Below are 57,671 nucleotides of genomic sequence, written 5' to 3' on the forward strand. Positions count from 1 at the left end.
GGGGGGGCCCCGCGTTCCCCCGGTTGTCCCATCTGCCCTCCTTCTTAACCCCCCCCCCCCGGGGGGGGGGGGGGCGGGGGCCCCGGGCCCCCCCCCCCCCCCCCCCCCCGCCCCCCGGCCCCGTCCCGCGGGTGGGTGGGTCAGCCCGTGGTAGGTGATGTAGCCGTTGTCGTCGCGGTCGTTGGCCTTCTTGGTGTAGGCGTGGACGTCGGCGCGGGAGCCGGACGGCTTGTAGAAGACGGTGTCCTTGTCGTTGTTCCAGATGAAGTCGCAGTTCTGGCGGTAGACGACGTTCTTGGCGTCCGATTCAGTGCCGCGGCCGCCATCGCGGCTCCCAACACTGTCGGTCGCAGGTGGGTCGTTGAGCGGACGATGTCCTGGCTGCCCGGCTATCGTCACCTGCTTTGGTAAGCAAGCCACACAAGATCAGCGATCCACGCGCGGCGAGTAGGAGACTTTCCCCAGTGCGTTGGTTGAGCGTAATGACAGCACAGGTCAGTACGCCAATCGAAACAGAGAGGCAAACCATCCAATCATGATCCTGTGAATACGCCAGATTTGCGGTCGCTACTGTGGAGAGCGCAAGGATCAGGGCGCTGACGATACGTGTTCGGGCCGAGCGGGCTCTCAATGTGCTCTGGTGCATTCCGCACAGCGATCGCGGATCGCAGTTCCGCTCCCGGAAGTTCGTACGGCGCTCGACCACCAGCGGATGGCCGGATCGACAGGGAGGGTCGGGGCTGCGGGCGGCGACAACGCGGCCATGGAGCCCTTCCTCAGCCTGCTGCAGAAGAACGGGCTTGACCGCCGTGCTGGGCCACCCGCGAAGAACTCCGGATCGCGATCGTGACCAGGATCGAGCGGACCTACCACCGACGCCACATACAAGCCTCACTCTGCCGGCTGACCCCCGTCGAATTCGAGACCGTCATGACCAGGCTGACCCTCCAGGCCGCGTGACCGAACCTGTCACCCGTACCTGCATCAGACCCAAAAGCCTTTGACGGATTGGCGGTTGTCGGCCGATGGTGTGCAGGTTGCTTCGGTCACGAGCCAGTCCTGCGGTGCCATCGGCTCTCGCACGGCGAGGGAGTTCCGCATGCTTGCTGTGTCTGCCGCTTCAGGGATCTTTGGCAGACTCGTCGTGGATCATCTGCTGGCCCGGTGCCCTGCCCAAGACGTGGTGGTTGCGGTGCGTGCTCCCGAGCGTGTCGCGGATCTCGCCGCCCGAGGAGTCCAGGTGCGCCGTGGCGACTACGACGCCCCGGACACATTGCGCACGGCGTTCAGGGACGCGGACCGGCTCCTACTGATCTCGTCCCCGGAATTGGATCCCGTTCGCCGTATCCGTCAGCACCGTAGCGCCATCGAGGCGGCCCGCGACGCCGGTGTCGGCGCCGTCGTCTACACGAGCTTTCTGGATGCCGATGTCCAGGCCGAGGGCGTCACCGAGGCACACCACGCCACCGAGCGCGCGCTGCGGGCCAGCGGCCTGCCCCATACGCTGGTGCGTCACCCCTTCTACAGTGAAGCCTTCCTCAACCCCGGTCTGCACGCCGCCATCCTTTCGGGCGTCCTGGACGACGCGACCGGCGGCCGCGGAATCAACACCGCTTTCCGATCCGACCTCGCCGAAGCCGCCGCACGTGTCCTGACCGAGGCCGACCACCTGGGCCGCGCCTACGACTTCACCGGCACCTTGTGGAGCTATCCCCAGCTCGCCCAGGTCCTCACCCGCATGTGCGGTACGACCGTCGTCCACCGCGCGCGGGACGGTGCCAGTCCCGGTGCCCAGGGCTGGCTAGAGGAGCAAGTCCGAGGAGGGGCCCTGGAGCGGCAGACCGACGACCTGCCTCGCGTCCTCGGGCGTCTGCCCACGACACTGGACGAGGCTGTCACCAAGATCCTCGCCCGTCCCGCGCCTGGGAGCGACGTTGCCAAGTAGTCTCAACACATCAGCACCAGGATCAGGACCCGTGCCGGCTCTGATGTGACGGAGGCAAAGCTGCGGCGCAGATCCTGGGTGGCCGAGCGTACGCCAAACCTGCCGACAGGGCGGCAGAGACGGCAGAGCCGGATGAACTTGTGCCTGTTGGCCTGTGGGTTCATGTGGCGCCGCTGTTCCCGCCTCGCTCGCCGTGGCATCGACGGTGTCCAGGCCGCCTGCCGCCGAATGATCGCTCGGCGGCCTGCGACTGCCTCTCTCCGCGCCGTGCGCGGACCGGGTCACCGTCGCCCGGAGGGACAGGTCCAGGCGGCTGTTCCCGCCGGGCTCGAACCGGCCGTACGGGTTCACTTGGGTCCGGAACAGGCGGGAGACAGAGCAACCCGGACCGCTTCGGGGGGCCGCTTCTCCCGGGGGGATGCCAGCGCGCCGCGGAGCAGGTCCAAGGTGACGACCCCGCACGCCTCCTGGGGCCCCTTGGGGGGAGCCGGTCAGGCCGTGTCCTTTCCGGTCGCCGCTTTCCCTGTCCTACCGGCCAGCAGAGTCCAGCTGGCCAGGGGGAGGTTTTGAAGGCGAGGGAGGAGCCTGGGGGCTTTCACGGGGCCGTGCAGGCCGACTGCGGAAGCGTGGTCGTGGCGGTGCGCCGATACGTGCTGGGGCTGATGCCGCGGGTTCGTTTGAACGCCGCGCTGAACGCGAACGGGTCGGAGTAGCCCACTGTGCGGGCGATCTCCGCGACAGTCATTGTCTCGCGCTCGGTCAGCAGGTCCGCCGCGAGCGTCATGCGCCAGTGGGTGAGGTAGGTCAGCGGCGGTTCGCCGACCAGTTCGGTGAACCGCTTCGCCAGCGTGGCCCGCGATACCCCGGTCCGGCCGGCCAGCGAGGCAACCGTCCACGGCGCTGCCGGTTCCCCGTGCAGCAGGCGTAGCGCGTCGCCCACCACCGGGTCGCGCCCGGCGGAGTACCAGCCCGGCGCAGTACCGTCGGGCCGGTCGAAGTACTCGCGCAGCGCACACACCAGCATCCAGTCCAGCAGCCGGTCGAGGACGACCTGCTGGCCCGGCGTGTCGGCGGCGACCTCGGCGGCGAGGTGGTCCCAGACGGGGTCGGGCCCGCCGCCGGAGCCCACCCGCAGGACGACGGGCAGCGCGTCCAGCAGCCTGCGACTGATCTCGCCGCGTACCGGATAGGCGCCGACGACCAGGGTCGTCGTGTCCTCCGCGCCGGTAGCGGCGTCGTGCCAGCCGAGCCGGTGCCGGGTCCCGCCCTGCTCGGGCGTCGAGCAGAACGCGCCACACGCGACGGGTTCGGCCCGGGTGCCCACCTCGTCGACGAAGAGGAACGGTGCGGGGCCCCGCACGATCACCGTCTCACCGACGTCCAGACGCTCGGGAAGGCGGTGCTCCGGCACGATCCAGCCGCCTCCGCGGAGAACAGTGCACAAGGTCAGCGGCGCGCCGTCCACGAAGTGCAGCGACCAAGGCGGGGTCAGGGTCGAACTGCCGAACAACGAGCCCTGGGCCCGCACCCCGCGCAGTAGGTCACCGAAAGCATCCACCCGCAAAGACTAAACGATCCAGACGATCACACAGGCGATCTGGCTTGTCACCCATGGAATCGTCCGAGCGCATGCCGTTGACTCACTGCATGAGCGACGACACCACTCTTGTCCTTGGCGCGACGGGCAACACCGGCCGACGGGTGGCCGCCCGGTTGCGGCTGCGCCACGCGCCCGTACGCACCGCCTCCCGTTCCAGCCCGACCCCGTTCGGCTGGTTCCGCCCGCCGACTGGGACCAAGTCCCGAATACACCGCGATGCTGGTCCAGGACGGCTGGAGCGAGGAAGAGGCCCAGCACCTTACCGAGATGTTCGTGCTGCTTGCACGCGGAACCGCCGCCCGGACGACGGATGACGTCGCCACCGTGCTGGGGCGCGCGCCGCGGACCTTCGAGGACTTCGTCCTGCGGGCCACGGCAGCGAAAGCCCGGCAGCGCTGAGTCCCGTCGGCCCTGCCTGGCGTACTGCCCCCGGCCTCGGGGCCCCGCGTCGCGTACTGGGCCGCGGCCTGGTGTTCGGGGCTCCCGCAGGCGGAGCACCGCACGCCCTCCCGCGCATCCGTACCACTCGTTGCCGTCTGTTCTTCACATGACTGGAGCCATCGATGCATACCCTGCTCGTCGCTGCCAACCCCGACCCCCGGTCCCTGACGCACTACGTGCTGGGAAGACTTGAGGCAGCGCTTCAACCCGGTCCGGTCGAGGTCGCCGACCTGGCCGCGGAGGGATTCGACCCCCGGTTCACTCCGGCCGATCGTCGGGCGTACCACGGCGGCGACTACCCGGCTGACGTCGTGGCCGAGCACCGTCGTCTTGAGCGCGCCACCGATCTCGTGCTGGTCTTCCCCGTGTACTGGTGGTCGATGCCCGCCCTGCTGAAGGGGTGGATCGACCGTGTCTTCGTCAACGGCTGGGCCTTCGAACACTCCCCCGCTTCGGGTCTGCAACCAAAACTGCAGGCCCTCACCACCCATCTTCTCTTCCTCGCCGGCGCCGACTGCGGTGCGTACGAACGCCACGGATACGAAAGGGCACTGCGCACGCAGATCGAGCACGGCATCGTCGACTACTGCGGCAGCCGACGCGGCTCCACGGCGTTCCTCTACGACTCCGAACAGCTCACCCCGGAGGCCACGGTGCGAGACGTTGACCGTGCAGTGCGGACCATCACCGAAGCCATCCGTGCCCGCGGGGCAGCAGGAACTGCCGGCCCTGCTCCGGACGGCGTCCCGCCAGCGGGAAGCCGAACAGGACGACTCGCGGACCGGTGACCCCATCTCCGCGCCCTGCGCGCGGCGGGAGCCGAGTGGCAGCACAGACCACTGCCATGCCCCGCGGCGAGGTGACCGCAGGTCCAGGCGTGCGGCCGTGGGCAGCGGTCACCCCTTCTGGGACTTCGTCACCGGTTCCGCAGCTTCTTCACCACGGCCTTCCCGACCGCTTCGGCGCTGCGCGGGTTCTGTCCGGTGATCAGTCGGCCGTCATCGACGACGTACGAGTCGAAGGGCTTGTCGGCGGTGTCGTAGGACGCTCCGAGCTTCTTCAGCTCGTCCTGAAGGCTGTAGGGGACGGCGTCCGCGCGCTGGGCCAGCTCCTCCTCGGGCCAGGAGAAGCCGCTCGAGCAGCTGGACCAGCTGCTCGTCCAGGGGAAAACTCGCCGTCGTCGAGGCCTCTTCGAGCGAGTCCGCTGCCGCGCGGACCCGACCGATCTGCCGACGGACGGTCTCGCCCTCGTCTGAGCCTGCGATCACAGGGTGAGAGAGTGCAGCTATGGCGAAGGCATCATCGAAGTACCTGGAGCTGGCCGAGAGGCTGGCCGAGACGCGATCAAGGAGGAGTACGACCCTGGTGACCGCCTACGGCGTGGCGCCCAACACCGTCAGCAGGGCAGTTCAGGTGCTGAAGGAACGCGGTCTGCTGTCGGGCAAGCCCGGTGGTACTACCCGGGTGCCTGCCGACCGCGTAGAGCTGCGGTACACAACCCCCATGAGGCCCTGGTCATGACACGAACGATTAGCGTCGTCACCCCCGTATACGACGGCGGGGACGCATACTTGCACGAGGCCTACGAGTCGCTGCGCGATGAGCGGCCCCGCCTTCCTGAAGGCTGGGATCTTCAGTGGCTGGTTCAGGAGGACGGCACGACCGGCAAGCCCGCTCAGAGGCTGCCGGATGAGCCCTGGATCTCAACTGGCATGGCGGGCAAGGGAGGCGCCGGCGTCGCACGCACCATGGCCCTTCCGCGCGCGACGGGCGAACTGGTGCGTGCGCTCGACGCGGACGACGCTATCGTGCCCGGCGGCCTGGCCCGTGACATCAGCACGATGGAAGAGCACCCCGAGATCGGATGGTGTATCTCAGCCGGGTTGGACCTGCTCCCTGACGGCTCGACAGCGACGGGTCCCTATGACCCGCCCGAAGGCCCGCTGCAGTACGAAGACCTGCTCGGGGGCTACGACAACGACCTTTTCCCGGTGCTCGGAACTCACCTGACGGTGAGAAGACCCCTCCTCTTCGCGGTAGGCGCCTGGCCGGCCGTCCCGGCGTGGGAGGCCATTGCGCTCGTGCTGTGCTGCGCCGCTGTCTCAGACGGGTGGATGATCAGGAAGCCAGGTGGTTACTACCGGAAGCATCCCGGCCAGACCACCGCTCAAGCCGCGTACACCGACGTCGCTGACGAGAACGAACTGCGCGTCGTCGTGAGGGCGCAGGCCGAAGCCCTGCGCGACATCGGTTGGCGATGGCCCTAGACCGGTCGGACTGAAGACGAACCGTCGACTTCACACCGATTCGCAAGATGTCTTTGCAGTTCAGTTCAACGCAGAGCAAGAAGACGAGATCGATACCCGAACTGGTAAGCGAGCGGTGAAGGCTGCGGCGCGGGGGTGGTGGGCGCGGCGGCAGAGAACCGGACTGCCAGTGCGGCTCGCTCCGGTAGCCGCTCCAGGCACGCCAGATCGGGCCGTCGGCACCGGCGATGGCGTACCGGTGGCTCACGCCGCTGAGGCCGTCCGGTGGAAGGAAAAGGCACACGATCCCCCCGAGCCGAAGGAGCAGCGGGCCAACCGCCGGCACAGAGGCAGCGCGGGCGGGAGAGCTGCCGGCTTCGACCGCGAGCGCCACCGGCGGCGCAACGAGGTCGAGCGGGCCGTCAACCGACTTGAGAACTCCCGCGTGGCCGCTACCCGTTGCGACGAGCGGGCCTACGTCTTCCACAGCACCGTCGCTGCAACGGCAGTCCGCCCATGGCTCCGCCCATGATCCGCCGAACAGCCTGACCGACTCCGAGTGTCCTGAGTCTCCAGCGTGCCCGCCTGCGGGGTCATCAGGGAGACCCCCAACAGTTACCCATCCCCTCAGGGCCCACTGTCGGCGAAGGACAGCAGGTGGTCAGGTGGCCGGTGGTGGTGGGACCGTGTGACGGTGCCGCCGCCGGTTCCTGGGGCCCTCCGGTTCCCGCGGTCGTGGTGCGGGACACAGGGGAAGGGATGTTGTCGATGTTCCTCACGTTACGGAACCGTTCGCTACGAAGAGCCGGAGCCGGTCGCCGTTTCGGCTTGCTGGCGAGCCTGGTGCTGGCGACCACCGCCGTGTCCGCTCTGCCCGCCACCGATGCCGCGGCCGCTGTTCCCGGTGGGCCCGCACTCTACGTCGTCAACAGCGGTGACGGCAGCGTCTCGTCGGTCGACAGCAGCAGCAACACCACTACGTCCAGCATCGAGGTGGGCTCCGTCCCCTACGGTGTGGCCGTCAACGCGTCCGGCAGCCTCGCGTACGTCACGAACACGGACAACGGCACGGTCTCCGTGATCGACACGGCCACCTCGGAAGTGACCGCCACCATCCAGGTCGGGCAGACGCCCTACGCGGTGGCCGTCGCTCCGGACGACGCCCGGATCTACGTGACGCACCCCGGCGACGGGACCGTCTCCGTGATCAGCACCGCCACCCGCACCGTCACGGACACCATCACCGTCGGCGGGCGGCCCGTCGCCCTGGCGGTGAACCCGTCGGGTTCGCAGGTCTACGTCACCGACGACAGCGACGGCAACGCCGTCCGCGTGATCAGTACCGCGACCGGCACCGTCACCTCCGTACCGCTGCCCGCCCACTCCTACGGTGTGACCTTCAACGCCTCCGGCACCCTCGCCTACGTCGCACTCGTCAACGGCGGCTCCCTCGCGGTGATCAACACCGCGACGGGCACGATGACGTCGACCATCCCTGTCGGAATCGCCCCGCACGCGGTGACCTCCTCCCCGGACGGGAGACTCATCTACGTCACCAACAACGGCAGCAACACCGTCTCGGTGATCAACGCCGCGACCGGCACCGTCACCGCCACCGTCCCGGCCGGCGGCGGACCGGAGGCCGTGGCCTTCGATCCGGCCGGGAGTCGCGCCTACGTCGCCAACGCAACCGGTAACACGGTCACAGTGATCGACACTGCCACCAGCACTGCCACCGCCACGTTCGCCGTCGGCAGCCGGCCGACCGGGATCGCCTTCGTCCCCGCTCCCACGGCAGACCTGAGCGTGACCTTGGCGGCCAAGGGGACCCCCGGCCTGCTCAACGGACACATCGACTACACCGTCACGCTCACCAACCAAGGTCCCTCAGAACTGAGTTCCGCCACCGTCACCGCGGCCCTCCCCGCGCCGATGACCGCTACCAGCAACTCCTGCACCCCCACGAGCGGCCGCGTCGTCTGCACCGTAGGGCCTCTCGCGTCCGGTGCTGTCACGACCCGAACATTCCGGGTTCCCGTCGGCACACTCACCCTAGGGCTGCCCTACACCGTCAAAGTGACACGCACCGCCGGCAACCCGGTCGACCCGCAGCCCGGGAACGACACGGCCACCCGCACCTGCACCGTGGTGACCTCGCTGATCATCACCTGCGGTTGACGACACCGAAGCGTGAGCCCCATCGTTACCGTCACGACCGTGGGGGCCGTCGCGGCTTCCCGACGAGCGGTGCTTGGTGGACCGCCTCCATTGCACGGCGGTTCTCCTGCCGTCGGGCAGGTGGCCCATCACGTTCGGCGCCGAGGTCGCCCGAGCCGCCTACGCGCTCCACCTTGGTGCAGCCGTCGCGGCGGCACAGCTACACGACGTACTCCTCGAAGGCTCAGGCGTCCATCGTCCACACCGCTGCCAAACTCGGGCATCCCGTCCGACACCCATGTTGAGATTGAGTGCGCGGTGATCCGGCAGTGCCCCGCCGCCGGATCACCGCATGGCTTGCGGTGCCGGGGGCCACTCTCCTCCGCAACGGCGAACACGCTCACGCAGGCATCGCTGCCCAGGCCGTGCCGTTGGTCGACACGCGGTGAGCGTGGGTCGAGCCGCTACTCCCGGACCAGGCGCCTGGGCGACTACAACCGGCTGGAGATGTGGGGCCGTCGTCGGTACGGCGACGCCGTGGAGGAAGGAGGAGTCAGCCGCTCCCAGCGCACGAGTCCGCTGACTGGGGGTACCGATGATGTTTGTGGAGCGACCCGAAACTTCTGTTACCTGCTGCCCGGAATGTCCGCCTAGGCTCGTCTGTGGAACGTGATCAAGAGGATCGCCGGCAAGGACGTGAGGGAGTGCGGAGCATGACTGAGAACACGCTGCGGGACAAGGTCGCCGTCGTCGGCGGTGGTGAGAAGAACCTGGGCGGGCTGGTCAGCAGGACGTTCGCGGCGGCCGGGGCGAAGGTGGTCGTGCACTACCACAGCTCCGAGAGCGACGCGGAGCAGACGGTCAAGGCCATTCAGGAGGCCGGAGGGCAGGCCGTCTCCGTCCAGGGGGACCTGACGAGGGTCGCCGACGTGCGTCGGCTCTTCGACACGGCCGTGGACACCTACGGCGGCGCCGACATCGCGGTCAACACCACCGGGATGGTACTGCGCAAGCCGATCCTGGAGACCACCGAGGAAGAGTACGACCGCATGTTCGGCATCAACGCCAAGGCAGCGTACTTCTTCATCCAGGAGGCCGGACGCCGGCTGAACGACCACGGCAAGATCATCAGTGTGGGCACGTCTCTGCTCGCCGCCTTCACCGACGGCTACTCCACCTACGCCGGTGGCAAGGCGCCGCTGGAGCACTTCACGCGGGCGGCGGCCAAGGAGTTCGCGGACCGCGGGATCTCAGTGAACACGGTGGCCCCGGGGCCGATGGACACGCCGTTCTTCTACGGCCAGGAGACCCCCGAGCGGGTGGAGTTTCACAAGTCGCAGGCGATGGGCAACCAGCTCACGCAGATCGAGGACATCGTCCCGATCATCAGGTTCCTGGCCACCGAAGGCTGGTGGTTCACCGGCCAGACGATGTTCCCCAACGGCGGCTACACCACCCGTTGACCCGGTGCCCTCCTCTCGGGGCGTCCCGGCCGGCCTCGGCACCGCTGGCTTCGGCGCCCCGCACGCAACACCAGGAGGTCGTGATGACCACACACCCCAGTGACCCTGCGGTGGCAGCCTTCGTTGCCGCCGTCAACACCGGCGACGAGGAGGCCTTCTTTGCCGCGCTGTCGGATGACGCCACCATGTCCGAGGACGGCACTGACCGTGACCTTGCCGCGTGGGCGGAGCGTGAGATCTTCTCCTCGAACGGCCGCATGGCCATCGAGGACGTCTCCGCCGACGGCCGGACCTTGACGGCCACGTACACCAACGCCACCTGGGGCAGTATGCGCACGCGGTGGGCCTTCACCATCGCCGACGGGCGCATCAGCCGCTTCGAAACCGGCCAAGCCTGAAACGGTCTTCCTGCCCGCCGTCCGGGGTGCGCATGGGAACACCGCGATGGCGGCATGGCTCCCTCAGGCCCAGGTCGTGGCCGGCGGGCGGGCCGTGCCCGCGGTGGCGAGGGATGCGGTACGGCACCAGACCGTTGCCGTCCAGGCCGTCGAGCGCGAGCAGGGCGGACCGGCCCGCTCGGCGCCCGTGCCCTGTGGCGTCCCGGCTGGGCAGAAAGGGGCCTGGGGCGCCGGTCCGTGAGGGCATGCGAACGCGGAAGGAAGATGTGATGAGCGGCCAGACTGATGCCGCCCCGACCGGCCCGTTGCGGCGAGTGATGCGCGGGCGGGATCCGAGAGAGGGACACCGGGCGTCGACGCCGCTGGAGCTGTTGTTCGACCTGACCTTCGTGGTCGCCGTCTCCCAGGCCGCGGCCCAGCTTCATCACGCCCTCGCCGAAGATCATGTCGGCTCCGGGCTGGCCGCCTATGCGGCAGTGTTCTTCGCGATCTGGTGGGCGTGGATGAACTTTTCCTGGTTCGCCTCCGCCTACGACACCGACGATGTGCCCTACCGGCTGCTGACCCTGCTGCAGATGGCCGGCGTACTCCTACTGGCATCCGGTGTGCCCGCAGTGTTCGAGGACGGTGACTTCACACTCGTCGTGGCCGGCTACGTGGTGATGCGGGCCGCGATGGTCGCTCAGTGGCTGCGCGCCGCCGTCGAACATCCCGAGGGGCGCAGCGGCGCACTGCGCTACGCCGCCGGTGTCACCGAGGTGCAGATGTGCTGGGTCGCCCGCCTGTGGGCACCTGGTGCCTGGTCCTGGACCACCTTCCTGGTCCTGGTCGCAGCCGAGCTGGCCGTACCGGCCTGGGCCGAATACCGGGGCCACCCCACCAGCTGGCACCCCGGGCACATCGCCGAGCGCTACAGCCTCTTCACCATCATCGTCCTCGGCGAGGTGATTCTCGGCTCCCTCGCCGCCGTCCGCTCCGCCGTGGCCGACCACGGCGTCTCCGCCCCGGTTCTCCTGATCGCGATCGGCGGCCTGCTGCTCGTCTTCGCCCTGTGGTGGATCTACTTCACCGGGAACGACGCCGGACTGACCACGCTGCGCACCGCCTTGATCTGGGGGTACGGCCACTACGTCGTCTTCGCCGCGCTGGCAGCGATCGGTGCCGGCCTGGAGACGGCTCTGGACGCCGCCGAACACCACGGACACCTCTCCGCCCGGGGTGCCGGACTGGCAGTCGCCGTCCCGGTGGCGATCACGCTCCTGACGCTGGCGGCCCTGCACCGGGCTACCCGTACCGGAGCGCTGGGACACGTCCTGCTGGTGGTCGCCGGTGCACTCGTGGTGCTGGCGCTGGGCTTCAGCGCCCCCGCCGTGGGAATCGGCGGCGCCGTCCTGGGCATGGGCCTTGCGGTGGCCGCCACGCTGGCAGCCAACCTCTACACCGTCCACCATCGTGCCGGGAGGCGTTGAGGTGCGTCTGGACCTGAACAAGCTCGACCACCTGATCGCCGTCGCCGAGGAAGGCAGCCTCACCCGCGCCGCCGCCCGCCTGCACCTGTCCCAGCAGGCCCTGTCCACCTCCATCCGGGTCCTCGAACGCGAGGTCGGGGTTCCGCTGTTGGAGCGCGGCAGCGCGGGCGTCACCGTACTGCCCGCCGGAGCGGCCCTGATCGACGATGCCCGCGTCCTCAACGGCGTGGCCCGCGCCGCCCTGCACCGCGCCCGGCAGATCGGGCGCGGCGAGACCCAGGCACTCCGCATCGGCTACACACCTGCCGTCACCGGCGACGAACTCGTCACCCTGCTCGCACCAGTGACCGAAGCACACCCCGACATCACCCCCGACATCCACCAGCGCTACCCCTCCGAGCTGACCGCCGCCCTCCTCGCCGGCGACCTCGACATCGGCCTGTGCCGCGCAATGACACCCGCTCACGGTCTGACCCGCACCATCCTCGGCCACCAGCGCCTGCACATCGCCGTCTCCTGCGACCACCCCCTGGCCGCCCGCACATCCGTGGCACTGCCCGAACTCGCCCACGAAACCTTCCTCGTCTGGGGCGCGCCCGGCCGCTCCGGCTACACCGACCTCCTCATCGACCACTGCCGCAACGCCGGTTTCGAACCGAACACCGAACGCACCTCCCGGCAAGGCACACCCCCCGTCACAGCCGTCATCGGCACCCGCCACCTCGCCTTCGTCACCACACCACCAGGCCCCGCCGCAGGCGACAAAGCGCACATCCTCACCCTCGAACCCCCCATCCACGCACCACTCCACGCGCTCTACCTCCCCCACACCACCTGCCCCAGCCGCACCACCTTCCTCACCCACGTGAAACTCTGAGTGGGACCTTCCGGCGCATGGCAACTGCTGCTCAACTCCTGGCCTGCTCCTCGCCGTAGGCACGCCGGACAGTGGCGCTACCCAGCAAGCTGTCGGGGAGCGTGCCGAGTCGAGGGCGGCGACGGTGCCGGCCTGGAAGGACACCCGGTGCGGCGGGCAGCCTCCGTCGCGTTGCCCCCGAGCAGTGCGCCGGGAAGCAGGCGGCGTTGCGTCGTCTCGGTATTCTCGAAGGCGCGACGCGAAGGGCCGGTGGGCCGGATGCCGCCGTTGAGGCCATGGATCTCGTCTCGTCGGTTGCGCATAGGTGAGCGGCAGGGCCCCGGCCCCGTTGAGCAGGCCAACGAAGAAACGCTCGGACGCCACCCGCGACAGAAGCCACCCTTCCGAATGAAATGACCTCAGGAGTGTGACCATGCGAAGTGATGTCAAGCTGTATCGTCTCAACGAGCACCTTCTCGCAGAACTGCTGCACGCAGCCGTCACGGACGCCGATCCGTTAGAGGTAATGCCACCCGTGGAGGGGCCGAGCGGCTGGACGCCAAAGCGCCGGGCAGCATTCGTGCAGTTCCATGAGACGCGTTCGCTCTCGGCGGACCCCCTGGAGACCACCTTCGCCATCGCCGTCGCAGAGCAGGTCGTTGGGGCTGCACGCCTGTGCCCCTTGGACGGGCAGACCGGCACTGCGGAAGCCGGCGTGTGGATCGGCCGGACCCACCGAGGCGCAGGCGTCGGAACAGCGGTACTCGAACTCCTCCTGAACAGAGCCAGTGCGCAGGGTTTCACCACCGTATATTTAAGCACTACACCGGAAAACACGGCAGTGAGGTCTCTCTTGTCGGCAAGGGGCGTCGTTCTCGTGCCTGACGGAGATGCGTTGACGGCGCACATAAAACTCATGACCGGTCCACCGGATGCATAGTGTGCACTTTCGGTCTTTACTGGACCAGCCCGTTCCAGGCGACCCGACATCATCCAGCCCATGCGCTGGGATGTTCCCGAACCGAAGGGGACTCTGCACGGACGCTGCGAAGCCTTCTCGCAGTACCCTGTTGCAGTCCGAGGGGTTCAGCAGGTCCAACAGGTCTGTGCGCGTCAGAATCCGGGTCATGTGCCCCAGAGTTTCACCGGTTCTCCTGCGACCATTCCACGGGCGGTACGACGCCTGGTCACAGGCGTGTGATGAGCCCGCCCTCGGGCAGCGTGCGCGGCCGGGTTCTCCTGGAGGTGTCGGTGGAGGATGGGCATGATCGGTGACCGTTGGGGTGTCAGCGACAGCGAGATGCTGCTGTCCTACCCGTGCGACGGTTTCGTCGTCTCACCCGGGCTGCAGGCGTGGCGGGGCGTGAGTGTCGAGGCGCCTGCCGAAGCAGTGTGGCCATGGATCACACAACTGAGGCTTGCGCCCTACTCGTACGACTGGATCGACAACCTCGGCCGCCGCTCGCCTCGCGAACTGGTAGCCCAGCCCGAGCCTCGGGCAGGGGAAAAGTTCACCGCCTCTGGTGGGCGCAAACTCGGCCGGATCGTCTCGGTCGAGCCGGGGAAGCAGCTGACGGGCACCATCATGGGCGCCTTCATGTCCTACGTCCTTGTGCCCCAGAGCCACGACACGACGCGCCTGCTGCTCAAGGTCGTCATGCAAACCAACCGCTGGGCGGCCATCGGCCTGTCGGTCGGTGATCTGATCATGGCTCGTCGGCAGTTGCTGAACTTGAAGCAGCTTGCCGAGCGGCACTCATAGTGTCGAGTCGACGGCGGAAAGGCGCACTGCCCCGTAGGGCGCCCGGAAACTCTCCGCGAAGGCCACTGCGAGCAAAGGGCCACGTGCGCACCCGCGTCGTCCCGCGCCGCGGCCCGTACGCCCACCGGCGGGTCGGTGAAGTCCTCGGCCGGGGGCATACGCAGGCCATGACCTCCTCATGGATCAGGCCCGGTCGCGCGGTCCGGGCCGGGTGCGCGCTGATCCCGCTGCTCGCGCTGACCGCGTGCGACCACCACGACGGCGACCGGTCGCTGCCCGGGACCCGGACCGGTGACATCGGTGCGGGGCTGCGGGAGGCGGAGATCGCGGACGGCGACCGGCTGGTCATCACCACCCTGGGCGGGGTGCGGGTGGTCGGCACGGACGGCGACAGCGTGACGGTGGACGACGCGACTCTCGCCCGCTGGGACGGTGACGGGTCCTCCCACACCCTGGACCTGCCCTGCGACGAACGTGACGACCATGCGCGGGCGAACTGCGCCGGCATGCCGCTGGTCCGGGTGCCCGCCGGGGTCGTGCTCACCGTGCGGGCCCGCAACGCGGGGATCGACGTGAGCGACGTCCGGGGCGGGTTGAGCCTGAGCACCGTCGACGGCGACGTCACGGTGCAGGAGTCCGGCGCGAAAGGGGCGCTCCAGCGCCTGGTGACGCGCAACGGCTCCGTACGCGCGACCGGCCTGAGCGCCCGCGCCGTGAACGCCGAGACCGTCAACGGCGACGTCGACCTGCGGTGCGCGACCTCGCCCGAGACGCTCGACGGCGTCACCCGCAACGGCTCCGTGCGGGTGACCCTGCCGGCGGACGCCCCGCCGTACGCGACCCGGGCGAGCACGGTCAACGGCCGCTCCAGCGCGGACGTCCCGGCCGCCGGCCCGGCGGAGACCCGGCACCGGCTGACCCTGCGTACGGTCAACGGCGATACCGAGGTCCACCGGGGTTAGGCCGGCCCCCGCCGCTCTTCATGCGCGGGGGGCCCGTCGGGGTCCGCGTCCTCCTCGTTCATTCCGGGCGGCGGCCACCTCAGGGGAGGTGGCCGCCCGGGGTCAGAAGGTGTACGAGGCGCGGACCGAGCACTTGGGGCTGCTCCACTTCGGGCTCACCGAAGCGGACCCCTGCCCGCTCCTCAGGTCGACGGTGCCGCTGACCGGACCCGCCGAGCAGGTGGTCGGCACGCTGAACCCCTTGCTCGCGCTGCCGCTGCCCACCTCGACCCCGCCGCTGACACCCGGCGAGCCGAAGCCGGCGGAGAGGTTGAGGTGGAAGGAGCCGTCGCTGTTGACGGTCCCGCCCACGCCGAGGCAGACGTAGAAGCACGCCTCGCCGTTGGCGGTGCCGGACAGCAGGCCGCCGGGGTCGATGCGGTTGACGGGGTCGCCCTCGGCGTAGAGGTAGGGGTTCTTTTCCTGGCCGGAGGGGTCGGGCTGGGTGAAGCGGGCGAGCTGCGGGTCGTAGTAGCGGTTGCCGAGGTGGTAGAGGCCGGTGGGGTCCTGCTGGCCGCCGGCGAAGCGGTAGGGCTGGGGCACGGTCTCGGTGGTGCCGGCGCGGGGCAGGCCGGTGGGCGTGTAGGCGTAGGTGTTGCTCCGCTTGCCCGACTCGTCGACCAGGCCGATGACCGAGCCGAGGGCGTCGGTCAGGTAGTAGTAGCTCGCGCCGCCGGTGGAGGCTGAGTTGAGGGTACCGCCGGGCTCGCGGACGAACTCGGTGTCCTTGCCCGCGCGGGTCTGGCCGGACAGTCCGAGCGGCCCGTTGTGGAACACGGTGTCGCCCAGCCGGGTGCGCTCGCTGCTGTCGGTGCTGGCGTACTGCGCGGCGTAGGAGGTGCCTCCGGTGGTCAGGGACTTCAGCTGGCCGTAGTCGGTGTACTGCTCGGCGCTGCGGGCGGCCTGCTCGGTGGGGGCGCCGGCGGTCTCGTTGCCCGCCTTGTCGTAGGACCAGCCGGTGGTGACGCCGTTGCGGGCGGTCAGCTGGGAGGCGTCGTTGTAGGTGTAGGCAGTGGGCGCCGGGCAGCCGATCCGGTCCCCCTGCGAGGTGAGGTTGCCCGCCGCGTCGAAGCAGTACTGCCAGGAGGTCTCGCGACCCTGTGGGTCGGTCTCCTTGGCCAGCGAGAGCCGTCCGGCGCCGTCGTAGGAGTAGTCGGTACGGGTCCTGGTCAGGGTGTCGGTGCGGGTGCGGACCTTCGTGCCGTCCTTCGTCTGGCCGCCGGCGGCGTAGACGTAGGTGTAGGCGAGGTGGTCGGAGATGATGCCGGAGGGGGTGATGACACGGATGTCCGTCGGGCGGCCGGAGGCGTCCAGCGTCTGCGTCTGGGCGGTGCCGCCGGGGTAACTGGTCCTGGTACGCCGGTCGTTGTTGTCGTAGGTGTAGGTGGTCTTCTTGCCCTGCGGGCCGGTCAGCTGGGTGAGCCGGTCGGCGGCGTCCCACTGGTAGGTGGTGGTGCCGCCCGGGTCGCGGTAGGTGTCGACGTTGCCGTCGGCGGTGTAGGCGAGGACGGTCTGCGAGCCGTCCTGGAGGGTGCGGATCGTCTCCCGGCTCAGAGCGTCGAACTGGTAGCGCTGGGTGCCGGTGGCGTCGGTGCGGGTGGTGAGGTTCCCGTCGCCGTCGTAGGTGTAGGTGACGTCGGCGGAGCCGGTGGTCGCCACCGTGGTCACGCGGTCGCGCCGGTCGTAGGTGTAGCTCACCTTGACGCCGCGTCCGTCGGTCGCGGTCGCCGTGCGCCCGAGGGCGTCGTAGGTGTAGGTGGTGCGGCCCAGCGGGGCGGGCGGGGTGGCGGTGTCCAGGTTGCCCGCCGCGTCGTAGTGGAACTCCGTCTTCTTGCCGTTGGCGTCGGTGGCCGTGCAGATCTGGCCCTGGAAGCCTCCGCAGTGCGGGGTGGCCTCGTTGTAGGCGAAGGTCCGGGTGCCGCCGCCGGTGCCGGTGGTGGCGACGGAGGCGGTGTTGCCGGCCGCGTCGTAGGTGTAGGAGCTCTTCTCGCCGTCGGCGCCGGTGCTGCTGCTGGGGCGTTCGGCGCCGGCCACCGTCTGCCACTGGCCGGTGCTGGTCGCCCCGGTGGGCAGCTTCGCCGAGGTCGGGTTGTTGCGGGTGTCCCAGCCGTAGGCGGTGACGTTGCCGCCGGAGCCGCCGCTGCCGGTGCCCATGGCGTCGGTGGCGGTCTGGAGCAGGTGGTTCTGGTAGGTCGAGGAGCGGGCGTGCCCGAGAGCGTCGGTGACCTTGACCATCTCGCCGTCGGCGTTGTGCTCGTAGGTCGTCCTGTGGCCGAGCGGGTCGGTGACCGTGGTGGTGCCCTGCTCGGCCGCACCGGCCGCGCTGTACGCATAGGTGTAGGTGGGGCCGCTTCCGCCGTCGCCGTTCTCGGCGTAGCGGCGCATGGAGGTGACGCGGTCGGCGGAGTCGTAGGTGAAGGCAGTCGAGCGTCCCTCGGAGCTGGTCACCTTGGTCACCCGGCCGTCGCCGTCGTAGGCGTAGGCCGTGGTGTGGCCGGTGGTGTCTGTGGTGCGCAGGATGTCGCCGTGGTCGGCGCTCAAGTCGTAGGTGACTGTACGGCCGGTGTTGTCCTTGGCGCTCCAGCGGGTGCTGTTGGCGCGCGTGAGGTCGATCCAGCGCCCCGAGCGTGTCTCGGTGAGCTTGAAGCCGGCCGAGGCGCCCGACTGCGGGTCGAGGTGGGCGGTGACGGTGAGGACGCCGCCGTTGCGGTCGGTGGTCTTCGTCAGGCGCCCGTTGGCGTCGTAGACGGCGGCCGTGCCGGAGCCCCGGTCGGTGAGGGTGTAGGTGCCGTCGGCGTTCTTGCGCAGGTCCTTCGACCAGCCGGTGGGGGTGGTGAAGGTGCCGTCGGCGTTCCGGGTGAACTCCAGGGTCGCGCCGGTGTCGTCGTAGGCGATCACCGAGTTCGCGCCGGACACGTCGAGGTTGCGCTCCCAGTTGAGCCACCACGGCCGGCTGGCCTGGCCCTCGGGTGCGGTGAACGCGTTGAAGGTGCGGTTGAGTTGCAGTTTCTGCCCGACGCCGGCGACGTCGAAGTCGGTGGCGGCGAGCATGAGGTTGCCGGTGGAGTAGTCGATCCGGCCGGTCAGGGCGTCGGTCATCCGGAAGCCGAAGACGCGATGCCAGGGGACCTCGCCCTGGCCGCGCGGGACGAAGCCCGCGGCGGCGGCGAGGGAGGACGGGGCGGCGGAGCGCCGGCCGCCGTGGCGCAGCCGGTCCGACTCCCGCTGCCGCCAGGCCCGTTCGCCGGCCGACGGAGCGGCGGAGGGGGCCGTGCGGGGCGGGCGGGTGGTGCCGGCGCGGACCGGGGGCATCGCGGCGCGGCCGTGGTCGCCCCAGTGGGAGCCGTCGCTCGGGGCGGGTTCCGGGACCGCCGTCGCGGGCGCCGCGGCGGCACCGAGGGCGAGGGCGGCGAGCACGGCGACGAAGGAGCCGGCGGCCCGCGGGCGGCCGGAACGTATACGCGTGCGTCGACGTCTGGTGTCGATGCGCGGCAAGGACATCGTTTCCCCCTGTGGATGTGAAGGCACGGGGGCCACGACAGCCACCCGGCTCCCTCAAAGTGGCACGCGGCCGCCGGGCGGCCGCGGTCCGTTCCCCGAATCGCACGGAGTATGCGGGCCGTTATACGGCCATCGTCGAACAGGCGGATCACGGCGGTGTTCCTCGGGGGACCGCGCGGACGTGCTGCGGCGGCAGACTCGGACGGTGCGCGAACATGGCCGATTCCGGGGCGCGGAAGAGATTCCTCCGAAGAGATCAGCCGGTACAAAAGGTGAGGTGAGCGGGCCGTCGGCTGCCGCACTCGACGGGTGCGTGCACAAGCGCGCCTGTCACTTCTTCGGCCGTGCCCTGATCGGAGTCCATCGTGCGCAAGCGTCTGCTGCTCCCCCTGCTCGCCTCCGCCGCCCTCACGGGCGTCGTCGCCCTGGCGCCCACGGCGTCCGCCGAGGCCGATCCGCCCGGTTGCGGCAAGGAGTTCTTCTGCATCTACGCCGGAGAGGGTCAGACCGGCCAGCTGCTGGTGAAGTCCCAGCACAGCTGGACCGGCAGCGTCAGCGGGCGCTCGGTGTTCAACAACGGCATCCCCTACCCCGACGCCGACCACATCCAGCTGACCTGGACCTACCAGGGCGCGACCTACGGGCAGTGCCTGCACTACAACCCGGGCCCCGGCACCTACAAACTCGACTTCGCGGAGGGGGTCACCTTCACCGGCGCCAAGTGGCGCGGGGAGTGCTGAGCGGGCGGTCGGCCCGGCGCGGGCTGTTTCGGCGGCGCGGGTCGGGGCAAGCGGACGGCACAGTCGAACGCCGCCTACGGGAGGAACCACGTGAGCGCAGGAGAGAAGGCCAAGGCGAAGACCGAGAAGGTCGTCGGCAAGGCGGTCAGGAAGACGGCGCACGCGGTCGGCGACGACACGACCGCGGCCAAGGGTGCGGCGCTCCAGGCGCGGGGCGAGGCCCGGGACGCCAAGGAGAAGTCCAAGGGCAAGCTGAAGCCCTGACGCAGCGCGGAGCCTGACAGTCGGCGGGCCCGCATCCCCGGAACCCCTCGGCGCCCGATCGCGCGAGGAGGGGCTCGGGGGGTGCGGGCCCGTGCCGTCGGGCGGCCCCGGATCGTCCGCCACGCCCACGGCAGACGTCCGTGTCGACCGGCGCCGGGTATGTGTCCCATTCGGCCCTCGCCGGAGTCATCGACGACCCCGACGCCCTGGTGCGTGCAGCCTCCTACGAAGCTCCGGGCACGACCGGCTGCCCGGCTCCCCTGGCCGCCCGCGCGCAGGCAGCCCTGTCCGACCCGGCCTGGCAGCTGCTGGTCGGCGCCGCCAGTGCTCTGTCCTTCGCAAACGCCAACCCCGCGGCCCCCGTCCTCGCCAAAGCTCTCGCCGACCCGAACGCCGACGTCCGCAAGGCCGCCGTGGCGGCACTGACCCGGCACCGGGCCACCGAGGACGCCCGAGCGGCCCTGGCCACGGCGACGACGGACCCGGACGTCAGGGCCTACCGTCCCCGGGCACGGTGACGGCACCGCGGTGCCGGTGACGCCCCGGGGACCGGTCACCGTCTCGGAGCCGTCGGCGATCACGCGGGGTGTCGTGGGTTCCCGGCGCCGACGAAGGGGACCTGGGCGGTGGGCCCCGCGTCCGGCACGGCGCGGAAGGGGTGGGCCCACAGTCCCTGTGCCGTGAGCTTCGGCAGGACGCCCTCCCCGAACCAGTAGGCCTCCTCCAGGTGCGGGTAGCCCGAGAGCACGAACTCCTCGATGCCCAGGGCCGCGTACTCCTTGATCCGGTCGGCGACCTCCTCGTGACTGCCGACCAGCGCGGTACCCGCTCCGCCCCGTACCAGCCCGATGCCGGCCCAGAGGTTCGGGTGGATCTCCAGGGCGTCCCGCCTGCCGCCGTGCAGGGCAAGCATGCGCTGCTGCCCCTCGGACTCGCTGCGGGCCAGGCCCGCCTGGACGGCCTTGACGGCCTCGGGATCGAAGCCGTCCACGAGCCGGTTCGCCTCCGCCCAGGCCTGCTCGGACGTGTCGCGTGTGATGACATGCAGCCGGATGCCGAACCGGACGGTGCGTCCCTGCTCGGCTGCCAGCCTCCGGATCCACGCGATCTTCTCGGCGACTGCGGCCGGCGGCTCGCCCCAGGTGAGGTAGACGTCCGCATGGCGGGCGGCGATCTCGCCGGCGATCGGTGAGGAGCCGCCGAAGTACACCTCCGGGACCGGGTCGGGTACCCGGGCGAGCCGGGCGTCCTCGACCTGGAGGTGCTCGCCGACCAGATCGACGGTCTTGCCCTCCCACAACTCCCGGACGATCCGGAGGAATTCGCCGGTGCGACGGTACCGGTCGTCCTTGTCGAGGAAGTCGCCGTAGGCGCGCTGTTCGTGACTCTCGCCGCCGGTGACGACGTTGAGCAGCAGCCGTCCGCCGGTCTGCCGCTGGAAGGTGGAGGCCATCTGCGCGGCGAGCGTGGGTGAGACGAAGCCGGGCCGGAAGGCGACCAGGAACTTCAGTCGCTCCGTGTTCTGGCTGACCATCGCGGTGGTGAGCCACGCGTCCTCGCACCAGGCACCGGTGGGGGTGAGCGCGCCGACGAAACCGAGGCCCTCGGCGGCGCGGGCGATCTGGCTCAGGTAGGCGACGGACGGCGGCCGGTCGCGGCCGGACTCGCCGGCGGGGGTGCCGTGGCCGCCGCCGACGACATGACGGCTGTCGCCGTTGGTGGGCAGGAACCAGTGGAAGGTGAGGGACACGTGGGGGTCTCCGTTCGGAGGGCGTCGGTCTACAGCAGTCCGTGCCGGGGTGGCCTGGTGCCGTTGAGGAGGTAGCGGCCGATGTGCTGGACCTTCCAGCGGGCCGGATCGTGAAGGGTGTGCGTGCGGGCGTCACGCCAGTGGCGGTGCAGGCCCAGCGAGTCGAGGGCGGCGCGGGTGCCGGCGACCTCGAAGAGGGCGCTGCCGATCTCCACGGCGGCCTCCGCCGCGGTCACCTTGGCCGCGGCGACCGCGATCGACGCCTCGGCGGCGGAGTGGTCCGTCAGGTCGTCCCGGGCGGCGTCGACCGTCCGGGCGGCCTCGCGCAGCAGTGCCTGTGCCGTCCTGACGCGGAGGTCGAGCTCGCCGAACCGCTGGACGAGCAGCGGGTCCTCCGCGGCCGTCTCGAACCCGCTCTCGAACCACGGCCGGCTCTTCGTGCGGACGAAGTCCGCGGCCTCCGCCAGCGCGCCGGAGGCGATGCCGGCGTCGATGGCGGCATGCAGCAACTGGGCCACTGCCCCGTGAAGTTGGGGACCCTGGAAGGTGAGGTGGTGCGGCACGACCCGGTCGGCGGGGACAGGCACCGACTCCAGGCGGACGGTTCCGCTGGCCGTGGTGCGCTGTCCCATGCCGTCCCAGTCGTCCACGACCGTGAGGCCGGGCGCGTCGCGCGGTACGTACGCCACGTGTAGAGAGTCGTCGTCGGCGCGGGCGAGGACGGGAATCCAGTGGGCGAACAGCGCGCCCGTGGAGTAGTGCTTCACGCCGTCGAGGACGTACGACCCGTCCGGGCGTCGCGCGAGCCTGGTACGGATGTCCTGCACGTGCTTGGTGCCCGCCTCGGACTGGGCGTTGCCGAACCGTCTGCCGCGCAGCACCTCACCGAAGAAGAACTTCTGCTGCTCGTGCGTCCCCTGCCGGCGCAGCACGTTGACGTAGACGAAGTGGCTCTGCGGGATCTGCGCGAGGCTGGCGTCGGCGGTGGCCAGCAGTCGGAAGACCTCGGCGAGCGTCTCCGCGCGGACGTCCGCGCCGCCGAACTCGGCCGGGACGTTCACCCCGAGCAGCCCGGAGGCGGAAAGCCGTTCCAGCTCCGCGTGCGGCAGCCGGCGTACGGCGTCCCGCTCGGCGGCGGCCTGGCGGAAGTCCGCGGCCAGATCGGCGGCGACGGCGAGGGCCTCGTCGTCCCCGCCGATCACGGCCGGGGCGCTCATCCGGTGGCCGCCAGCACCGTTGTACGGCCGCCCAGGGCGAGCGAGAACTGGTCCGTGACCTGGGCCAGCGCCTCGGCGGCGCCCGGAGCGACGATCAGCGAGCCGTCGACGCCCACGGTGAGGTCCTTGTCGAGGGTGAACCAGCCCGGGACGATGTGCGTGGCTCCCATGGAACTCAGCACGGGGCGCAGGGCGTAGTCGATGGCCAGGACGTGGGCGGTGGAGCCGCCCGTGGCCAGCGGCAGCACCGTCTTGCCGGCCAGCGCGTACTGGGGCAGCAGATCCAGCAACGACTTCAGCAGCCCGGAGTAGGCGGCCTTGTAGACGGGGGTGCCGACCACGACCCCGTCGGCCCGCTCGACCAGGGCGGCGGCCTGGATGATCTCCGGGTGCCGGAAGTCCGCCCCGAGCAGGGCGTCGGCGGGCAGGGTCCGGACGTCGAGCGGGATCACCTCGTGCCCCTGCGCTGTGAGCCGGTTGTCCAGGTGGCGCAGCAGCCGGGCGGTGCGGGAGGCGGCGGACGGACTGCCGGAGATGGAGAGGATGGTGGCCATGAGGGAGGACCTTTCAGGAGTACCAGGTGGGCTGCGGCAGTTCGCCGGTGAGGACGTGGCGGCCGACTTCGCGGCGCTTGTAGGCGACCGGGTCGTGGAGCGAATGGGTGCGGACGTTGCGCCAGAAGCGGTCGAGGCCCTCCGCGGAGGCGGTGGCACGCGCGCCAGTCACCTCGAAGATGCGTTGGGTGATGTCCAGGGCCACGTCGGTGGCGCGGGCCTTCACCGCGGCGACCCGGACCTCGAACTCGCCCCGGTCCTGCTCGGTGACCGCGTCCGGGTCGTCGTGCAGCCTCTGGCCCTCGGTGGCCACGGCGTCGGCCAGGGCCTCGACGGCCCACAGCTTGGCGGTGAGGTCGCCGTAGATGTCGATGACGTACGGCTCGTCGACGGCGTGCTTGTGGCCGCCGTGCAGCCAGGGCCGTGACTTGGTCCGGGTGTAGGTGGCGGCGGTCTCCAGTGCGCCGGCGGCGATGCCGAGGTAGAAGTTGACGAAGACGAGCTGGATGGTGGGCACGTTGAGGGTGTTGTAGACGCGCGGCCGGAACCGCTTGTCGACGTAGCCCGCCGCGGCCGACCAGGGGACCCGTACGGCGTCGAGGGTGACGCCGCCGCTCTCGGTGAGGCGCTGGCCGATGTTGTCCCAGTCCTCGTGGAAGGTCAGGCCCTGGCTGTCGGACGGAACGATGGCGAAGACGTGGTCGTCGGTGCCGGCCAGGACGCCTTCCAGCACCGTGACGTCGGAGACCTTGCTGCCGGTGGAGAAGGACTTGCGGCCGGTGAAGGTGAGCGTGTCGCCCTCGTCCCTCACCACCACGTCCTCGTCGCGCGGGTTGACCGCGCCGCCGAAGAACCACTGGTTGCGGGCGGCCTCGGCCTCCACGTGCTCCCACTGCTCGCGGGTGCCGACCAGTCGGGCGGCCCAGTTCCACAGGTAGTGGTAGCCGAGCAGCTGGCCGATGGAACCGTCCGCCTTGGCGACCTCGCGGACGACACGGTAGGCGGTGGGCCAGTCCTGGCCCCCGCCGCCGTGCTCGACGGGGCCGAGCAGGGTTACCAGGCCGGACTCCTTCAACAGTCGGACCTCGGCGTACGGGGTGGCGGCGGTCTTGTCCCGGGCGGCCGCGTCGGAGGCGAGGACGGCGGCGACGTCGGCGGCGCGGGCGATCCAGCCGGCGGCGTCGGTCGGGGCGGGGGCGGTCTTCCAGTCGGCCGGTGCGACGGTGCTCATGGGGGTACCTCTCTTACTCTCGGTGCCGTTCACGGGTGGTCAGGCGCGGACGGTGACGGGATCGGACTCGTGCTGCCGGGCCTCCAGTTCGCGTACGAGGGGCAGCACCCGCTTGCCGAAGTACTCGACCTCCTCCAGGTAGTGCAGGAAGCCGAGGAGGAAGAGGTCGACGCCGAGGCGCTTGTAGGCGACGATCCGCTCGGCGATCTGTTCCGGGGTGCCGATCAGACCCGTACGGAAGCCGTCGTTGTACTGGACGAGGTCCTCGAAGTCCGAGTCCTGCCACATGCCCTTGCCGTCGGCGGTGGACTGCCCGGCCTGCTGGACGGCGTCCCGGAAGCCGTGCACGGCCGGGGCGTCGGCCTTGGCGACGATCTCGCGCAGCGTGTCGCGGGCCTCGGCCTCGGTGTCGCGGGCGATGAGGAAGCCGTTGAGTCCGAACTTCGGTGGCGTACGGCCCGCTCGGGCGGCGGAGTCGCGGACGTCGGCGAGCTGCTCGGTGACGCCGTCGAAGTCCTTGCCGTTGCTGAAGTACCAGTCGGAGACGCGGCCCGCCATGGCGCGGGCGGCGGTGGAGTTGCCGCCCTGGAAGATCTCCGGGTGCGGACGCTCGGGCGTGTTCAGCGGCTTGGGCTTGAGGGAGAAGTCGCGCACCCGGTAGAAGTCACCGGCGAGTTCGGCGTGGTCCTCGGTCCAGATCGTCCGCAGGGCGGTGATGAACTCCTCGGCGCGCCGGTAGCGTTCGTCGTGCTCCAGCCAGGGCTCGCCGAGGGCGGTGAACTCGCCCTTGAACCAGCCGCTGACGACGTTGACAGCGAAGCGGCCGCCCGACAGGTGGTCGGCGGTGGAGCCGAGCTTGGCGAGGACGCCCGGGTGCCAAAGGCCGGGGTGGACCGCGGCGATGACTTTCAGCCGCTCGGTGGCAAGGAGCAGGGCGAGGCTGAAGCTGGTCGACTCGTGTTGGTACTCGGCGCCGTAACTGGCCATGTAGCGGACCTGGCTGAGGGCGTAGTCGAAGCCGTTGTTCTCGGCGAGGACCGCCAGTTCGCGGTTGTAGTCGTAGCCCCAGTCGGTGCGCTGCTCGATGGTGCTGGTGACCAGGCCGCCGCTGACGTTCGGCACCCAGTAGGCGAAGCGGGCGGGGTCGGAGCCGGGGGTTGCGGGCATGGGGGAACTCCTGGCATGAGTACGCACGCGAAAGGGGCGCATGCGTGACAGGGAAACGTGTTCGGTGACCGGGAGCCGGAGGTGCGGCGACGACGTTCCCGGGCAGGGCCGAAATCACTGCGGACAAGGGCTTGCAGTGGGATTCAAGAAGAAGGATCAGAAGGATCAGCGCGAGTGTGAGGGTTTCCCTCGGATGCGCTCAGACCCGACAGCGGGAGCTGCAGACACGCGCAAGGTCGACGTGGCGTCGCCGCGTGAGGTCCTGTCGCTTCATGTCATCGATCAAAGCAGCGGGGAGTCGGGCCGGTCAAGAATGCCCGGAGCTGATTCCGGATGCTGAGAGCAGGAATTCACGAGGTTGTGACAGGGGTTCCCTTGAACCGGTCGGCGGTGATGGGCAGCCTCGCTGTCGTGCGTATCGAACAGCTCGAATACCTCGCGGCCGTCACCCGGTCGGGTTCACTGCGGCGGGCCGCGGAGGAACTGCACCTGTCCCAGCCGGCGCTCAGCGAGACCGTGCGCAATCTGGAGCGCGAACTGGGCGTGGACCTGCTGGAGCGCAAGCGGTCCGGGGCGAAGGTCAGCGACGAGGGCCGGGAGCTGCTGCCGCACATCATGGGTGTACTGGACGCGGTCGACCGGCTGCGCAGCGCGGCCGGTGACCAGCACCGCATCAGCCGTATGGTCCGGCTCGGCACGGTCAACACGGCCACCGTCCCCCTGGTCATCCCGACCGTGCGGGAGTTCCGGGCCGCGCACCCGCGCACCCAGGTCGAGCTGGTCGGCGCGCAGCAGTCCGAGATCCATCGCGGGCTCCTGGAGGGTGCTTTCGATCTGGGGCTGGTGAACTACCTCGAGGGCGACGACCTGCCGCCCGGCTTCGAGACCACCGAGCTGCTGCGCGGCCGGCCGGTGGTGTGCGTGCGCCCGGACAGTGCGTTGGCCGCCCTCAAGACGGTGGACGCGGACAGCCTGCTGGCCGAGCCGCTGGTCGTGATGCGGTCCGGCTACGTCATGCACCGCTTCCTGCACCGGCTGCTCGACGGCCGTACGCCGTCCTTCTCGTACTCCACGGACGGCGCCGAGATGGGCAAGCTGATGGTCGCCGAGGGTCTGGGGGCGACGGTGCTGCCCGACTTCAGCGTCATCGGCGACCCGCTGGAGCGGCGGGGAACGATCACGGTACGGCCGCTCGCGCACGACGCGACCGAAGTGCTGCTGGTCCTGCAGAGCCGCCCTTCCGGCCGGGTCCCCCGGGCCGTCCGCGACCTGCACCGGCTGTTCGTGCGCAACGCCCGTGGCTGCACGGCCCCTTCGTGAAGGGGCCCGATCAGATCTTGGGTCACGAGGTGCCGCACCACCGCATCAGCCGGCCGGCCCCGGGTGCGGGACATGGCGGCCTCCGGCCGGCTGCGGCCGTCCGTGTCCATGCGCAGGGCCCGTGCCATGCCGCGTCTCTGTAGGCACTGACGTCGGCCCGTGCGACAGATCCGGCGCCCGGCCAGGACTCGGCGCCCCACACATGGCCCTTCCCTGTCAGGAGTGGCAAGGAGTGCGTTGTCCCCTCTCATGCCGGGGCTGAGGGAGGAGTACGAGCCCGGCGGCGGCTTTTCGCGTGCCGGGGCTCCCGCTCACCTCCGGCTCCACTCCTGCGCGAGCAGCTCGTACGACCTCACCCGGGCAGCGTGGTCATGGGTCATTGTCGTGATGGACAACTCGTCCGCTCCCGTGGCCTCTTGGAGCTGCACCAGACGGTCGGCCACCTGTCCCGGTGAGCCGACGAACTGCGTGTCCACGCGGTCCCGCACCAGCTCCCGGTCCTCGTCACTCCACTCGAAGGCCCGGGCCTGCTCCGGCGTCGGGTACGCGATGGCGCCCTCGGCGGTGCGGATGCTGCGGACCCAAGCCGCGTAGCCGGTGGCGAGCTCGCGGGCTGCCTCCTCGTCCTCCGCCACGACCACGTCGGCCGAGACGCTGACGTACGGCTTGTCGAGGAAGTCGGAGGGCTGGAAGAACGCCCGGTAGCCGTCCACGGCCTCCAGCACGGTGGCGGGACTGACGTGGTAGTTCGCGGCGAACCGCAGCCCCCGCGCGCCCGCGGCCTCGGCGCTCCGGCCGCCGCTGCTGCCCAGGATCCATACCTCGACGTCGGCACCCTCGCCCGGCACGGCGTGCGCCTCGACGCCCTCCGGGGACCGGTAGGTGCCGCCCAGCAGGGCGAGGATGTCGTCGATCTGCTCGGCGTAGTCCTGTGACTCGGCGCCGGGCAGCAGGAGCAGCTTGCGCTGCAAGGCGATGCGGGGTGAGCCGAGGAGACGCTCGAAGGAGAAGCGGGGCGGGATCAGGAGGCCGTTCGGGGCCCGGCCGGCCACGACGGGGGTAGCGGTCGCAGGGGCCGGGGTGGGCTGTCCCGGCGGGCGGCCGCCCGAGCGGCCCAGGCCGAGGTCGAGGCGGCCGGGATGCAGGGCGTCGATCAGACCGAACTCCTCGACCGTGCTGAGCGCGGTGCGGTGGCCGAGCTGTACGGCGCCGGCGCCGAGCCGGATCGTGGAGGTGGCGGAGGCGGTCAACGCCAGGACGACCGCGGGGGACGTGCCCGCGACGCCCGGGTTGAGGTGGTGCTCGGCGAACCAGTACCGGGCGTACCCGAAGCGTTCGGCGTGCTGTGCCAGGTCGATGGAGTTGTGCAGGGCATCGGCGGCCGTAGAGCCGGACGGTATCGGCACCAGGTCGAGGACGCCGAGGGGGATGTCAGGCACGGGCGGGTTCCTCCTCGGTGACGGGCAGGACCGGTCCCCAGGCGAAGGGCGGGTCCGGGATGTCGCGGCGCAGTACCGGGGCGACGTCCGACTGGAAGAGCTGGAGCGAGGAGCGGTGCTGGGCATCCGTCAACCCGGCCGCGTCCGCGTGCAGATGGAGCACCGTGTGCCCGAACTGCTCGTGGTAGCGGTGCACCTTGTCGATGATCTGCTGCGGGCTGCCGATCAGGGCGGAGCTGCGCTCGACGAAGTCCTCCACGGTCTCGAAGACCACCGGCAGACCGAGCCGCCTCTGGAACGCCAGCGTCGACTCGAAGATCGGCCGGTACACGTTGACCGCTTCCTGGGAGGTGCGGCTCACGAGGAGGCCGGCCGTGCCGGCGCCGACCGCGAGCTTCGCCGGGTCGTGGCCGTGGAACTCCCAGCGCTCGCGGTAGTACCTGATCAACTCGGCGTACGGCTCGACGGGGTTGGTGACGTTCGCCGAGAAGAGAGGATCGCCGTAGCGGGCGGCAAGATCCACCGACTCCTTGCTGGTGGCGCTGCCGTGCCAGACCCGGACGGGTCGCTGGTAGGGCCTCGGCCACACCTCGGCGTCCGTCAGCGGAGGGCGGAAGCGGGTCGCCGCGGTCACCTTGTCCTGCCGCCAGATCTGCCGGAACACCCCGTAGCTCTCGGCGTTGCGGTCCCACTGGTCCTCGGGTGTGACGTGGAACAGCTCGCGCTGGGCGGCGCCGTTGCCCTTGCCGATGATCAGCTCCAGTCGGCCCTCTGAGAGGTGGTCGAGGGTGGCGTAGTCCTCGTAGGCGCGCACCGGGTCCAGGAGGCTGAGTGTGGTCACCGCGGTGAACAGCCGGATGCGTCGGGTCAGTGCCGCGATGTGGCTGAGGACGACGGTCGGCGAGGAGGAGAGGAAGGGCCGCTCGTGCCGCTCCCCCACGCCGAAGCCGTCGAAGCCGAGCTCCTCGGCGAGCAGGGCGTTGCCGAGAACCTCGCGAAAGCGGTCATGGGTCGTCTTTCGCACGCCGGTGATCGGATCCGGCCGGTGCACGATCAGGGTGATGGCGAGGAACTTCACGACGCTGCCCGTGCGTCGCGGACGTCGATGGGGATCCCCCCGCTCGAGCGAGGCCGGGAGTCAGGGAGGGCCAGGCCGAGGTGGTCGCGCAGGGTCGGGCCCTCGTACTCCTTCCGGAACACGCCCTGTTCCTGCAGGAGGGGGACGACCTTGTCGGCGAACTCGTCGAGGCCGGTCGGCGTGATGTGAGGAACGAGGATGAAGCCGTCGCTCGCGTCGGCCTGGACGAACTCGTTGATGGTGCGGGCGATCGTCTCGGCCGAACCGATGAAGTTCTGCCGGTTGCCCGTCTCGATGACCAGGTCCCGGATCGACCAGTTGTTCGCGGCGGCGAGCTCGCGCCATTCGCGGGCGGTGGCCAGCGGGTCGCGGTACATGCGGACCTGGGCGCGGCCCTTCGAGATGTGGTCGTCTCCGACGTCGGGGTCGATGTCGGGGAGCGGCCCGTCCGGGTCGTAGGAGGAGAGGTCCCGGTTCCAGACGAACTCCAGGTGCTTGAGGGCGGTGGCGCCGCTGACCTGCTGCCTGCGCACCAGCTTGGCCAGCTCCTGCGCCTCGGCGTCGGTGTCGGCGAGGGTGAAGGTGGCCGCGGGCAGGATCAGCAGCTGGTCGGGGCGGCGGCCGTATGCGGCGAGGCGCTTCTTGACGTCGGCGTAGAAGGCCTGGCCCGCTTCGAGGGTGGCGTGCCGGCTGAAGATCGCGTCGGCTTCGGAGGCGGCGAACTCGCGGCCTTCTTCGGAGTCGCCGGCCTGGAAGATGACCGGGCGGCCCTGCGGAGAGCGCGGAACGTTGAACTGCCCGTGGATGTCGAAGTGTTGTCCGGTGTGGACGAAGGCTCCGGCCTTGGCGTCCCGCAGGAAGGTGCCGGTGGTCCGGTCGGCGAGGATCTCGTCGCCGTGCCAGGAGTCGAAGAGTTCGTTCGCCGTGGCGAGGAACTCCTTGGCGCGGGAGTAGCGCTCCTCCCGCGGCAGGAAGCCTCCACGGCGGAAGTTCTCGCCGGTGAAGGCGTCCCAGGAGGTGACGACGTTCCAGGCGGAGCGGCCGCCGGAGAGGTGGTCGAGGCTGGCGAACTGGCGGGCGACCTCGTAGGGCTCGTTGAAGGTGGAGTTGATGGTGCCGGTCAGGCCCAGGTGCTCGGTGACGGCGGCGAGCGCGGCGAGCACGGTGAAGGTGTCGGGGCGGCCGACGACGTCCAGGTCATAGATCTTTCCGCCCTGTTCGCGGAGCCTGAGCCCCTCGGCGAGGAACAGGAAGTCGAACTTGGCGCGTTCGGCGGTCTGCGCGAAGTGGACGAAGGAACTGAACTCGATGTGGCTCCCGGCGCCGGGGTCGCTCCACACGGTGGTGTTGTTCACGCCGGGGAAGTGGGCGGCCAGGTGGATCTGCTTCAGCGGCTTGCTCATGGTAGTGGTCGTCCCTCCGGCTCAGGCGGTTGCGATGGGGGTCCCCACGGGCTCGAGCGCAGTCGAGAGTCGGGGGGAGTAACGGTTAGCGGGGCGGTCCAGGCCCAGCAGGCCGCGCAGGGTGCCGGCCTCGTAGGCGCGGCGGAAGGCTCCCCGGCGCTGGAGTTCGGGGACCAGGCCACGGGTGATGGCCGGGATGTCGTGGCCTGAGACGGCGGGGCGAAGCCGGAAACCGGTCAGCCCGGCGCTGTGCAACTCCTGGAGCAGATCGGCGAGTTCGGAGGGAGTACCGGTGAATATGTGGGCGTCGCTCGTGTACGGCTGTCCCGAGAGCGCGTCGAGCCGCTCTCGGCGTGCCCGCGCGGCGGACGGGTTGTCGTCGAGGAAGACCACCAGGTCGCCGAAGACATGGAGGGGTTCGGCGGCTCGCCCCGCCGCGTCCTGCTCGGCACGGATCCGGGCGACGATCGCGCGGGCCTCGTCGGCGCCGTGCGGGGTGACGTAGCCGATGTCTGCGGCGCGGGCCACGAGCCGGTAGGGGACGGTGTCGTGGGCGAGGGCGCTGACGATCGGCTGACCCTGGGGTGGGCGGGGTGTGATGGAGGGCCCCCTGACGCTGAAGTGCCGGCCCTCGAAGTCGATGTAGTGCAGCTTGTCCCGGTCGATGAAGCGGCCGGTGGCGGCGTCGCGGATCTCGGCGTCGTCCTCCCAGCTGTCCCAGAGGCGGCGCACCGCCTCCACGTAGTCGGCGGCTTCGTCGAAGAGGTCGGCGACCAACTCCCGGGTGTCCGGGTGGTCGTAGGCCTTGATGCGCGGGAGGGTGCGGCGGCCGAAGTGCGCGGCCTCGTTCGGGCGGGCGGTGATCTGCACACGCACGCCGGCGCGGCCGGTGCTGACGTAGTCGAGGGTGGCGATGGCCTTGGAGATGTGGAACGGCTCGGTGTGGGTGGCCACCGCCGTCGGCACCAGGCCGATGTGCCGGGTCAGCGGTGCCACACGGGAGGCGATGAGGACGGCGTCCAGGCGGCCGCGGACCTGGTCGGTGCGCTCGTCCGGGTCCCGGAAGTGGGAGGACTGCGGGCCGAGGCCGTCCTCGATGGTGACGAAGTCGAGCAGACCGCGCTCGGCCTCGGTGACCAGGTCGGCCCAGTACGCGGCGGTGAACAGGTCCCGGGGGCGGGCCACCGGCTCGCGCCAGGAGGCGGGATGCCAGCCGGTGCCGTCCAGGGCGACGGCAAGGTGCAGGGAAGAGGGAGGTGTCGAGGACACGAGTGGGTGCCTTCCTGGAAGTCCGTGACGAGAGCGCCGGCCTCACACAGGAGGAGGCGACGGCGGTGAGAGAACGGGTCAGGACCGGTGGTGTTGTTGGCGCCGAGGAGTGAGCGGCGAGGTGAACTCGCCTAACGAGTACGGGTGTTGCAGTGTCTGTCGTGGTGTGCGCCATCGGGCCGGCTGGGCTGTGTGCGGGTGGTGGTCACCCTGGGCACCAGGCCGACCCCGTCAGGGTGCCCTGCTCGGCGTGGCCGATCAGGTCCGTCCAGTGGGCGGCGGGCGGCTCGGTGGGGCGGTTGCCGGTCCCGTCGACTGCGAGGGAGAGGGTGGAGTGAGCGGGGCATGGCCTCGTGTCCTGTACGAAGGCGGAGTGGGCAGGCGTCGCACGGCCTGCGCACCCCGGGTGGGCTACTTGTCGGTCTTGGGCAGGCCGGGCGGGTTGATCTCGGACTTGGTCACGGCCTCGTCGGACAGGCCCCAGCGCTCGAGCACCTTCGCGTAGGTGCCGTTGTCGATGACGTGGTCGAGGGCGTCGGCGACTGGCTCGACCAGACCGCTGTCCTTCTTGGTGGTGGCCGCGATGAGGCCCTGGAGGGTGGAGCCGGCGCCGGAGTAGGTGCCGACTACCTCGGTCTTGCCGGTGGTGGCCGCGTGGTAGGCGGCGGTGGGGTTGGGGCCGAGGTAGAGGTCGATGCGGCCGGACTGGAGGGCGAGGTAGGTGTCGCTGTCGTTCTGGTAGTACTTGATGTTCACCGGCTTCCGGCCGGCCTTCTCGTTCTCCTTGCTCCACTCGATGAGCAGCTTCTCCTGGTTGGTGCCGCTGCCCACGGCGACCGTCTTGCCGGCCACGTCCTTCGGCCCGGTGGCCTTAAGGGCGCTGCCCTTCTTCGCCTCGAAGCCCAGGTTGTCCTCGCGGTAGGTGGCGAAGTCGTACTTCTCCTTGCGCTCCTCGGTGACGGTGATGTTGCTGAACCCGATGTCGTACTTGGCGCTGTCGAGGCCGACGAAGATGTTCTCCCAGGAGACCGTGTTGACGTGCAGCTTGAGGCCGAGCACGTCGGCGACCAGGGAGGCGATGTCGGGCTCGACGCCGATGACGGTCTTGTTGTCCGTGGCGAAGAAGGTCAGCGGCGCGGCGGAGCCGGACGAGTCGACGATCTCCAGGGTGCCTCTCTTGCGGATGCTCTCCGGGACCTCGGCGGCTATGGAGTCGACCTTGTCGGTGGTGACGCGATTCTGGTCGGGACTGATGTTGATCTTCGTCTTGCTGCCCGACGCGGCCGCGACCTCGGTCGTGCCGCCGCCGTCGGGGTTGCTGCACGCGGCGAGGACGAGAGCGGTGGCGAGTCCGAGCGCGGCTGCGGCGGTGCGGCGGGTGATCGAGGTGGGCATGGTCGTGCTCCTTACTTGCGGAGAAGGGGTGAGGGCCGGTCAGAGGACCTTGGAGAGGAAGGCGCGGGTGCGCTCGTGCTGCGGGTTGTCCAGGACGGCCGCGGGCGGGCCGTGCTCCACTACGACTCCGCCGTCCATGAACACCACGGTGTCGGCGACCTCGCGGGCGAAGCCGATCTCGTGGGTCACGACGATCATGGTGGTTCCGGTGCGGGCCAGGTCCTTGATGACGTCCAGGACTTCGCCGACCAGTTCGGGGTCGAGCGCCGAGGTGGGTTCGTCGAAGAGCAGCACCTTGGGTTCGAGGGCGAGCGCGCGGGCGATGGCAACGCGCTGCTGCTGGCCGCCGGAGAGCTGCCGGGGGTACGCGTCGGCTTTGTCGGCGAGGCCCACCCGGTCGAGGAGCCGGCGGGCCGTCTCCTGCGCTGCCTTGCGCGGGCGGCGCAGTGCGGACACGGGAGCCTCGATCAGGTTCTCCAGCACGGTCAGATGGGAGAAGAGGTTGAAGTTCTGGAAGACGAACCCGATGTGGGTGCGCTGCTTCAGAACGTCCTTCTCCTTCAGCTCGTGCAGCCTGTCGCCGGAGCGGCGGTAGCCGATGAGTTCGCCGTCGATGCTGATCCAGCCGCGGTTGACCTTCTCCAGGTGGTTGATGGTCCGCAGCAGCGTGGACTTGCCCGAGCCGGACGGGCCGAGGACCACGGTGACCTCGCCGGCCCGGACCTGGAGGTCGACGCCACGCAGCACTTCCAGCGGGCCGAAGCTCTTGTGGACGCCGTGGACGTCCACCATCACGGTGTCGACCGTCGGCGTCGCGTCCTTGACGGCCACCGTCACGTCGCTCATCGGCTGTCTCCCAAAATTTCAGAGGTCTTCAGGGGTACGACGGGCTGGTTGCGCTGGGCGGCGGCCACGCGCAGGGTGCGGACGAAGCGGCGTGCACGCTGGAGCGGGGTGGGCGGCGGGGTGCGGTTGGCACCCCGGGCGTAGTGGCGCTCCACGTAGTACTGGGCGACCGACAGCAGGGAGGTGAGGACGACGTACCAGGCGGTGGCGACCAGCAGCAGCGGGATCACCCGGCCGTTGCGGCCGTAGATCACCTGCACCTGGTAGAACAGCTCGCCGATGGACATCACGTAGACCACCGAGGTGCCCTTGAGCAGGCCGATGATCTCGTTGCCGGCCGTGGGCAGGATGGCGCGCATGGCCTGCGGCAGCACGATCCGGCGGATCTGCCGCAGCCGGGGAATGCCCAGCGCGGCGGCCGCCTCCAGCTGCCCGTGGTCGACGGCGATGACACCGCCGCGCACGATCTCGGCGGCATAGGCGGCCTGGTGCAGCGTCAGTCCGATGACAGCCGCGCCCATGGTGCCGATGATGCTGTTGCTGTCGACCGACCAGAACACCGGGCCGAAGGGGATGCCGAGGCCCAACTCCTCGTACAGCGCGCTCAGGTTGAACCAGAACACCAGCTGGACGATCATCGGTATGGACCGGAAGATCCAGATGTAGGTCCAGGCGACGGTCTGGAGCACCGGGCTGCGTGACAGCCGCATGAAAGCCAGGACGGTGCCCAGGAGGAAGCCCAGGACGGTGGCGTACGCGGTGAGTTGAAGGGTCACCCACACCGCCTGCACGATCGTCTCGGACAGCACGTAGTCGCTGAAGACACCCCACTCCCAGACCGGGTTGCTGGCCAGACCGTGCACGAACTGGGCGACCAGCACGATCACGGCGACGGCCGCCGCCCAGCGGGCGAAGTGGCGGGCGGGTACGACCTTGAGGGACGCCGGATCGTCCGGGGTGGGCGGGGCTCCGGGGCCGGTGCCCGGGGTGGCCGCGCCGGGCGGCGCGGTGTCGGTGGTGGATGGCAGCGTGGACATCGTGATCGTTTCTGCTCGACTCTCAGGCGTGCTCGGGCGGGTTGATCCGCGACGTGTCGATCGCGGAGGCAGAGGTGCCCCACTTCTTGAGGATCCGGGCGTACGTGCCGTCCTTGATCAGCTCGTTGACGGCGGCCTGGAAGGCCTTGGTGAGCGGGGAGCCCTTCTTGAAGGCGAAGCCGACGTCGAGGCGGTGGAACTCGCCGAGGAAGGTGGTCTGGGAGGCGGGCTGGGCCGCCTGGTAGCGCAGGCCGTTGATGGTCGACATGATCACGTCGGTTCGGCCCTGCTGGAGTGCGGTGAGGGTCGCGCCGTTCTCGGCGTAGACCTTCACGTCGTAGGGCTTCTTGCCCGCCTTCGCGCACACGCCCTTCTGCGCGGTGAGGGTCGCTTCGAAGGTGGTGCCGGCACCGGTGCCGATGGTCAGCCCGCACAGCTGGGTGAGGTCGGTGACCTTCTTGCCGACGGCGGTGTTGCCCGTCTTCACCGCGAAGCCCTGGCCGTCGTTGATGTAGGTGACGAAGTCGATGGTCTTGAGGCGTTCGGTGGTGACGCCGAAGTTGCCGGTCCCGACGTCGTACTTGCCGCTGCCCAGGGCGGGCAGGATCGTCTCGAAGGAGGCGTCCTGCCGCTCCAGCTTCGCGCCGAGGACCTTGGCCACCGCGTCGGCGATGTCGATGTCCTGGCCGGCGGGTGGCTTGTCCTGCCCGTTCGGGTAGTACGCCCCGGGCGGGAACCCGACCGAGCTGCCGACCCGCAGCGCGCCGGCTTCACGGACCTCGGCGGGCAGCAGGGCCGCGACGGAATCCACCTTGTGTACGGCGGCGACCGGGTCGTCGGTCGCCGCGGAGGATGCCTGAGCGCCCGCCGGTGTGCTGCCGGAGGTGTCGCCGGAGCCACACGCGGTCAGCGCCAGTACGGGCAGCAGCGCGACGGTCGCGGCGATGCGCAGGCGGGTTCTGATCGGGCGAAGATTCACAGGTCGGCTGCCTTTCCCGTGCGTGTTGAGCGTGCTGTGCGTGCTGCGGCCGGCAGATGCTTCTCGAAGGGCAGCGGGCCGATGGTTTCCGGGTCGGCCTGGGTGTCGAACAGCGGGGTGTACCCGGTGGCCAGGTACAGGCCGCGGGCCTCGGGCTGGCGTGGCCCGGTGGTCAGGTAGATCCGCCGGTAGCCACGTGTGCCCGCTTCGCGTTCCAGCTCGGCGAGGACACGGCGGGCGAGGCCACGTCGTCGGTGGGCGGAGTGGGTCCAGATCCGTTTCAGTTCGGCGGTCGTCGCGTCGTACCGCCGGAAGGCGCCGCCTGCGACGGGCTCGCCGCGCTCCAGCAGCAGGAGCAGCAGGCCGCCGAACGGTTCGGTGAACTCCTCGTCGGGGTAGCGGGAGATCTCGGCGTGGGCGTCCTTGCCGTAGCGCGCGGAGTACTCGTGGCCGAGTTCGCGCAGCAGGGGTCTCACACGTGGATCGGAGACGGGGACATGAAGCACTGTCACATCCACTGTTGACGAGGGTGGTCGAGCTACCGAGGTCATGCGCCCACCGCCGCAGGGGTGCGCGTCCCGCGGGCAACCGTCTGCGGCGTGCCGACCAGGGCGTCGGGGTTGCCCGCGCCTCCGGTGGCGGCGGCCGTCGTCCACAGGGCGCGGTCGTAGCGCTCCCCTGCCTTCACATGCTCAATCTGCTCGGCGGTCTTCACGAGGGACCCGCCCCACAGGCGGTAGACGTCGGCCTCCGCACCGCCCGCCGCGTACGCGGCGGGCGACCAGTCCCCGAACGAGGCGCCGGGGCGGGGTTGTCGGACGGGGAAGACGTCGCTGACGATCTCCAGGCGCTCCAGCCCACTCGCGATGTACGCGGCGGCCGGGGCGGGGCCCGGCGATCCGCAGCCGTAGGCGAACAACACCCGGCCCCAGCCGTGGTCCTCGTGCGCCCGGGCGAGCCGGAGCGTGTACTCCTTGTCGAACGCGGCGCCGGAGCGCTGGGTGGTTTCGGAGCCGTAGTTGGTGGCGGCGATGCCGAGGAACTCCACTGGCACGGAGATGGCCTTTCAGGGCGCGGCGACACGCAGGCATGAGGGAATCGCCTCACGTGCGGGGATGAGCACACGGACCGTCAGGCAGACGGGCCGGTGCAGGCGTGACGACGTCGAGCGTCGGGAGAAGCGGAGCTGCGGCAGCGCGCGTGAGAAGAGAACTCGGCCCGCGACGGGGTCACCGAGGGAGGGAAGGGCCGGTCAGACGGCCCGCTGCCGAGTCAGGCGCAACACGCTGCGGACCACACCCGACCGAAGTCGATGTGATCGCGCGAGACCAAGCGCTGCTGGGCATTCATGCGACTAATTGAGCAGTACATCGTGGCGCTCGTCAAGCGCTGCCCGGATGCCGGGCCGCCTGGACCGGCGCTTCCCGGGACGCTGTTGACACAGCCATGCCGCGGGCGCATACGATCGACAACGGACCGGCCCCGCCCCGCGCGGTGGCTTCCCCGGCCGCGTTGAGGGACGCGGCGGATGTGACGACGTCGTACCCCAGCCGCACCGTACGCACGCAGCGCCTGTGCCGTTGCGCTCCCTGCGAGTGCCACTGGGTGACCGCCCACGCCTGCGATCCCCTCCCCCGGAGAGTCCCTCGATGGTCACGCCTTCCGAAGTCACGCCGGTCCCTGCGACGAAACCCCCGATACGGGCGAGTGCGCCTGGCCCCGACATGCCGCGCATCGTGCCGCGCCGGCACGGCGGCCGGTGGCTGACCGCCACCGTCGCGGTTCTGCTGTTCGCGATGGTGCTCAACTCCGTCGTCCGCAACGACGCCTTCCAATGGAGCGTGGTGGGCCGGTACTTCACCACCGCCGCAGTGCTCGACGGACTGCTGCTCTCCCTGTGGCTGACGGCCGTGGTGATGGTGCTCGGCTTCCTGCTCGGCACGGTGCTGGCGGTGATGCGGCTCTCCGCCAACCCGGTTCTCCGGACGCTGAGTTGGGGATACGTGTGGATCTTCCGGTCCACACCACTGCTGGTGCAGCTGCTGTTCTGGTTCAACATCGGCGCCCTGTATCCGACGCTGGGCCTCGGCGTCCCGTTCGGCCCGCAGTTCGTCACCGTCAAGACGGTCAATCTGCTCGGGCCCACCCTGACCGCCGTCATCGGCCTGACCCTGCACGAGACCGCCTACGCCGCCGAGGTGGTGCGCGGCGGCATACTCTCCGTGGACTCCGGGCAGACGGAGGCAGCGCAGGCACTGGGGCTGAGCAGACGCCGCACCCTGCGCCGGATCGTGGTGCCGCAGGCGATGCGCTCGATCGTGCCCACGGCCGGGAACATGCTGATCGGCACCCTGAAGGGCACCAGTATCGTCAGCGTGCTGGCCGTGCACGACCTGCTGTACTCGGTGCAGCTGATCTACAACCAGACCTACCGGGTCATCCCGCTGCTGATGGTCGCCACCCTGTGGTACATCGCGGTCACCACGGTGCTGAGCGCGGGCCAGTTCTACGTCGAGCGGTACTACGCGCGCGGGGACTCACGCGCCCTGCCGCCGACCCCGCTGCAACGGCTGCGCGGCCACCTGACCGCCGTGCGCCACCGGCTGAGCGCGACGACCGCTGCCGACGCCCGGCCGGTGATCGGCGGTGACCGGTGAGCAGCAGCCCTTCGCCGGCCGTCCTGGTCGTTGTCGGCGCGGGGCCGCGCGCCACAGGCCTGCTGGAGCGCATCGCCGCCAACGCACCGGAACTGTGGGACGGTTCACGGCAGTTGCACATTCACCTGGTGGATCCGCACCCGCCTGGCCCGGGGCGCGTCTGGCGCCATGAGCAGCCCGCGCTGCTGCGGATGAACTCCGTGGCCGAGGACGTCACCATGTTCACCGACGAGTCGTCCACCATCGACGGCCCGATACGGCCGGGCCCCTCGCTCGCCGAGTGGGCCGCCCAGTTCTCCGGCAGAGGCACACACCACGCCCCGTACGCCGAGCCCGCCGACCCGGAGGTGCTCGCCGAACTGCGCGACCTCGACGGGTCCGACTTCCCCACCCGCCGCGCCCAGAGCGCCTACCTGGACTGGGTGTTCCGCAGGGCGCTGGCCCAGCTGCCGCCCACCGTCACGGTCGAGTGGCACCCGACCACCGCGACCGCCGTCACCGGCCCCCCGGTCGGCCCGCAGCGGGTACACCTCGCCGACCGTGCCACTCCGCTCACCGCCGACCTGGTCGTCCTCGCCCAGGGACACCTCGGCTCCGCGCCCGCCGCCGAGTACCGTGACCACGCCGCCTTCGCCCGCCGGCACGGCCGCTTCCACCTCCCGCCCGCGTTCTCCGCCGACGCGGACCTGTCCGCACCGCGTCCCGGCGAACACGTCATCCTGCGCGGCTTCGGCCTGGCGTTCATCGACCTGATGACCCTGCTCACCGAGGGCCGCGGCGGCAGTTACCGCACCGACGCCGACGGTACCCTCACCTACCTACCCTCCGGCCGCGAGCCCGTCCTGCACGTCGGATCGCGGCGCGGAGTGCCGTACCACTCCAAGACCCGCTACCGTCTCCAGGGTCCCCGCCCTGCGCTGCCCCGCCACTTCGGCCCCGAAGCCGTCGACGCCCTGCTCGCCGAGGACCGTCCGCTGGAGCTGCGGCGCGACGTGTGGCCGCTGATGGCCAAGGAGATCGGCTTCGGCCACTACCACGAGCTGTTCCACGCCCACCAGGAGCGCACCGCCCTCCCCTGGCCTGACTTCGTCGCCGCCTACGACCGCCTGGACTGGTACGACGACGAGATGGCCGCACTAGTCGCCGCGGCCGTACCCGACCCGGCGGACAGGCTCGACTTCGAAGCCCTGGACCACCCGCTGGACGGTCTCGCCTTCCCCGCACCGGACGCCTTCCAGGAGCACCTGCGCGACCACATCGTCCAGGACGTCACGCGCCGCGAGAGCCCGGAGTTCAGCGCCGACCTCGGCGCGTTCCTGGCCCTGCTCTCCGCCTACGGCCAACTGCCCCGCCTCGTCGCCTCCGGTCGTCTCACCGCCCGCTCGGTCGCCGACGAACTCGACGGCTGGTGGCACGGCTTCTTCAGCTTCCTCGCCTCCGGCCCGCCCGGCTTCCGCCTGCGTCAACTCCTCGCGCTGTCCCGGGCCGGCATCGTCCACTTCCTGGGGGCGGGCATCCGCATCGCCACCGACGAGACCAGCGGCGCCTTCACCGCGACCAGCCCCACCGTCCCCGGCCACACCACCCACGCCACGGCCCTGATCGAGGCATACCTGCCGGGTCCCTCCCTGGCCCACACCGAGGACCCACTCCTGCGGGGCCTGTACCGGGAAGGCGCACTCACCGAGGAGGTCATCGCCGACCCCACCCACACCCACCGCTCCGGCCTGCTCGCCGTCTCCCCCACGGACGGCCACCTCATCGACCCGTCCCTCGACAGCCCCCACCCCCGCCGCATCGCCCTCGGCGCCCCCACCAACAGCCGGGCTGTCGCCGCCTTCGCCCGCCCCCGCACCAACGCGCCGGCCTTCCGCCAGAACGACGCGGTCGCCCGCGCCCTCCTGCGTGCCCTGAGCGCCACCGAGGCTGAGACGACAACGCCTCCGGCGGACGGCCGGCCTCTCAGAGTGTGAGATCTACCCTATGTTCCCTATGGAGTTACCAGGGAAGCTTGACTGCGTTCGACGGGGGTGCGCAGGATGACGGACATGTCCCGTACGCGGCAACGACTCGTTCGTCGTCGGCATGTCGACTTTGATCACGTCGTCAGTGCCGCCTGCTGCCGCGCGTAAGGCACGCGACTCGCACCTTCGCCTGTGCCATCCCGCAACCGCAACGGGAAACGCCGTACGGGTCGGCCGCACGGCGTTTCGCTTGAGGGAGCTGATCAGCTGAAGTCGCTCCGGTGCTGCTCGCACCACTGTCGGAACGTGCGGGCCGGCGCCGCAGCCGGGCGCGCGGCGCACCGGCCTCGCGTGCCGCCTGGCCGGGCTCGCCAGCGAGAGCGACGGTCTGGTGCCCCAACGCATCGGGCCGAGCGTGCAGCGGCTGATCGACCGCCTCGGCGACGCGCCGATCGCCGTCTTCGACGCCGCCTGGACCCACCTCACCGACAACGACCTGTGGCCGGCGCTCCCTACCCCGAGGAGCACAAGGCGTCGCTGGTCGCGGACCTGTGCGACGTGGCAACCCGCTATCCGGCCGACCGCGAGCTTCGCGAGATGATCGACGAGCTCCGTCGCCGCAGCGAGGAATTCGCCCGCCTCTGGGCCAGTGGCGCCGCCGGCCACCACGAGACCACGCGCAAGACGATCGACCACCCGCAGCTCGGCCCGATCGGACTCGACTGCGACGTGCTCTCCGCGCACGGCTCGGACGTGCGCATCGTCGTCTTCACCGCCGACCCCGGCAGCGAGGCGGAGAGCAAGCTGCGCCTGCTGTCCCTCGTGGCCGCTGACGACAGGGCCGTCTCGGCGGAGGACGACGCGTAGCCGCTTCCGACATGGTGGAGTGCGAAAAGCCTTCCGTCAGGTCGCTGAAGCTGGAGAGCCGGACGAGTCCCCCGGCTGCTGGTCGAGCCGGTCGATGAGTCGGCGTGACTCTTCGAGCAGCCTCTTCCCGCGGGGTGTGGCGACGACGGGGCGTGTGCGGTGGTTGAAGGTCTTGAATCCGGCGGCGGTCTCCGGCAGACGGTCGGGCAGATCATGCGGGAGACCTCATGCGGAAGACCCCTGGATGACCACCGCGCCGGCAGCGATCACCGCGCCAGCGGGAGGCTGACCTTCACCGGGATCGGCTCATGGCCCGCGCCAGAGGTTGGCGAAGGCCTGGTTCTCGATGGTCCGCCTCTGGCGCACGGCCTCCAGTTCCATCACCGCGTCGTGGACGGAGGCCACCACACTCGTCACGGCTTCGTCATCGAGGACGGTTCCCTCACCGGACGGTTCCTCGCCGATGCCCACAGCCGCGGCGAGGGCGGTCAGGGTGGGTTCCCGGTCGTTCCAGCGGTCGGCCGCGCGGCGGCGGGCTGGTGTATCAGCCGCTTTCAGGCTTTTCGAGCCGATGGGCAGTCGGCCGCTGCGCTGCGGTGTCAGCACACCGCTCTGCTCCAGGGCGGTCTGGTAGGCGGCTGAGAGGTCCCGCCCCCGACGCCACAGCCAGTCCTCGACCCGCTCGTAGGGCACCTGCCGAGTGAGGCCTGCCGCGGCCTCGCCCAGAAACCGGTCGTCGAGTGGCGGCGGGCTGTTCGGCACGATGCGGTCACTGTCGAGCACGACGGCTCCCGCACCGATGAGATCGATCAGCTCGGCTCCCGCGAGTGCGAGGGACAGATCGCCCTGTCCCACGGAGTTCTCCGGGCCCATGGCGATCATGAACAGGTCTTCCGCCGTGGTCATGGTCCGGCTCCCGTCGCAGACATCGGGCAAGGCTACGTCTTCAGCGAACGCGCGACTACGTGGTGTGCAGAGGTTCCCTGAAGACCATACGGAACACCGGCCCGGCGAAGGGGAGGATCGGGGACATCACCTTCGAGGAGTTCACGTGGATGTGCAGGGACGGCATGATCTGCTCCCTGGTTCGGAATGCCCACTGCCTGCCGGCGCTCAACGTTGGTCGTCCCCGTGCCCGGCTCGCTTTGCCGCCACCGGCCCGCAATGACCAGAACAGTCATGTTCAAGGATGCACCTTCGTCCAGCACTGTGCACCGGCAGCTTCCTGGCCCCTGTCTGTGCCGTCGTGGCCGGGACCCGAGTTGGACTCGTGGAGTGAGGACGACGGGTTTCGGGCCCGTGCCGGGGACTGGCGGCGGCGCTGCTCACGCCAGTCCCCGGCACTTCCTGTGCATCAGCGCCCAGCCCGCAACGGCTGGGTTCAGACGGGGGTGACCACCCGGTGCCGGGCAGCGGGAGCGCGACCGGAGCGGCAGTTGGTGTTCGTCGACCGGCTGCAGGTCACGCCGGTGCGCCTGCGAACGAGCTGCCCTGAGCCGAGTCCGGCATGGGCACGGGGTCGGGGTGCTGGAGATGATCGATGCCGGTAGCTCCCACGGCCTCACCTGCACGAGCCGGAAGGCCTCATCCGGAGCGACGACTGCGCCCAGCTTCCGGTGCCGAGGCGGGTCAGCAGCCAGAAGGTGAGGGCGGTGCCGGTGCCGTAGGCGACGTGTGCGGTGTCTTCGATCGTGCTCGCCGCGACGACGTTCCACCATGCCGAATGCTGGAAGCGGACCGCTGACAGTACACCGCTCCGTTTGCAGGACGCCGGGCACAGCGCTTTCGTGGAACTACCGCCGAGAAATCGGGAGTACTCATGTCGACGTCGCCTTTCGGGTTCGGGTCGTCGGATCCGTTCAGTGAGATGCTGAACCGCTTTTTCGGTACGTCGCCCGCGTCGTCGCCACCGGCAGTGCAGCGGGTGCCGATCGGCCGGTTGCTGACGGACGCGTCCCAGGAACTGCTGAATCTGGCAGCGCAAAGGGCGGTGGACGACGGGACGTCGGACCTCGACACCGAGCATCTGCTGTGGGCGGCCACCCAGGTCGATCCGGCGCGCAGACTGCTGGCTCAGGGAGGGGTGGACCCCGAGAAACTCGCCGCCACGATCGCCCAGGCGCTTCCCCGCGAGTCCGGCGAACCCTCTGCCGAGCCCGGCCTCACGCCGGCGGCCAAGCGCATCCTGGCCGCCGCCTTCCGTGAGTCGCAGGCAACCGGTGTGTCCTACATCGGTCCCGAGCACGTTCTCGGCGCGCTGCTGTCCGACCCGGACTCCGGCGCGGGCCGGTTCCTGCGCGCCGAGGACCTCGACGTACGGAAGCTGCGTGGCGCCGGCGAGCAGGCCGCGCGCGCCGAGAGCGGCGCCGCGCCGACGGCCCCAGCCGCAACCCTGGACGAGTACGGCCGTGATCTGACGGAGGAAGCACGGGCGGGCAAGCTGGATCCGGTGGTGGGACGGGCGGAGGAGATCGAGCAGACGGTGGAAATCCTCTCGCGGCGTTCGAAGAACAACCCGGTGCTGATCGGTGAGCCCGGTGTCGGCAAGACCGCGATCGTGGAGGGCCTGGCCCAGCGGATCGTGGCGGGTGAGGTGCCGGGGACCCTGAAGGACAAGCGGGTCGTTTCGCTGGACCTGTCGGCGATGGTGGCGGGGGCGCAGTACCGAGGTCAGTTCGAGGAGCGGGTGAAGAAGGTCATCGAGGACGTCCAGCAGGCCGAGGGCGGGATCATCCTGTTCATCGATGAGCTGCACACCGTTGTGGGGGCGGGTGCGACTGGTGAGAGCTCGATGGACGCGGGCAACATGCTCAAGCCGGCCCTGGCACGCGGTGAGCTGCACGTGGTGGGCGCGACGACGATCGACGAGTATCGCAAGCACATCGAGAAGGACGCTGCTCTGGAGCGCCGCTTCCAGCCGGTGATGATTCCGGAGCCCACGGTCGAGGAGACGGTCCAGATCCTGGAGGGCCTGCGGGACGCCTACGAGGCCCACCACCAGGTGCGGTTCGCCGACGGCGCGCTGGCCGCGGCGGCGGAGCTGTCCGACCGGTACATCAGCGACCGCTTCCTGCCCGACAAGGCCATCGACCTGATGGATCAGGCTGGCGCCCGGGTCCGGCTGCGCAGCGCCTCGCGGTCCACCGAGGTCGTCAGTCGCGAGGACCGGCTGGCCAAGCTGCGGCGCGAGCAGGACCAGGCCGTTGCCGGCGAGGACTTCGAGAAGGCGTCGGAGCTGAAGCGGCAGATCGCCGAGCTGGAGGGCGAGCTCGCGGGCATCGAGGAGCGGCGTGAGGGGGTGGTGTCGGTGACGGCGTCCGACATCGCCGACATCGTCTCGCGCCGCACGGGCATCCCGGTCTCCCAGCTCACCGCAGACGAGAAGAAGCGCCTGCTGAAGCTGGAGGAGGAGATGCACGCGCGGATCGTCGGGCAGGCGGAGGCGGTCACCGCGGTCTCGCAGGCGGTACGCCGCAACCGCGCCGGCATAGGCGACCCCAACCGACCCGTCGGCTCCTTCCTCTTCCTCGGACCCACCGGTGTCGGCAAGACCGAACTCGCCAAAACCCTCGCGGAGCTGCTGTTCGGCGACGAGGACCGGATGATCCGGTTCGACATGAGCGAGTTCCAGGAGAAGCACACCGTCGCCCGCCTCGTCGGCGCACCTCCTGGATACGTCGGCTACGAGGAGGCCGGTCAGCTCACCGAGAAGGTGCGGCGCAAGCCGTACAGCGTGGTGCTGTTCGACGAGGTGGAGAAGGCGCACCCGGACGTCTTCAACACGCTGCTGCAGATCCTCGACGACGGCCGGCTCACCGACGCCCAGGGCCGCACCGTCGACTTCCGGCACTGCGTGGTCATCATGACCTCCAACATCGGCGCCCAGCGCATCCTCGCCCACGAAGGCGACGCCGCCGAGCTGAAGGACGAGCTGATGGAGGATCTGCGGCAGCGGTTCCTGCCGGAGTTCCTCAACCGCATCGACGACATCATCGTCTTCCACAGCCTCACCGAACAGGACCTGTCCGAAATCGTCGACCACCTCCTGGACCGCAGCAAACACAAGGTGCGCGCCCAGGGCATCACCCTGGAGGTCACCGAGGCGGCCAAGAAGCTGCTCGTCACGCACGGTTATCAGCCCGCGTTCGGTGCTCGCCCGCTGCGCCGTACGATCCAGACCGAACTCGACAACCGCATCGCCGAGATCCTCCTCACCGGAGACGCCGAACCCGGGGACACGATCGTCGCCGACGTGAAGGACGACTCGCTGCACTGCACGATCCGCAAACACGACACCGACGGCGGGAGTACGGCAGAGACACCGACGTCGGAGGCGGACGCGTCGACGGAGCCGGACAGCCGGTCCTGACTAGCCACGACTGGCCGCCCAGAGCAGACATGAATCGGCCGGATCCTAGGGAGTGGGCACATCGGCGCATGGCTGGAGACCGAGGGCGTCGACCAGCGCGCTCCCCCAGGTCCGGCCGGTCTAACAAGCGGCGACAGCCGAGTACGGCCAGGCGGGAGCCATGGATGCTGGGCCAGGCGGCCTCGGCCGAAGGTGTGGCGATCACCGGCTGTACTCGCCTGACCTACGATGACGCGGTGAGATTCGTGATGGTGCCGGGCGGCTGGCAAGGCGGATGGGCGTTCGACTCGGTGGCTGCTGAGCTGCGCCGAGAGGGGCACGACGTCGAGGCGCTGACCCTGTCGGGGTTGGAGCCGGACAGCCCGGCCGATGTGATCCGTGCGCCGAACCTCGACACCCATATTGACCAGGTAGCCGAGACCATCGAACGTGGCGACGGAACGCCCGTCGCGCTGTGCGGGCACAGTTACGGCGGAATGGTGATCGCCGGTGTTGCGGATCGGCTCGGCGACCGCCTCGATCAGCTCGTCTTCATCGACGCCTACGTCCCGGACGACGGAGATTCGTGCTGGTCCTTGACCAGCGACAGATTCCGGGAGCTGTTCATGGCGGGTGCCCGCGCCGACGGTCGATGGGTCGCAGTCCCGGAAGGACTCGACCCCCGCGCGCGACCGCACCCCTTGGCCAGCTTCGTCCAGTCGATCAGACTGGGAGGCAATCCCAGCCGTGCCCTCGGCCGAACGTTCATCAGTGGCGGCGCGTGGCCGGGTAGCCCGTTCGTGCCCCTGACCGAACGGCTGCGCAGCGACTCGGACTGGCGGGTTCACGAGATCCCCGTCGGCCACAACATCGCCCGCCGCGACCCGCACACCCTCGCTGCCGTTCTCGGCGCACTGCCGCTCCACTCCGCCTGACATACAGCCGTTCCTCCCCCGGTGCCGTCCTCCTCACCGAGGAGAACGGTCCCCGGATCACGCAGGCACCGCAGGCCCCCCCCCGCGACGGGCGGCGAAGCCGACGCCTGCGTGATCTGTCCGCGCTCGCCGTGGCAGATCTCCCGAGCGAGCTGTGACGCGACTCCTGGACGGGCAACTGGCGGCTCATCGGGCGCCGGCAGCCGCTGTTCGCCGGTCGGCGAGCAGGTCGAGGCAGCGTCTGCGCTGAACCGGGTCCGTCGCAAGGTCGACACCGACGTGGGCGAGGGCGATCGCGGCATCGAGCACGGCGCGGTCGGCTCCCGGGGAGTTGCCGTAGCGGGCGAAGGGCGCGGTGTGGTGGAGGGCGCCCTCGGTGTCGTAGCCGATGGTCGGGTGGAGTGCGGGCATGACGTGGGAGACGTTCCCCATGTCCGTGGACGCAATGACCTCGCCCCGGCGGCTTACGGGGGCGCGGCCGAGGGAGCGGGCAGCACGGGTGTAGGCGGCGGTGAGAAACTCGTCCTGCCTCAGGTCGGCGAAGTCGGCTCCGTGCTCGGCGAGTTCCAACTCGGCGCCGGTGGCCAGGGCCGCGGCCTCCAGGCATGCCCGGACCCGGCGGCGGGCGTGGACGAGGTCTTCCATGGTGCGGGCGCGCAGTTCGTAGCGGGCGCGTGCCGTTTCGGGAATGACGTTGACCGCGCGGCCGGCCTCGAAGACGACGTCGTGGACCAGGACGCCCGGGGGGAGCTGCTGGCGCAGCAGGCCGACGGCAGTGTGGGCGAGGGTGATCGCGTCCAGGGCGTTGACGCCTTCCCAGGGCGCGAGCGCGGCATGGGAAGGCTTGCCGACGTAGGTGACGTCCCAGGCACCGACGGCGAGGGAGGATGCGCCCACGGAATCCTCGGGTGCGGCGTGGACCATGAAGGCGGCGGCCACGTCGTCGAATACACCGGCGTCCAGCAGGAGCGCCTTGCCGCCGATGTCCTCCTCGGCGGGGGTCCCGATGAGCTTCACGGTGATCCCGAGCGCGTCGGCGACGGCGGCGAGACCGAGGGCGGCGCCGACGGACGCGGCGCCGTTGACGTTGTGTCCGCAGGCGTGTCCGATGCCGGGCAGCGCGTCGTACTCGGCGCACAGGGCCACCACCAGCTCGCCACTGCCACGGGTGGCGACGAAGGCCGTCGGGAGGGCGCCTGCCCCGCGGGTGACCGTGAAGCCGGTGGCCTCGGCGAGGGAGGCGATCTTGGCTGCCGACTTGTGCTCGCGCATGGCCGTCTCTGGCTCCGCGTGCAGGCTGTGGCTCAGCGCGACCAGGTCGCGTTCGTGGGCGCGTACCGCGTCGGCGGCCTCGGTGAGCGCGCGGTCCCGGATCTGCGGGGCGTGGCCGGTCATGCCGTCCTCCCGGTCTGCGGGACGGCGGCCCCGGACACGGGGGCGTCGGCGGGGGTTCGGAAGAGCAGGCCGACCGCCGCTCCCCCGAGCGCCGTCACCGCGCACGCGGTCCACGCCCACTGGTATCCCGCGCCCGTGACCGCGCCTTGGGCGGTGGTGTGGGAGGACCACAGGGCGCCGACGACGGCCGCACCGAGCGCCGCGCCGAGCGAGAGCGCCATCTCGTTGACGCCGACGGACAGTGCGGTCTCGGCCTCGTCGACCACCTCGACGGACAGGGCCCGGGTGGCGGACTCGAACATGCCGGTGGCGAGCCCGACGACCAGCGCACCCGCCACGTACTGCGGCACGGACGAGTGGAAGAGGACGAGGCTCAGAAAGCCGGCCGCACCGGCGCAGCCGCCGGCCACGAGCACGGTGCGGTCACCGATCAGCCGGGCCAGCCTCGGCGTGAGCGTGGAGCCCAGGAAGCCGGCGGCGACCATGGCGAGGGACACCAGGGAGATGGCCTGGGCGCCGAGCCCGAGCCCGAACCCGTCGCCGTCCGGTTCGGTCCCCAGGTAGACCGCGTTGGCACCCAGGAACCCGATGGCACCGAAGGCGATGCAGAACGTGTGCGCGCTGACCGCCGCGAGCCGGGGATCGCGCAGCATCCCGAGGTTCACCAGCGGATGCGCCGAACGCTGTTCGACCAGCACCCAGGCGACGATCAGTACCAGCGCCGCTGCGCCCGTCAGCAGCGACGAGCCGGATGTCCAGCCCCATGACTGGCCTTCGGTGAGCACGAGCATCAGCGCGCCGAGCCCGCCGGTGAGCAGCAGCGCGGCGCGCACGTTGAAGCGGCCCGCGCGGGGAGCCGTACTCGTCGGCAGGGCAAGCGCGGCGCCCAGTGCCAGGGCGCCGAAGGGCACCGCGGTCCACAGCCCGGCGAGGGCGTGTTCGTCGCTGAGGGTGCCGGCCACGAACCCTCCCGCGCCGATGGACAGGAGCAGCGCGCCGACCAGCACCGACATACCGACCCGGCCGTGTTCGGGAGAACGCGAGCGGAGGATGCCCGCGAGCAGCGGGAAGAAGCCGACCACGGCGCTCTGCAGCACCATGCCGACCGCGAGCGTGACGGTGGTGGGTCGTGCCGCGATCAGCAGTGACCCGACGGCGACCGCCGTCACGGCGACCAGCAGCAGCCGCCGGTGCCCCCACATGTCGCCCCAGCGGGACAGCAACGGCGTCAGCACGGTGAAGGCGATCTGCGACAGCAGGTACAGATTGTTCTGCCCCACGCCGCCGACCCCGACGTGCGCACCGACGACCGGCAGCAACGGAGTGAGATATCCCTGGACGACACCGCTGCACACCACGATCACGATCATCGCTGTGATCAGCCCCCGGCCCCGGCTGATGACGTTCGTCATGGCCCCACCTTCTTGTCCCTGGCTGGAATACGACGTGGTGGCTAGAGTGCGACCGCAGGGCCAACCAGGCGCGAAAAGGGAAGAGAACCGGCAGCAAGAGAGGTCAGCGTGTTGGATTCGGTCACGGTGAGCGAGTTGGACCTCGCTCTCGTGCACGCCCTCCAGGTCCGCCCGCGGGCCGCCTGGACGGATCTGGCACCCCTGCTGGGCGTGACGTCGGTGACTCTCGCCCGCCGCTGGGAGCGCCTCGCCGAGGAGGGGCTGGCTTGGGTGTCGGCGGTCCCCGGACCGGCCTTCTCGCACGGCGGCTGCACTGCCTTCGTGTTCCTTCGTTGTGCGCCGGCGGCGAGGGAGCGACTGGCCGCGCAGATCGCGGAGCTGCCGGAGGCGGCGACGGTCGAACTGCTTGCCCCTGGGCGCGCCGACCTCATGCTGGACGTGCTGGCACCCGACCTCGCAAGTGTGCACCGCTTCGTGCACGAGCAGTTGGCCGCCCTGCCCGAAGTCCTCGACCTCGAGTGCGTCTTCGCCACGTCTCTGTACGCCGAGGGTTCCCGATGGAGGCTCGGCTCCCTCGACGCCTCCCAGCTCTCCGTACTCGGCCGGCCGGGGCCTGCCGACCAGGCGGGCGGGTCCCTCGGCGACCTGAACACGCTTGACCGTGCCCTGCTGTACGCGCTGGTGCGGGAAGGGCGGGCCCGGTTCACGGACTTGGCCGATCTCGCCGGGACCAGTGCCGCCACCGCGCGCAGGCGCCTGCACCGCCTCACCGCCGGTGGCATCGTGGGGTTCCGCTGTGACGTGGCTCCCGTGGTGTCGGGCCTGCCCGTGTCCGTCACCTTCCGCGGTCGCGCCCCAGCCCATGACGTCAACCGTCTGCACCGCACCCTCGCGACGCTGACCGAATGCCGGTTGCTCGCAGCGGTCACCGGAAGTGACAACGTGCTCGCCACCTTCTGGCTGCGCGACATGGGCGCGGTCCAGCAGCGCGAGACAGCGGCCTGCGCCCAACTGCCCGCCCTGAGCATCACCGAGCACGTCGTCGGCACCCGTACGGTGAAACGAATGAGACACCTGCTGGACGAAGCAGGGCGGCGCACAGGGGTCCGCCCGATCCGACCCTGGTAAGCCGGCCGGAACTCGCCCTGGAGAGACGGACTCTCCTTCCGCATCACGCAGATCGAAACGGGCCAGCCCGGCGCGGGGGGTCGCAGGCTGCAGGAGCGCGCTACGCAGTTCCGCCTTTGTCCCAGGGACACCACGGCCAGCGGCTGGTCTCGGGGTCTGGCCCCTTCCGGGCGCGGGCTCGTCCTGTTCTCCCTTGAGGCGGGCCTGCCGAGCACGGCGGCCCGCATGGCCTGCCAGTCCTGCGTGCGCCACCATCGGAAGGTTCGTTCGGTGGTGACTCGGCGAGAGGTGGGCTCCGGGCTGGGACCCTGCCTCCGGAACACCCTTACGGGTGTGCGATAGGTTGCACGCCATGACCGAGCTCGGACCCGTCGTCTGGCCGCCTGCTCCGATCAGGACCAAACGGCTCGTACTCCGCGAGTCCGAGGCCCGGGACCGTGCTGCGTTCATCGAGCTGTTCGCCTCAGCAGAGGTGCGCGCCCATCTCGGTGGTCCTCGCCCACGTGATGAGCTCGAGCGCGCGGTGCCTGAGGTACCCGGGCAGCGCCCTGGTCTTTTCGTGGTCACTCTCGACGAAGCGATGATCGGCGTTGTCACGCTCCTCGATCGGCGCGACGCGGAGCGTCCGGGACACGTTCGTCCGGAGGCGGGAGAGGCCGAGCTCGGCTACATGTTCCTGCCGACCGTGTGGGGATGCGGGTACGCCGCAGAGGCGTGCGCGGCAGCACTCGACTGGTTCGCCGACGCGCTCCCCGGCGAGCCGGTGGTGCTGTGCACCCAGACCGCCAACAACCGCTCCATGAGCCTCGCGGCGAAGCTGGGGTTCGTCGAGGTCGAGCGGTTCGAGGAGTGGGGCGCCGAGCAGTGGTTCGGCGTGTGGTCCACGGGCCCACCGTTCGGCTGAGCCGGGACGTCTCCTTCCATATCGTCGAGACCCGCGGTACCTGGCGAGATTCGGATCTGGCGGCTCGGAGCTGATCCGTCGTTGTGCAACCCCTCCCCCGTAGCGATCCGCATGCAATCAGGTGCCGATGCCGGCTCCGCGGCCGTGAGGGCAGGGGCCGTGCCAGTCCAGGCACAGGACGGTGGCGTCGTCTCTCACGTAGCCTTCGCATGCTTCGGTGACCGCGTTGACCATGGCTCGCACGGTCTCCCGGGGGTGCTCGGTAGCCGTGTCGCGCAGGAGAACGGGCAGGTCGACAGCCTGTGCCTGTCGTTCTTGCACACCGTCGGTGTAGAGCAGGAGGCGGTCGCCGGGACGCAGGTCGAGGTCTTGCACCTGGTAGGCACCCTGGGCGGCGATGCCGAAGGGGAGGTTCACATGCAGTTTCACTGCCTCGACGGCGCCGTCGCGTAGCCGCAGGGGCCAGGGGTGGCCCGCGTTGACGAGCTGGGCACCGGTACCGTCCAGGGCGATGCGCAGCAGCTGGCCGGTGGCGAATGTGCTGCGGCCGTGCTCGACAAGGGCCTGGTGGGTCTGGCGGGCCTGCTCGGCAAGATCGGTGCCGGCGCGGCGGGCACCACGGGAGGCGTTGACCGCGAGAGTGGCGATGAGGGAGGCGTCGACGTCGTGGCCCATGGCGTCGGTGATGGACAGGTGCAGGGTGTTCTCGTCGAGGCTGTAGTCGTAGGTGTCACCGGCGATGTCGGACGCTGGGACCAGGGCACCGGCGAGAGTGAACTCGGCAGCCTCGCAGGAGGGTGCCGAGGGCAGGAGCTGGCGCTGGATCTCCGCGGCCAGGGTGACCGTGGCAGTGCGGTTGCCCCAGTGGTAGAGGTCGGTGAAGCGGCGGTCGGTGACGATGACGTACGCCAGTGCGTGCGCGGCCTCAGTCACCTGTTCCAGTACGTCCTCGGTGACGCCGGGGAGGTAGAGCTCCAGCACCCCGATGGCGTCGCCACGATTGGTGACCGGGGCAAGCACCCGCTGGTCACGTCCGTCCTCAGGTGCCACCACCGGTTTCTGGGTGCGCAGGACCTCGTCGTAGGCACTGCCGTCCAGGGGAACCTGATCGGCGCCGCGTTCCTGTGGTGTCGCCTTCTCCTCGTGGACCCGCAGCAGGCGCCGGCCGACGACGTCGAGGAACAGGAACGACACATAGCGCGCCCCGAAGCGTTCGCGCAGATTGTGCGCTACGACATCGAGGGAGCGCACCGGTGCGGCGTCCTCCGCCGCGGCCAGCACCTCGGCCAGTCCGATCCGATCACGCTCCACAACAGCCTCCCTCAGTCACGCACTCTCCTTCCCCATGCCACCTCAGGCATGACACCGGCGCCCTCGCCCCAGCTCCTGCCGGTGAACCTCACGCGACACGCAACTCGAACACACGATTTAATATCTGATGCGGGCGCATACCGCCTGGAACGCCGCCTACCAAGCATTCACTACACCCACTGCACCCCCAGGGCGGCACCACAGCCCCGCACCGCCGCCTGCAGCGTTTGTCCGTACGGCTGTGGTGACGCCCCTGCTGGAAAACCGCCCCCTCGGTACCGGCGGCGCGTACCGAGTTGCGCCAGCTGGTCCGCGCCGTCATAGCGGTCTTCGTCGTCGGCTCGGAGGTTCGCGGCGGGGTTGCGCAGATCGAGTGGTCCAACGACCTCGGAGGTCTCGTCCTCAGGGTTTCTCAGGCGTCTTGGCCATGGCCGCGGCCAGCGCTGCGAGGAGGAGGACGCCCGCCGACCACCAGGCCGCGACGGTGAAGCCGTCCACCATTCCCGCTTCCAGATCCCGGCTCCGGGACGGATGGGCGTTGATGTAGCGGGTCGCGGCGGACGACGCGATCGTGTTCAGCAGGACGGTGCCGAGGGAGCCGCCGATCTGCTGGAAGGTGGAGACGGTCGCTGAGGTCACTCCGGCGTCCTTCGGGGCGACCCCGGCGGTCGCCGTCGCGTAGACCGGCATGAACGTCAGCCCCATGCCCAGGCCGAGCAGCACCAAGGCGGGCAGCACCCCGGTGGTGTAGGCGGAGTTCGCACTCAGGCGGGTCAGGAGCAGCATGCCGACGGTCGCGAGGAGCATGCCGGGGGCCATCAGGTTGCGGGGGGCGGTGTGGGGCAGGAGCCGGGCGGCGATCTGCGTGGCGCCGATGACGATCGTGACGGACATCGGAAGGAACGCCAGGCCGGTCCGTACGGGTGAGTAGTCGAGGATGTCCTGGAGGTAGTAGGTCAGGAACAGGAAGGCACCGAACATGGCGACGGTGGCCAGGCCCATCGTCGCGAGCGCCGCCGCACGGGTTCTGTCCCTGACGATGTGCAGCGGCAGCATCGGATGCTCGGCGTGGGACTGCCACCAGACGAAGACGGCGAGCAGGACCACTCCGGCCGCGAACAGGGTCAGGACCAACGGGTCGGCCCAGCCGACGGATTCGGCGTCACTGGAGCCGTACACGATCGCCACGAGCCCGCCGGAGGCGAGCAGCGCACCGGGGACGTCGAGGCGCACCCCGCGCTGACCGGGGCTGTCCTTGAGGAGGGCCAGCGCGCCACCGAGAGCGGCCAGCGCGATGGGGACGTTGACGTACAGGCACCAGCGCCAGGTCGCGTACTCGGTGAGCAGGCCGCCGACCAGCAGGCCGACGGCGCTGCCGCCCCCGGCGAGCGCGCCGTAGATCCCGAACGCTCTGCCGCGCTCGGCGGGGTCGGTGAACGTCGTCGTCAGCAGCGACAGTGCGGAGGGGGCCAGGACGGCCGCGCAGGCCCCTTGCAGGGCCCGCGCCGCGAACAATGTTCCGGGGCCGTCGGCCGCACCTCCGAGCGCGGAGGCGGCGGCGAATCCGACCAGGCCGATCATGAAGGTGCGTTTGCGGCCGACCAGGTCGGCGATCCGGCCACCCAGGAGGAGCAGGCCGCCGAAGGCCAAAGAGTACGCGGTAATCACCCACTGCCGGTTCGCATCCGACATGCCCAGTCCGTCCTGGACGGAGGGCAGGGCGATGTTCACGATCGTGCCGTCGAGAATCACCATGAGCTGGGCGCCTGCGATGACGGCGAGGGCCCACCACCGCTTCGGATCGGGCAACTCGGCCGCGTTCGCAGTGGTGTGGGGCACCGGCGTGGGCACGGTGTCCCCGGAAGAGGACTGCTTGGTCAAGACGATCACATTCCGTGTCGGAGGTGTAGGAGCAGACGCGCGGTCCTGCACCCCGGGACGCGACACAAGGGATCGCGAGAGCAGCGGACACCACCATGAGGTGCCGCAAGGGGGAGAGTCCTACCGCGCGCCGAACGGGGGCACACGGCCGGGGGCAACTATGGCCGCAACACTCGTTGTCCAGTTCCAGTCCATGTTTCCCACCTCCTCCCGGCCGGGCACGCGGTACACATCGACGCCGAACGCGCCGACCGGTACGGCGGTGACCCGCCGCACATGACGTCCCACACGATAGGTCAGCCGACCGGCGACGCAAACGCATTTACCCAGCGCCTGGGTACGAGCTCCTCACGCTTCGACGAGATCCCGTCGTGCTCAGCAGGTGCGCGGCCGGGTGTCTGCGACGGTCACGATCGACCCGGGCCGAGGAACAGCGCCCGCACCAGGCGCTCAACCCCTACCTCGACGCAGAAGTCACCGAACAGGTTGAGTACTCCACGGCTTTGACCCGGCTGGATGTCCTGGACCTGGTTGCGATGACGTCGTGCCGACCTGTGCGTCCAGCCGTGCAGGACCAGCAGTCACCTGCGGGGCGACTCGGTCGCAAAGCCACTACAGGTGCCGAATAAGGTGTGCCCATGCGAATAAAGATCGTTGCTGCGGTTGGCTGCGCCCTCTTGCTGGCCACGGGCTGTGCGAACGGGGAGTCGGGCTCGGACGACGCCGGGGCCGAGCCCGCGTCCACGGCCACGTTGCTCCCGCAGAAGTTGACCAAGCCGGCCACCGCCGTTGTCGACGACGAGATAAAGCCGTCCCCGGCCGAGGATGCTCCCTTCGCCGAGCAGTTGGAGTACGAACTGCGTCGCCGCACTGTGAAGATGGCTCATGCGGAGGGCGACACCACTGCCACCTGCCCGGCCAACCTTGCCTCCACGAAGTCCACCAAGGCGACTTGTGCCACTACATTCGACGGTGTCAAGGTCGAGTGGGCGGTGACCATCGGCGACAACGCCGCCTGGTCCGACAACTACGTGCAGTACGACGCTACTCCGGACCGCGGGATCCTCACACGGGAGGGCGTCGCCCGGTACCTGTATGGGAACAACAGGGACTCCATCGACTACGCGCTGTGCAGCGACATTCCCAAGGCCGTCACGGTCCCTCTCGACAAGGACAACAAGTACCGCTGCGAGGTGGTCCGCAAGGGCCAGAAGCCCACCGGCTATTCCAACAAGGTCTGGGCCACCGAGTCAGGTCCACGGTCCTACTGACCATCTCTGCAGGCAAGAAGATCGCGCACCCGATCCGCCGATGAACCGGCCACCACGCTGCTCGCGCTTCCGAGGCGGGTGTCCCGGTCACCGTCAGTGACGGCCGTGGCAGAGGGTGAGCCGGGCGGGTCGGGGTGCCCTGGCGTGGGGCGAGCCTGATCGTCTACCGTCGACCCGCCGATCTGCGAGGCGTACCCGGCCACAGCAGGGCCGGACGGTCAGTCATCTGTACCGGTGAAGGCAATCTTCTTCGTCTGTGGTCTGCGGGCCCGGCATGGTACGGGAGGATGCCCGGTGCGCTACCTGTGGAGTTCACCCCTGACCAGGTCCAGGAAGCCAGCGGCCTGTCTGACGACCGTGCCCGTCCGCCCCTCCGGCATTCAGCAGAATGCCTCAGCCGTGGGCTGCGGTTCGGAACCGGCATGCGGCCGGTCCGGTACGGCGTGATGATGGTCGGACCGACGTGCGGAGATGGAGGCGGCGTGAGTGATCCGACGGTGATCGCGGCAGGGCAGGGACGGCAGTTCCGCGGCCCCACCGGCGCCCCCATGACGGTCAAGATCGACGGAGCGGTGACGTGCGGGGCGTACTCCGTGATCGAGTACTCCCACGCCGCCGGGGCACCGGGGCCACCCGCGCACGTGCACGAGCGGCACGAGGAGGCGTTCCGGGTTCTGGAGGGGGAACTGAGCCTGGACGTCGACGACCGGACGATCACGCTGGGTGCGGGCGAGTACGCGGTCGTACCGCGCGGGGCGGTGCACCGCCCCTACAACGCCGGCCCGGTCGGGGTTCGATTCCTGTTCATCACCTCGCCGGCGCTCGACGGCTTCTTCGCGGAGATGGCCGAGTTGAATGCGGCCACCGACGGTCATCCGTCGGCGCAGGCCTTGCGGGACCTGGGCGCACGCTGGGACTGTCTGTTCACCGCCTTGCCCTCCGGTGACACGACGACGCGGATGCTGAACGAGGAGCAGTGAACCGGCGGGATCCGAGGCACCCGCCGCCATGATCCGGCCCTGCTCGGCCAGCGTTGGCACCAGAGTCCGCAACGATACCCCCATACCCGC

At 70.1% G+C, this 57,671-nt stretch carries 46 protein-coding genes and 6 pseudogenes; 27 read left to right on the top strand and 25 right to left on the bottom strand.

Annotated elements, in window-relative coordinates:
• Window positions 1–144: 144 nt before the first annotated feature.
• A pseudogene (locus EV562_RS35380) lies at window positions 145–324 on the bottom strand (lamin tail domain-containing protein); the annotation flags it as partial.
• Between the two features lie 320 nt (window positions 325–644).
• Here EV562_RS35380 and EV562_RS00010 point away from each other — a divergent pair.
• Window positions 645–960 (top strand): annotated as a pseudogene (locus EV562_RS00010) (IS3 family transposase); the annotation flags it as partial.
• A 139-nt stretch (window positions 961–1,099) separates the two neighbouring features.
• The gene (locus EV562_RS00015) at window positions 1,100–1,945 is read left to right on the top strand and encodes an NAD(P)H-binding protein (RefSeq protein WP_208298258.1); all 846 of its coding nucleotides are present in this window, start codon (window positions 1,100–1,102) and stop codon (window positions 1,943–1,945) included.
• A 595-nt stretch (window positions 1,946–2,540) separates the two neighbouring features.
• Here EV562_RS00015 and EV562_RS00020 read toward each other — a convergent pair.
• Window positions 2,541–3,503, bottom strand: a complete 963-nt coding sequence (locus tag EV562_RS00020) for an AraC family transcriptional regulator (RefSeq protein ID WP_133884535.1) — start codon at window positions 3,501–3,503, stop codon at window positions 2,541–2,543.
• Window positions 3,504–3,761: 258 nt separating this feature from the next.
• On the opposite strand from EV562_RS00020, the gene EV562_RS35295 reads away from it, so the two are divergent.
• Complete coding sequence (locus tag EV562_RS35295; RefSeq protein ID WP_208298259.1) at window positions 3,762–3,944, top strand: hypothetical protein; 183 nt, start codon at window positions 3,762–3,764, stop codon at window positions 3,942–3,944.
• 164 nt (window positions 3,945–4,108) lie between these two features.
• Window positions 4,109–4,774, top strand: a complete 666-nt coding sequence (locus tag EV562_RS00030) for an NAD(P)H-dependent oxidoreductase (RefSeq protein ID WP_133884536.1) — start codon at window positions 4,109–4,111, stop codon at window positions 4,772–4,774.
• Window positions 4,775–4,984: 210 nt separating this feature from the next.
• Here EV562_RS00030 and EV562_RS35955 read toward each other — a convergent pair whose 3' ends face one another.
• The gene (locus tag EV562_RS35955) at window positions 4,985–5,254 is read right to left on the bottom strand and encodes a DUF6192 family protein (protein ID WP_347877059.1); all 270 of its coding nucleotides are present in this window, start codon (window positions 5,252–5,254) and stop codon (window positions 4,985–4,987) included.
• A gap of 249 nt (window positions 5,255–5,503) precedes the next feature.
• Between EV562_RS35955 and EV562_RS00045 the strand changes: the two genes are divergently transcribed.
• The 3 genes and pseudogenes from EV562_RS00045 (at window position 5,504) to EV562_RS00060 (ending at window position 8,410) form a co-directional block, all read left to right on the top strand.
• Window positions 5,504–6,253, top strand: a complete 750-nt coding sequence (locus EV562_RS00045; RefSeq protein ID WP_133884537.1) for a glycosyltransferase — start codon at window positions 5,504–5,506, stop codon at window positions 6,251–6,253.
• A gap of 289 nt (window positions 6,254–6,542) precedes the next feature.
• Window positions 6,543–6,764: pseudogene (locus tag EV562_RS00055) on the top strand (IS5/IS1182 family transposase); the annotation flags it as partial.
• 227 nt (window positions 6,765–6,991) lie between these two features.
• Window positions 6,992–8,410, top strand: a complete 1,419-nt coding sequence (locus EV562_RS00060; RefSeq protein WP_133884538.1) for a beta-propeller fold lactonase family protein — start codon at window positions 6,992–6,994, stop codon at window positions 8,408–8,410.
• Window positions 8,411–8,491: 81 nt separating this feature from the next.
• On the opposite strand, the pseudogene EV562_RS35385 reads toward EV562_RS00060, so the two are convergent.
• Window positions 8,492–8,630: pseudogene (locus EV562_RS35385) on the bottom strand (restriction endonuclease); the annotation flags it as partial.
• A 472-nt stretch (window positions 8,631–9,102) separates the two neighbouring features.
• Between EV562_RS35385 and EV562_RS00070 the strand changes: the two are divergent.
• The 7 genes from EV562_RS00070 (at window position 9,103) to EV562_RS00105 (ending at window position 15,299) form a co-directional block, all read left to right on the top strand.
• A complete protein-coding gene (locus tag EV562_RS00070; protein ID WP_133884539.1) occupies window positions 9,103–9,852 on the top strand; it encodes an SDR family oxidoreductase in 750 nt (249 codons plus the stop codon).
• Between the two features lie 83 nt (window positions 9,853–9,935).
• Window positions 9,936–10,250, top strand: coding sequence for a nuclear transport factor 2 family protein (locus tag EV562_RS00075; protein ID WP_133884540.1), 315 nt, complete (start codon window positions 9,936–9,938; stop codon window positions 10,248–10,250).
• Between the two features lie 269 nt (window positions 10,251–10,519).
• Window positions 10,520–11,719 carry a low temperature requirement protein A gene (locus EV562_RS00080; protein ID WP_166661501.1) on the top strand — a complete coding sequence of 400 codons (1,200 nt, stop codon included), beginning with the start codon at window positions 10,520–10,522 and terminating at the stop codon, window positions 11,717–11,719.
• Window position 11,720: 1 nt separating this feature from the next.
• Window positions 11,721–12,596: a LysR substrate-binding domain-containing protein gene (locus EV562_RS00085; protein ID WP_133884542.1), complete on the top strand. Its 876-nt coding sequence runs from the start codon at window positions 11,721–11,723 to the stop codon at window positions 12,594–12,596.
• 412 nt (window positions 12,597–13,008) lie between these two features.
• On the top strand, window positions 13,009–13,515 hold the full coding sequence (locus tag EV562_RS00090; RefSeq protein WP_133884543.1) for a GNAT family N-acetyltransferase: 507 nt from the start codon (window positions 13,009–13,011) through the stop codon (window positions 13,513–13,515).
• Window positions 13,516–13,839: 324 nt separating this feature from the next.
• On the top strand, window positions 13,840–14,337 hold the full coding sequence (locus tag EV562_RS00100; protein ID WP_133884544.1) for a polyketide cyclase: 498 nt from the start codon (window positions 13,840–13,842) through the stop codon (window positions 14,335–14,337).
• A 167-nt stretch (window positions 14,338–14,504) separates the two neighbouring features.
• Complete coding sequence (locus tag EV562_RS00105; protein ID WP_133884545.1) at window positions 14,505–15,299, top strand: DUF4097 family beta strand repeat-containing protein; 795 nt, start codon at window positions 14,505–14,507, stop codon at window positions 15,297–15,299.
• Window positions 15,300–15,401: 102 nt separating this feature from the next.
• Here the strand turns inward: EV562_RS00105 and EV562_RS00110 are convergent, their stop codons facing one another.
• Entirely contained in the window at window positions 15,402–18,839 is a 3,438-nt protein-coding gene (locus tag EV562_RS00110) for an RHS repeat-associated core domain-containing protein (protein ID WP_243859931.1), read from the bottom strand.
• A gap of 365 nt (window positions 18,840–19,204) precedes the next feature.
• On the opposite strand from EV562_RS00110, the gene EV562_RS00115 reads away from it, so the two are divergent.
• The 3 genes and pseudogenes from EV562_RS00115 to EV562_RS00120 all read left to right on the top strand — a co-directional run.
• The gene (locus EV562_RS00115; RefSeq protein WP_133884546.1) at window positions 19,205–19,579 is read left to right on the top strand and encodes a hypothetical protein; all 375 of its coding nucleotides are present in this window, start codon (window positions 19,205–19,207) and stop codon (window positions 19,577–19,579) included.
• 90 nt (window positions 19,580–19,669) lie between these two features.
• Window positions 19,670–19,843 carry a hypothetical protein gene (locus EV562_RS34955; RefSeq protein WP_166661502.1) on the top strand — a complete coding sequence of 58 codons (174 nt, stop codon included), beginning with the start codon at window positions 19,670–19,672 and terminating at the stop codon, window positions 19,841–19,843.
• Between the two features lie 170 nt (window positions 19,844–20,013).
• Window positions 20,014–20,361, top strand: a pseudogene (locus tag EV562_RS00120) (HEAT repeat domain-containing protein); the annotation flags it as partial.
• 59 nt (window positions 20,362–20,420) lie between these two features.
• On the opposite strand, the gene EV562_RS00125 reads toward EV562_RS00120, so the two are convergent.
• Genes EV562_RS00125 through sfnG form a run of 5 tightly spaced genes read right to left on the bottom strand, consistent with a single transcriptional unit; the run spans window position 20,421 to window position 25,762 of the window.
• Complete coding sequence (locus tag EV562_RS00125; RefSeq protein WP_133884548.1) at window positions 20,421–21,593, bottom strand: LLM class flavin-dependent oxidoreductase; 1,173 nt, start codon at window positions 21,591–21,593, stop codon at window positions 20,421–20,423.
• Between the two features lie 29 nt (window positions 21,594–21,622).
• Complete coding sequence (locus EV562_RS00130; protein WP_133884549.1) at window positions 21,623–22,810, bottom strand: SfnB family sulfur acquisition oxidoreductase; 1,188 nt, start codon at window positions 22,808–22,810, stop codon at window positions 21,623–21,625.
• Window positions 22,807–23,364: an NADPH-dependent FMN reductase gene (gene ssuE / locus EV562_RS00135; protein ID WP_133884550.1), complete on the bottom strand. Its 558-nt coding sequence runs from the start codon at window positions 23,362–23,364 to the stop codon at window positions 22,807–22,809. Before ssuE ends, EV562_RS00130 begins: the two co-directional genes overlap by 4 nt.
• Before the next feature lie 13 nt (window positions 23,365–23,377).
• Window positions 23,378–24,595: an acyl-CoA dehydrogenase family protein gene (locus EV562_RS00140; protein ID WP_133884551.1), complete on the bottom strand. Its 1,218-nt coding sequence runs from the start codon at window positions 24,593–24,595 to the stop codon at window positions 23,378–23,380.
• A gap of 39 nt (window positions 24,596–24,634) precedes the next feature.
• Window positions 24,635–25,762: a dimethylsulfone monooxygenase SfnG gene (gene sfnG / locus EV562_RS00145; RefSeq protein WP_133884552.1), complete on the bottom strand. Its 1,128-nt coding sequence runs from the start codon at window positions 25,760–25,762 to the stop codon at window positions 24,635–24,637.
• Window positions 25,763–26,173: 411 nt separating this feature from the next.
• Here sfnG and EV562_RS00150 point away from each other — a divergent pair, with 411 nt between their 5' ends.
• Entirely contained in the window at window positions 26,174–27,082 is a 909-nt protein-coding gene (locus tag EV562_RS00150) for a LysR family transcriptional regulator (protein WP_133884553.1), read from the top strand.
• Between the two features lie 311 nt (window positions 27,083–27,393).
• Here EV562_RS00150 and EV562_RS00155 read toward each other — a convergent pair whose 3' ends face one another.
• The 10 genes and pseudogenes from EV562_RS00155 to EV562_RS00200 form a co-directional block, all read right to left on the bottom strand.
• Window positions 27,394–28,521, bottom strand: coding sequence for an LLM class flavin-dependent oxidoreductase (locus EV562_RS00155; RefSeq protein ID WP_133884554.1), 1,128 nt, complete (start codon window positions 28,519–28,521; stop codon window positions 27,394–27,396).
• Window positions 28,514–29,599 (bottom strand): LLM class flavin-dependent oxidoreductase, encoded by a 1,086-nt coding sequence (locus EV562_RS00160; RefSeq protein ID WP_133884555.1) that lies wholly within the window; start codon window positions 29,597–29,599, stop codon window positions 28,514–28,516. The genes EV562_RS00155 and EV562_RS00160 overlap by 8 nt, the downstream gene beginning before the upstream one ends.
• On the bottom strand, window positions 29,596–31,002 hold the full coding sequence (locus tag EV562_RS00165) for an NtaA/DmoA family FMN-dependent monooxygenase (RefSeq protein ID WP_133884556.1): 1,407 nt from the start codon (window positions 31,000–31,002) through the stop codon (window positions 29,596–29,598). The genes EV562_RS00160 and EV562_RS00165 overlap by 4 nt, the downstream gene beginning before the upstream one ends.
• Window positions 31,003–31,023: 21 nt before the next feature.
• On the bottom strand, window positions 31,024–32,271 hold the full coding sequence (locus EV562_RS00170; RefSeq protein WP_133884557.1) for an LLM class flavin-dependent oxidoreductase: 1,248 nt from the start codon (window positions 32,269–32,271) through the stop codon (window positions 31,024–31,026).
• Between the two features lie 411 nt (window positions 32,272–32,682).
• Complete coding sequence (locus tag EV562_RS00175; RefSeq protein WP_133884558.1) at window positions 32,683–33,666, bottom strand: ABC transporter substrate-binding protein; 984 nt, start codon at window positions 33,664–33,666, stop codon at window positions 32,683–32,685.
• Window positions 33,667–33,705: 39 nt separating this feature from the next.
• Complete coding sequence (locus EV562_RS00180; RefSeq protein WP_279588465.1) at window positions 33,706–34,512, bottom strand: amino acid ABC transporter ATP-binding protein; 807 nt, start codon at window positions 34,510–34,512, stop codon at window positions 33,706–33,708.
• A complete protein-coding gene (locus EV562_RS00185; protein WP_133885324.1) occupies window positions 34,509–35,540 on the bottom strand; it encodes an amino acid ABC transporter permease in 1,032 nt (343 codons plus the stop codon). Before EV562_RS00185 ends, EV562_RS00180 begins: the two co-directional genes overlap by 4 nt.
• A gap of 31 nt (window positions 35,541–35,571) precedes the next feature.
• Window positions 35,572–36,528, bottom strand: coding sequence for an ABC transporter substrate-binding protein (locus EV562_RS00190; protein WP_133884559.1), 957 nt, complete (start codon window positions 36,526–36,528; stop codon window positions 35,572–35,574).
• Window positions 36,525–37,079 (bottom strand): GNAT family N-acetyltransferase, encoded by a 555-nt coding sequence (locus EV562_RS00195; RefSeq protein WP_133884560.1) that lies wholly within the window; start codon window positions 37,077–37,079, stop codon window positions 36,525–36,527. Before EV562_RS00195 ends, EV562_RS00190 begins: the two co-directional genes overlap by 4 nt.
• A 29-nt stretch (window positions 37,080–37,108) precedes the next feature.
• A pseudogene (locus EV562_RS00200) lies at window positions 37,109–37,582 on the bottom strand (hypothetical protein); the annotation flags it as partial.
• Between the two features lie 595 nt (window positions 37,583–38,177).
• On the opposite strand from EV562_RS00200, the gene EV562_RS00205 reads away from it, so the two are divergent.
• The 3 genes from EV562_RS00205 to EV562_RS00215 all read left to right on the top strand — a co-directional run bounded on the left by EV562_RS00205 (window position 38,178) and on the right by EV562_RS00215 (window position 42,016).
• Window positions 38,178–39,185 (top strand): amino acid ABC transporter permease, encoded by a 1,008-nt coding sequence (locus EV562_RS00205; RefSeq protein WP_133884561.1) that lies wholly within the window; start codon window positions 38,178–38,180, stop codon window positions 39,183–39,185.
• Window positions 39,182–41,158 carry an FAD/NAD(P)-binding protein gene (locus EV562_RS00210; RefSeq protein ID WP_133884562.1) on the top strand — a complete coding sequence of 659 codons (1,977 nt, stop codon included), beginning with the start codon at window positions 39,182–39,184 and terminating at the stop codon, window positions 41,156–41,158. The genes EV562_RS00205 and EV562_RS00210 overlap by 4 nt, the downstream gene beginning before the upstream one ends.
• 342 nt (window positions 41,159–41,500) lie before the next feature.
• Complete coding sequence (locus tag EV562_RS00215) at window positions 41,501–42,016, top strand: hypothetical protein (protein WP_243859961.1); 516 nt, start codon at window positions 41,501–41,503, stop codon at window positions 42,014–42,016.
• A 306-nt stretch (window positions 42,017–42,322) separates the two neighbouring features.
• On the opposite strand, the gene EV562_RS00220 is transcribed toward EV562_RS00215, so the two are convergent.
• The gene (locus tag EV562_RS00220) at window positions 42,323–42,922 is read right to left on the bottom strand and encodes a GPP34 family phosphoprotein (RefSeq protein WP_133884564.1); all 600 of its coding nucleotides are present in this window, start codon (window positions 42,920–42,922) and stop codon (window positions 42,323–42,325) included.
• Between the two features lie 913 nt (window positions 42,923–43,835).
• Between EV562_RS00220 and EV562_RS00225 the strand changes: the two genes are divergently transcribed.
• Together EV562_RS00225 and EV562_RS00230 are read left to right on the top strand one after the other, a co-directional pair.
• Complete coding sequence (locus EV562_RS00225; protein WP_133884565.1) at window positions 43,836–46,385, top strand: ATP-dependent Clp protease ATP-binding subunit; 2,550 nt, start codon at window positions 43,836–43,838, stop codon at window positions 46,383–46,385.
• A 164-nt stretch (window positions 46,386–46,549) separates the two neighbouring features.
• A complete protein-coding gene (locus EV562_RS00230; protein ID WP_243859933.1) occupies window positions 46,550–47,299 on the top strand; it encodes an alpha/beta fold hydrolase in 750 nt (249 codons plus the stop codon).
• 186 nt (window positions 47,300–47,485) lie between these two features.
• Here the strand turns inward: EV562_RS00230 and EV562_RS00235 are convergent, their stop codons facing one another.
• Both EV562_RS00235 and EV562_RS00240 read right to left on the bottom strand, forming a co-directional pair.
• Window positions 47,486–48,694: a M20 family metallopeptidase gene (locus tag EV562_RS00235; protein WP_133884566.1), complete on the bottom strand. Its 1,209-nt coding sequence runs from the start codon at window positions 48,692–48,694 to the stop codon at window positions 47,486–47,488.
• Window positions 48,691–50,106, bottom strand: coding sequence for an MFS transporter (locus EV562_RS00240; protein ID WP_133884567.1), 1,416 nt, complete (start codon window positions 50,104–50,106; stop codon window positions 48,691–48,693). Before EV562_RS00240 ends, EV562_RS00235 begins: the two co-directional genes overlap by 4 nt.
• A 108-nt stretch (window positions 50,107–50,214) precedes the next feature.
• Here EV562_RS00240 and EV562_RS00245 point away from each other — a divergent pair, with 108 nt between their 5' ends.
• Window positions 50,215–51,234 carry an Lrp/AsnC family transcriptional regulator gene (locus EV562_RS00245; RefSeq protein WP_133884568.1) on the top strand — a complete coding sequence of 340 codons (1,020 nt, stop codon included), beginning with the start codon at window positions 50,215–50,217 and terminating at the stop codon, window positions 51,232–51,234.
• A gap of 352 nt (window positions 51,235–51,586) precedes the next feature.
• Window positions 51,587–52,138 (top strand): GNAT family N-acetyltransferase, encoded by a 552-nt coding sequence (locus tag EV562_RS00250; RefSeq protein ID WP_133884569.1) that lies wholly within the window; start codon window positions 51,587–51,589, stop codon window positions 52,136–52,138.
• Between the two features lie 117 nt (window positions 52,139–52,255).
• On the opposite strand, the gene EV562_RS00255 is transcribed toward EV562_RS00250, so the two are convergent.
• Entirely contained in the window at window positions 52,256–53,449 is a 1,194-nt protein-coding gene (locus EV562_RS00255) for a GAF domain-containing SpoIIE family protein phosphatase (RefSeq protein ID WP_133884570.1), read from the bottom strand.
• A 402-nt stretch (window positions 53,450–53,851) separates the two neighbouring features.
• A complete protein-coding gene (locus EV562_RS00265; protein ID WP_279588470.1) occupies window positions 53,852–55,300 on the bottom strand; it encodes an MFS transporter in 1,449 nt (482 codons plus the stop codon).
• A 668-nt stretch (window positions 55,301–55,968) separates the two neighbouring features.
• Here EV562_RS00265 and EV562_RS00270 point away from each other — a divergent pair.
• On the top strand, window positions 55,969–56,601 hold the full coding sequence (locus EV562_RS00270) for a hypothetical protein (protein WP_133884572.1): 633 nt from the start codon (window positions 55,969–55,971) through the stop codon (window positions 56,599–56,601).
• Window positions 56,602–57,083: 482 nt separating this feature from the next.
• Window positions 57,084–57,581 carry a cupin domain-containing protein gene (locus tag EV562_RS00275; protein WP_166661503.1) on the top strand — a complete coding sequence of 166 codons (498 nt, stop codon included), beginning with the start codon at window positions 57,084–57,086 and terminating at the stop codon, window positions 57,579–57,581.
• Window positions 57,582–57,671: the final 90 nt, after the last annotated feature.

This window comes from Streptomyces sp. BK208 (assembly GCF_004364245.1).
Taxonomy (GTDB): Bacteria; Actinomycetota; Actinomycetes; order Streptomycetales; family Streptomycetaceae; genus Streptomyces.

Coding starts and splice junctions, on each gene's coding strand:
- EV562_RS00080 (WP_166661501.1), top strand. CDS start 10,520: ATGAGCGGCCAGACTGATGCCGCCCCGACCGGCCCGTTGCGGCGAGTG.
- EV562_RS00030 (WP_133884536.1), top strand. CDS start 4,109: ATGCATACCCTGCTCGTCGCTGCCAACCCCGACCCCCGGTCCCTGACG.
- EV562_RS00250 (WP_133884569.1), top strand. CDS start 51,587: ATGACCGAGCTCGGACCCGTCGTCTGGCCGCCTGCTCCGATCAGGACC.
- EV562_RS00240 (WP_133884567.1), bottom strand. CDS start 50,106: ATGACGAACGTCATCAGCCGGGGCCGGGGGCTGATCACAGCGATGATC.
- EV562_RS00070 (WP_133884539.1), top strand. CDS start 9,103: ATGACTGAGAACACGCTGCGGGACAAGGTCGCCGTCGTCGGCGGTGGT.
- EV562_RS00060 (WP_133884538.1), top strand. CDS start 6,992: ATGTTGTCGATGTTCCTCACGTTACGGAACCGTTCGCTACGAAGAGCC.
- EV562_RS00225 (WP_133884565.1), top strand. CDS start 43,836: ATGTCGACGTCGCCTTTCGGGTTCGGGTCGTCGGATCCGTTCAGTGAG.
- EV562_RS00105 (WP_133884545.1), top strand. CDS start 14,505: ATGACCTCCTCATGGATCAGGCCCGGTCGCGCGGTCCGGGCCGGGTGC.
- EV562_RS00090 (WP_133884543.1), top strand. CDS start 13,009: ATGCGAAGTGATGTCAAGCTGTATCGTCTCAACGAGCACCTTCTCGCA.
- EV562_RS00015 (WP_208298258.1), top strand. CDS start 1,100: ATGCTTGCTGTGTCTGCCGCTTCAGGGATCTTTGGCAGACTCGTCGTG.
- EV562_RS00175 (WP_133884558.1), bottom strand. CDS start 33,666: ATGCCCACCTCGATCACCCGCCGCACCGCCGCAGCCGCGCTCGGACTC.
- EV562_RS00110 (WP_243859931.1), bottom strand. CDS start 18,839: ATGTCCTTGCCGCGCATCGACACCAGACGTCGACGCACGCGTATACGT.
- EV562_RS00075 (WP_133884540.1), top strand. CDS start 9,936: ATGACCACACACCCCAGTGACCCTGCGGTGGCAGCCTTCGTTGCCGCC.
- EV562_RS00220 (WP_133884564.1), bottom strand. CDS start 42,922: ATGACCACGGCGGAAGACCTGTTCATGATCGCCATGGGCCCGGAGAAC.
- ssuE (WP_133884550.1), bottom strand. CDS start 23,364: ATGGCCACCATCCTCTCCATCTCCGGCAGTCCGTCCGCCGCCTCCCGC.
- EV562_RS00180 (WP_279588465.1), bottom strand. CDS start 34,512: ATGAGCGACGTGACGGTGGCCGTCAAGGACGCGACGCCGACGGTCGAC.
- EV562_RS00140 (WP_133884551.1), bottom strand. CDS start 24,595: ATGAGCACCGTCGCACCGGCCGACTGGAAGACCGCCCCCGCCCCGACC.
- EV562_RS00205 (WP_133884561.1), top strand. CDS start 38,178: ATGGTCACGCCTTCCGAAGTCACGCCGGTCCCTGCGACGAAACCCCCG.
- EV562_RS00165 (WP_133884556.1), bottom strand. CDS start 31,002: ATGAGCAAGCCGCTGAAGCAGATCCACCTGGCCGCCCACTTCCCCGGC.
- EV562_RS00230 (WP_243859933.1), top strand. CDS start 46,550: ATGCTGGGCCAGGCGGCCTCGGCCGAAGGTGTGGCGATCACCGGCTGT.
- sfnG (WP_133884552.1), bottom strand. CDS start 25,762: ATGCCCGCAACCCCCGGCTCCGACCCCGCCCGCTTCGCCTACTGGGTG.
- EV562_RS00045 (WP_133884537.1), top strand. CDS start 5,504: ATGACACGAACGATTAGCGTCGTCACCCCCGTATACGACGGCGGGGAC.
- EV562_RS00100 (WP_133884544.1), top strand. CDS start 13,840: ATGATCGGTGACCGTTGGGGTGTCAGCGACAGCGAGATGCTGCTGTCC.
- EV562_RS35295 (WP_208298259.1), top strand. CDS start 3,762: ATGCTGGTCCAGGACGGCTGGAGCGAGGAAGAGGCCCAGCACCTTACC.
- EV562_RS00270 (WP_133884572.1), top strand. CDS start 55,969: ATGCGAATAAAGATCGTTGCTGCGGTTGGCTGCGCCCTCTTGCTGGCC.
- EV562_RS00195 (WP_133884560.1), bottom strand. CDS start 37,079: ATGACCTCGGTAGCTCGACCACCCTCGTCAACAGTGGATGTGACAGTG.
- EV562_RS00235 (WP_133884566.1), bottom strand. CDS start 48,694: ATGACCGGCCACGCCCCGCAGATCCGGGACCGCGCGCTCACCGAGGCC.
- EV562_RS00130 (WP_133884549.1), bottom strand. CDS start 22,810: ATGAGCGCCCCGGCCGTGATCGGCGGGGACGACGAGGCCCTCGCCGTC.